The 57671-nt window shown below is 58.9% G+C and carries 53 protein-coding genes and 3 tRNA genes (2 of these 56 running past the window's edge); 20 read left to right on the forward strand and 36 right to left on the reverse strand.

The annotated features are described in order from the left end of the window. From AC13QY_RS23095 to AC13QY_RS23105, 3 genes are all read right to left on the reverse strand, one after another. Window positions 1-251, reverse strand: the 5' end (the start) of a protein-coding gene (locus tag AC13QY_RS23095) for a homoserine dehydrogenase (RefSeq protein WP_113333694.1). 1069 nt of this gene lie to the left of the window's left edge; 251 of the gene's 1320 nt are visible here — the first part of the coding sequence; its start codon is at window positions 249-251; its stop codon lies beyond the left edge, outside the window. 57 nt (window positions 252-308) lie between these two features. Beyond that, complete coding sequence (locus tag AC13QY_RS23100; RefSeq protein ID WP_095434780.1) at window positions 309-1529, reverse strand: LL-diaminopimelate aminotransferase; 1221 nt, start codon at window positions 1527-1529, stop codon at window positions 309-311. Between the two features lie 222 nt (window positions 1530-1751). After that, on the reverse strand, window positions 1752-2204 hold the full coding sequence (locus tag AC13QY_RS23105; RefSeq protein ID WP_113352608.1) for a gas vesicle protein GvpG: 453 nt from the start codon (window positions 2202-2204) through the stop codon (window positions 1752-1754). 160 nt (window positions 2205-2364) lie between these two features. Here AC13QY_RS23105 and AC13QY_RS23110 point away from each other — a divergent pair, with 160 nt between their 5' ends. The 7 genes from AC13QY_RS23110 to AC13QY_RS23140 all read left to right on the forward strand — a co-directional run bounded on the left by AC13QY_RS23110 (window position 2365) and on the right by AC13QY_RS23140 (window position 10071). Next, window positions 2365-4212, forward strand: a complete 1848-nt coding sequence (locus tag AC13QY_RS23110) for a PHA/PHB synthase family protein (protein ID WP_113352609.1) — start codon at window positions 2365-2367, stop codon at window positions 4210-4212. A gap of 11 nt (window positions 4213-4223) precedes the next feature. Beyond that, the gene (gene sfsA / locus AC13QY_RS23115; RefSeq protein WP_113352610.1) at window positions 4224-4970 is read left to right on the forward strand and encodes a DNA/RNA nuclease SfsA; all 747 of its coding nucleotides are present in this window, start codon (window positions 4224-4226) and stop codon (window positions 4968-4970) included. Between the two features lie 2 nt (window positions 4971-4972). Beyond that, the gene (gene map, locus AC13QY_RS23120; protein ID WP_106997750.1) at window positions 4973-5809 is read left to right on the forward strand and encodes a type I methionyl aminopeptidase; all 837 of its coding nucleotides are present in this window, start codon (window positions 4973-4975) and stop codon (window positions 5807-5809) included. A 42-nt stretch (window positions 5810-5851) separates the two neighbouring features. Next, window positions 5852-6667, forward strand: a complete 816-nt coding sequence (gene radC, locus AC13QY_RS23125) for a RadC family protein (protein WP_488493952.1) — start codon at window positions 5852-5854, stop codon at window positions 6665-6667. Between the two features lie 261 nt (window positions 6668-6928). Beyond that, window positions 6929-7525: a dual specificity protein phosphatase family protein gene (locus tag AC13QY_RS23130; RefSeq protein ID WP_113333688.1), complete on the forward strand. Its 597-nt coding sequence runs from the start codon at window positions 6929-6931 to the stop codon at window positions 7523-7525. Between the two features lie 107 nt (window positions 7526-7632). Next, complete coding sequence (sthA, locus tag AC13QY_RS23135; protein WP_113352613.1) at window positions 7633-9036, forward strand: Si-specific NAD(P)(+) transhydrogenase; 1404 nt, start codon at window positions 7633-7635, stop codon at window positions 9034-9036. A 225-nt stretch (window positions 9037-9261) separates the two neighbouring features. Continuing rightward, window positions 9262-10071: a phytanoyl-CoA dioxygenase family protein gene (locus AC13QY_RS23140; RefSeq protein ID WP_113352685.1), complete on the forward strand. Its 810-nt coding sequence runs from the start codon at window positions 9262-9264 to the stop codon at window positions 10069-10071. Window positions 10072-10212: 141 nt separating this feature from the next. Here AC13QY_RS23140 and tig read toward each other — a convergent pair whose 3' ends face one another. From tig to AC13QY_RS23160, 4 genes are all read right to left on the reverse strand, one after another. After that, window positions 10213-11703 carry a trigger factor gene (gene tig / locus AC13QY_RS23145; RefSeq protein ID WP_113333686.1) on the reverse strand — a complete coding sequence of 497 codons (1491 nt, stop codon included), beginning with the start codon at window positions 11701-11703 and terminating at the stop codon, window positions 10213-10215. Window positions 11704-11982: 279 nt separating this feature from the next. After that, window positions 11983-12067, reverse strand: a tRNA-Leu gene (locus AC13QY_RS23150). A gap of 145 nt (window positions 12068-12212) precedes the next feature. Continuing rightward, window positions 12213-12827, reverse strand: a complete 615-nt coding sequence (locus AC13QY_RS23155; RefSeq protein WP_113333684.1) for a GDYXXLXY domain-containing protein — start codon at window positions 12825-12827, stop codon at window positions 12213-12215. Beyond that, window positions 12824-13963: a DUF2157 domain-containing protein gene (locus AC13QY_RS23160; RefSeq protein WP_113352614.1), complete on the reverse strand. Its 1140-nt coding sequence runs from the start codon at window positions 13961-13963 to the stop codon at window positions 12824-12826. The genes AC13QY_RS23155 and AC13QY_RS23160 overlap by 4 nt, the downstream gene beginning before the upstream one ends. Before the next feature lie 874 nt (window positions 13964-14837). Between AC13QY_RS23160 and AC13QY_RS23165 the strand changes: the two genes are divergently transcribed. The 4 genes from AC13QY_RS23165 (at window position 14838) to trmFO (ending at window position 17620) form a co-directional block, all read left to right on the forward strand. Next, window positions 14838-14984 (forward strand): DUF1127 domain-containing protein, encoded by a 147-nt coding sequence (locus tag AC13QY_RS23165; protein WP_081615319.1) that lies wholly within the window; start codon window positions 14838-14840, stop codon window positions 14982-14984. A gap of 302 nt (window positions 14985-15286) precedes the next feature. Beyond that, complete coding sequence (locus tag AC13QY_RS23170) at window positions 15287-15430, forward strand: DUF1127 domain-containing protein (protein ID WP_069611985.1); 144 nt, start codon at window positions 15287-15289, stop codon at window positions 15428-15430. A gap of 279 nt (window positions 15431-15709) precedes the next feature. Beyond that, window positions 15710-16066, forward strand: coding sequence for a VOC family protein (locus tag AC13QY_RS23175; RefSeq protein WP_113352616.1), 357 nt, complete (start codon window positions 15710-15712; stop codon window positions 16064-16066). Between the two features lie 117 nt (window positions 16067-16183). Next, the gene (trmFO, locus tag AC13QY_RS23180; RefSeq protein ID WP_113352617.1) at window positions 16184-17620 is read left to right on the forward strand and encodes a methylenetetrahydrofolate--tRNA-(uracil(54)-C(5))-methyltransferase (FADH(2)-oxidizing) TrmFO; all 1437 of its coding nucleotides are present in this window, start codon (window positions 16184-16186) and stop codon (window positions 17618-17620) included. Between the two features lie 20 nt (window positions 17621-17640). Here trmFO and AC13QY_RS23185 read toward each other — a convergent pair whose 3' ends face one another. The 5 genes from AC13QY_RS23185 to yajC all read right to left on the reverse strand — a co-directional run bounded on the left by AC13QY_RS23185 (window position 17641) and on the right by yajC (window position 22497). Then, on the reverse strand, window positions 17641-18102 hold the full coding sequence (locus AC13QY_RS23185) for a hypothetical protein (protein WP_113352618.1): 462 nt from the start codon (window positions 18100-18102) through the stop codon (window positions 17641-17643). A gap of 75 nt (window positions 18103-18177) precedes the next feature. Continuing rightward, entirely contained in the window at window positions 18178-19038 is an 861-nt protein-coding gene (locus AC13QY_RS23190) for a phytoene/squalene synthase family protein (protein WP_113352619.1), read from the reverse strand. A 17-nt stretch (window positions 19039-19055) separates the two neighbouring features. Next, on the reverse strand, window positions 19056-19442 hold the full coding sequence (locus tag AC13QY_RS23195) for an Mth938-like domain-containing protein (protein ID WP_113352620.1): 387 nt from the start codon (window positions 19440-19442) through the stop codon (window positions 19056-19058). A gap of 4 nt (window positions 19443-19446) precedes the next feature. After that, window positions 19447-21990, reverse strand: coding sequence for a protein translocase subunit SecDF (gene secDF, locus AC13QY_RS23200; protein ID WP_488493953.1), 2544 nt, complete (start codon window positions 21988-21990; stop codon window positions 19447-19449). Window positions 21991-22149: 159 nt separating this feature from the next. Next, window positions 22150-22497, reverse strand: a complete 348-nt coding sequence (gene yajC / locus AC13QY_RS23205) for a preprotein translocase subunit YajC (RefSeq protein WP_047634659.1) — start codon at window positions 22495-22497, stop codon at window positions 22150-22152. A gap of 206 nt (window positions 22498-22703) precedes the next feature. Here yajC and AC13QY_RS23210 point away from each other — a divergent pair, with 206 nt between their 5' ends. Beyond that, a complete protein-coding gene (locus tag AC13QY_RS23210) occupies window positions 22704-23576 on the forward strand; it encodes an ATP-binding protein (protein ID WP_069612289.1) in 873 nt (290 codons plus the stop codon). 78 nt (window positions 23577-23654) lie between these two features. Here AC13QY_RS23210 and AC13QY_RS23215 read toward each other — a convergent pair whose 3' ends face one another. The 14 genes from AC13QY_RS23215 to AC13QY_RS23280 all read right to left on the reverse strand — a co-directional run bounded on the left by AC13QY_RS23215 (window position 23655) and on the right by AC13QY_RS23280 (window position 39570). After that, window positions 23655-25343 carry a peptidoglycan DD-metalloendopeptidase family protein gene (locus AC13QY_RS23215; protein ID WP_113352622.1) on the reverse strand — a complete coding sequence of 563 codons (1689 nt, stop codon included), beginning with the start codon at window positions 25341-25343 and terminating at the stop codon, window positions 23655-23657. 170 nt (window positions 25344-25513) lie between these two features. Further along, window positions 25514-26167 carry a protein-L-isoaspartate(D-aspartate) O-methyltransferase gene (locus AC13QY_RS23220; protein WP_069611978.1) on the reverse strand — a complete coding sequence of 218 codons (654 nt, stop codon included), beginning with the start codon at window positions 26165-26167 and terminating at the stop codon, window positions 25514-25516. A gap of 4 nt (window positions 26168-26171) precedes the next feature. Continuing rightward, complete coding sequence (surE, locus tag AC13QY_RS23225; RefSeq protein ID WP_069611977.1) at window positions 26172-26936, reverse strand: 5'/3'-nucleotidase SurE; 765 nt, start codon at window positions 26934-26936, stop codon at window positions 26172-26174. A 15-nt stretch (window positions 26937-26951) separates the two neighbouring features. Further along, window positions 26952-28235, reverse strand: coding sequence for a serine--tRNA ligase (gene serS / locus AC13QY_RS23230; RefSeq protein ID WP_113333674.1), 1284 nt, complete (start codon window positions 28233-28235; stop codon window positions 26952-26954). A 107-nt stretch (window positions 28236-28342) separates the two neighbouring features. Next, the gene (gene tatC / locus AC13QY_RS23235; protein ID WP_113333673.1) at window positions 28343-29164 is read right to left on the reverse strand and encodes a twin-arginine translocase subunit TatC; all 822 of its coding nucleotides are present in this window, start codon (window positions 29162-29164) and stop codon (window positions 28343-28345) included. Next, window positions 29161-29886, reverse strand: a complete 726-nt coding sequence (tatB, locus tag AC13QY_RS23240; protein ID WP_113352623.1) for a Sec-independent protein translocase protein TatB — start codon at window positions 29884-29886, stop codon at window positions 29161-29163. Before tatB ends, tatC begins: the two co-directional genes overlap by 4 nt. 54 nt (window positions 29887-29940) lie before the next feature. Beyond that, a complete protein-coding gene (locus AC13QY_RS23245) occupies window positions 29941-30147 on the reverse strand; it encodes a twin-arginine translocase TatA/TatE family subunit (RefSeq protein WP_069611973.1) in 207 nt (68 codons plus the stop codon). Window positions 30148-30391: 244 nt separating this feature from the next. After that, complete coding sequence (gene scpB / locus AC13QY_RS23250; RefSeq protein ID WP_246661078.1) at window positions 30392-31084, reverse strand: SMC-Scp complex subunit ScpB; 693 nt, start codon at window positions 31082-31084, stop codon at window positions 30392-30394. Window positions 31085-31130: 46 nt separating this feature from the next. Continuing rightward, window positions 31131-31928 (reverse strand): segregation and condensation protein A, encoded by a 798-nt coding sequence (locus AC13QY_RS23255; protein ID WP_069612288.1) that lies wholly within the window; start codon window positions 31926-31928, stop codon window positions 31131-31133. Window positions 31929-32002: 74 nt separating this feature from the next. Then, on the reverse strand, window positions 32003-33016 hold the full coding sequence (gene nagZ / locus AC13QY_RS23260; protein ID WP_488493954.1) for a beta-N-acetylhexosaminidase: 1014 nt from the start codon (window positions 33014-33016) through the stop codon (window positions 32003-32005). Window positions 33017-33094: 78 nt separating this feature from the next. Continuing rightward, window positions 33095-33598: a GNAT family N-acetyltransferase gene (locus tag AC13QY_RS23265; RefSeq protein ID WP_113389585.1), complete on the reverse strand. Its 504-nt coding sequence runs from the start codon at window positions 33596-33598 to the stop codon at window positions 33095-33097. 111 nt (window positions 33599-33709) lie between these two features. Next, window positions 33710-36475, reverse strand: coding sequence for an SPOR domain-containing protein (locus AC13QY_RS23270; protein ID WP_113352627.1), 2766 nt, complete (start codon window positions 36473-36475; stop codon window positions 33710-33712). A gap of 61 nt (window positions 36476-36536) precedes the next feature. After that, complete coding sequence (gene argS, locus AC13QY_RS23275; RefSeq protein ID WP_113352686.1) at window positions 36537-38297, reverse strand: arginine--tRNA ligase; 1761 nt, start codon at window positions 38295-38297, stop codon at window positions 36537-36539. 55 nt (window positions 38298-38352) lie between these two features. Next, window positions 38353-39570, reverse strand: a complete 1218-nt coding sequence (locus tag AC13QY_RS23280) for a deoxyguanosinetriphosphate triphosphohydrolase (RefSeq protein ID WP_113333491.1) — start codon at window positions 39568-39570, stop codon at window positions 38353-38355. A gap of 310 nt (window positions 39571-39880) precedes the next feature. Here AC13QY_RS23280 and erpA point away from each other — a divergent pair, with 310 nt between their 5' ends. After that, window positions 39881-40213, forward strand: coding sequence for an iron-sulfur cluster insertion protein ErpA (erpA, locus tag AC13QY_RS23285; protein ID WP_113333492.1), 333 nt, complete (start codon window positions 39881-39883; stop codon window positions 40211-40213). Between the two features lie 129 nt (window positions 40214-40342). After that, window positions 40343-41134 (forward strand): exodeoxyribonuclease III, encoded by a 792-nt coding sequence (gene xth / locus AC13QY_RS23290; protein ID WP_113352628.1) that lies wholly within the window; start codon window positions 40343-40345, stop codon window positions 41132-41134. A gap of 63 nt (window positions 41135-41197) precedes the next feature. Here xth and exoR read toward each other — a convergent pair whose 3' ends face one another. From exoR to AC13QY_RS23315, 5 genes are all read right to left on the reverse strand, one after another. Beyond that, window positions 41198-42001 carry an exopolysaccharide production regulator ExoR gene (gene exoR, locus AC13QY_RS23295; protein WP_069611965.1) on the reverse strand — a complete coding sequence of 268 codons (804 nt, stop codon included), beginning with the start codon at window positions 41999-42001 and terminating at the stop codon, window positions 41198-41200. Window positions 42002-42683: 682 nt separating this feature from the next. Then, window positions 42684-43943 (reverse strand): OmpP1/FadL family transporter, encoded by a 1260-nt coding sequence (locus tag AC13QY_RS23300; protein ID WP_113333494.1) that lies wholly within the window; start codon window positions 43941-43943, stop codon window positions 42684-42686. A gap of 471 nt (window positions 43944-44414) precedes the next feature. Then, window positions 44415-47258: a valine--tRNA ligase gene (locus AC13QY_RS23305; RefSeq protein WP_113333495.1), complete on the reverse strand. Its 2844-nt coding sequence runs from the start codon at window positions 47256-47258 to the stop codon at window positions 44415-44417. Between the two features lie 122 nt (window positions 47259-47380). After that, window positions 47381-48253 carry a DUF2497 domain-containing protein gene (locus AC13QY_RS23310; protein WP_113352687.1) on the reverse strand — a complete coding sequence of 291 codons (873 nt, stop codon included), beginning with the start codon at window positions 48251-48253 and terminating at the stop codon, window positions 47381-47383. Window positions 48254-48511: 258 nt separating this feature from the next. Then, window positions 48512-49162: a protein-L-isoaspartate O-methyltransferase family protein gene (locus AC13QY_RS23315; protein WP_113352630.1), complete on the reverse strand. Its 651-nt coding sequence runs from the start codon at window positions 49160-49162 to the stop codon at window positions 48512-48514. A gap of 450 nt (window positions 49163-49612) precedes the next feature. Between AC13QY_RS23315 and AC13QY_RS23320 the strand changes: the two genes are divergently transcribed. Beyond that, window positions 49613-50053, forward strand: coding sequence for a Rap1a/Tai family immunity protein (locus AC13QY_RS23320; RefSeq protein WP_113333497.1), 441 nt, complete (start codon window positions 49613-49615; stop codon window positions 50051-50053). Between the two features lie 887 nt (window positions 50054-50940). Here the strand turns inward: AC13QY_RS23320 and AC13QY_RS23325 are convergent. Further along, window positions 50941-51014: transfer RNA gene (locus AC13QY_RS23325), tRNA-Cys, on the reverse strand. A gap of 181 nt (window positions 51015-51195) precedes the next feature. On the opposite strand from AC13QY_RS23325, the gene AC13QY_RS23330 reads away from it, so the two are divergent. The 3 genes from AC13QY_RS23330 (at window position 51196) to AC13QY_RS23340 (ending at window position 53837) form a co-directional block, all read left to right on the forward strand. Next, window positions 51196-51390, forward strand: coding sequence for a GNAT family protein (locus tag AC13QY_RS23330; RefSeq protein ID WP_197044209.1), 195 nt, complete (start codon window positions 51196-51198; stop codon window positions 51388-51390). An 835-nt stretch (window positions 51391-52225) separates the two neighbouring features. Beyond that, window positions 52226-53332, forward strand: a complete 1107-nt coding sequence (locus tag AC13QY_RS23335; RefSeq protein WP_069611958.1) for a porin — start codon at window positions 52226-52228, stop codon at window positions 53330-53332. 370 nt (window positions 53333-53702) lie between these two features. Further along, on the forward strand, window positions 53703-53837 hold the full coding sequence (locus AC13QY_RS23340) for a hypothetical protein (protein ID WP_267904003.1): 135 nt from the start codon (window positions 53703-53705) through the stop codon (window positions 53835-53837). 198 nt (window positions 53838-54035) lie between these two features. Here AC13QY_RS23340 and AC13QY_RS23345 read toward each other — a convergent pair whose 3' ends face one another. The 3 genes from AC13QY_RS23345 to AC13QY_RS23355 form a co-directional block, all read right to left on the reverse strand. Next, window positions 54036-54221, reverse strand: a complete 186-nt coding sequence (locus tag AC13QY_RS23345) for a hypothetical protein (protein ID WP_069611956.1) — start codon at window positions 54219-54221, stop codon at window positions 54036-54038. A gap of 311 nt (window positions 54222-54532) precedes the next feature. Continuing rightward, window positions 54533-54937, reverse strand: a complete 405-nt coding sequence (locus tag AC13QY_RS23350; protein WP_113352632.1) for a DoxX family protein — start codon at window positions 54935-54937, stop codon at window positions 54533-54535. Between the two features lie 299 nt (window positions 54938-55236). After that, window positions 55237-55311 (reverse strand) — tRNA-Asn (locus AC13QY_RS23355). A 116-nt stretch (window positions 55312-55427) separates the two neighbouring features. Between AC13QY_RS23355 and AC13QY_RS23360 the strand changes: the two genes are divergently transcribed. Then, window positions 55428-55739, forward strand: coding sequence for a hypothetical protein (locus AC13QY_RS23360; protein WP_113352688.1), 312 nt, complete (start codon window positions 55428-55430; stop codon window positions 55737-55739). Window positions 55740-55749: 10 nt separating this feature from the next. Here AC13QY_RS23360 and AC13QY_RS23365 read toward each other — a convergent pair whose 3' ends face one another. Then, window positions 55750-56307, reverse strand: a complete 558-nt coding sequence (locus tag AC13QY_RS23365) for a sugar O-acetyltransferase (protein ID WP_113352633.1) — start codon at window positions 56305-56307, stop codon at window positions 55750-55752. Between the two features lie 326 nt (window positions 56308-56633). On the opposite strand from AC13QY_RS23365, the gene AC13QY_RS23370 reads away from it, so the two are divergent. Further along, on the forward strand, window positions 56634-57671 hold the 5' portion of the coding sequence (locus AC13QY_RS23370; protein WP_113352634.1) for an extracellular solute-binding protein. 315 nt of this gene lie beyond the right edge of the window; the window shows 1038 of its 1353 coding nt (coding positions 1-1038); its start codon is at window positions 56634-56636; its stop codon lies off the right edge, out of view.

Raw genomic sequence — 57671 nt, forward strand, 5'->3', positions numbered from 1 at the left:
GAACCGCCGATCAGCTCGACGAAGACGTCGATATCGGCCTTCTGCGCTAGATCGACAGGACCGCCGAACCATTCGATGCCCGTCAGATCGATGCCGCGATCCCGCGTGCGATCGCGCGCTGTGACGGCGACGATCTTGACGGGACGACCACAGGTAACGGCAAGCTCGTTAGCGCGGCTCTGAATGATGCGGACGAGCGAGGCACCAACGGTACCTAAGCCCGCAATGCCGATTTTGAGGGCATCTGCCATGGAAAATTCCTGATCAGTATTTGGGACGGCAGCCGCGGGAACGGCTGCCGCGCGATATTATGAACGATGAGCGTTCAGCGAAATAACATTATGCATCGTCTCATCCGCGGTGGAGAGGAAGCGCTTCAGATTGCGCGCCGCCTGGCGGATGCGGTGTTCGTTTTCAACGAGCGCGATGCGGACATAATCGTCGCCCTGCTCGCCGAAACCGATGCCCGGAGCAACGGCGATGTCAGCCTTCTCAACCAAAAGCTTGGAGAACTCAAGCGAGCCGAGATGACGGAATTTTTCCGGGATCTTCGCCCAGGCGAACATGGTCGCGGCCGGCGGCGGCACGTCGAAGCCGGCTTTGCCGAAGCTGTCGACCAGAACGTCGCGGCGACGCTTGTAGATGTTGCGCACTTCGGCGATGTCGGAACCGTCGCCGTTCAGCGCGTGAGTTGCCGCCACCTGGATCGGCGTGAAGGCACCGTAATCGAGGTAAGACTTCACGCGCGTCAGCGCTGCAATCAGCCGCTCGTTGCCGACGGCAAAGCCCATGCGCCAGCCTGGCATGGAGAAGGTCTTCGACATCGAAGTAAACTCGACCGTCACATCGATTGCGCCCGGAACCTCCAGCACCGACGGCGGCGGCGCGTCGTCGAAGTAGATTTCCGAATAGGCCAGATCCGAAAGCACGATGATGTCGTGCTTCTTCGCGAAGGCGACGACTTCCTTATAGAAATCCAGCGTCGCGACATAGGCCGTCGGGTTCGACGGATAGTTCAGGATGAGCGCGAGCGGCTTCGGGATCGAGTGGCGCACGGCTCGTTCCAGCGGCGGGAAGAAGCTGTCATCCGGCTCGACCGGAATCGAGCGGATGACGCCGCCTGCCATCAGGAAGCCGAAGGCGTGGATCGGATAGGTCGGGTTCGGGCAGAGGATCACATCGCCCGGCGCCGTGATCGCCTGCGCCATATTGGCGAAGCCTTCCTTCGAACCGAGGGTGGCAACCACCTGCGTATCGGGATTGAGCTTCACACCGAAACGGCGGGCGTAATAGGCCGCCTGCGCGCGGCGAAGGCCCGGAATGCCCTTGGAGGAGGAATAGCGATGCGTGCGCGGATCCTGAACCACTTCGCACAGCTTGTCGACGATCGCCTTTGGGGTCGGAAGATCTGGATTGCCCATGCCGAGGTCGATAATGTCCGCCCCGCCCGCTCGCGCGCTCGCTTTCAAACGATTGACCTGTTCGAAAACGTAGGGCGGCAAACGCCGGACTTTATGAAACTCTTCCATTTCTTTCCCCATGGGACAGCGGCCCTCAAAACCGCACTGAAGTTCGTTGATCTCCCGGCCAGCCGCGATACGAACTTGGGACTCGCGGCGCCGTATTCATGCTATCTCGAAAGATAAGGTGAATCTTGGGCGCTTATGCACGCAAAATGCAATCCGCCGGTCAGATACATCCAATTTCGGCCTATCCGAACGCTTTGCGTCCAAATCGCCTGAAACGCAAGGCTAATTCTGCGTTGGGGCCGGCTGGGCGCTGCCCTCTTTCTGAATTTCCTGCAGCGTATCCTGGCCATGTTCGGCAGCGAGCTTGCGCATCTCGGCAACACGCCTCTGATATTCGGCCTCGGAGATCGTGCCGGCTTTGCGCTGCGATCCGAGTGCCGTCAGCTGCTTGACCAGATCGCCAGCCTGCTGATCATTGATTTGGACGTTTGCAGCGGTCGGCGGCGCGTTGAAGGAAGGATAGCCGTCCTTGTAAAATTGCTGCGTGCTGGTTTCCACGACCGGCGTGCCCTTGGCGGGTTTTACGATGACAGCCTGAGGCGGCTGCTTGCGCTTGGCGAAGGCCGCCTTTTCCTCGGGTGTCGAGCAGCCCGCGAGCGTCAATGCGAGAATTCCGCACATTGCACTGCAGAGTACGGAATACCGGTTCAGTCTTGCCACCATGCCGCCGCCCATAATTGTCTTCCTGCGCTATTCCTTGCTGTGGGTTGCGACTGTTAAATTTGTCGCAGCAGCAAAGCAAGAGCAGGGTTGCGTTTCATTCGACTTGTATTCCTTTTCCCGCAAGATGTACAAATGGAAAACAAGACACGAGCTGCCGCCGGGAGGATGATGCGTGACCGACAGCAAGCGGGACAAGAATGAAGGTAATGGCGGCTTTCCCGGCTTTGATCCAAAGTCAGTCGAGCCTTACATCGTCAGGGATCCCGAAGCGATGGCCGTCAACTTTGCCCGTGCGCTGGAAAATCTCGGCAAGGCAGCCTCGGCCTGGCTTGCACCGCGCGAGCGCGGTGAGAAGGTCGATACGGTTGCCGATCCTTTCACCGACATGGTCAAGACGCTGTCTAAAGTCGGCGAATACTGGCTTTCCGATCCCCGCCGGACACTGGAAGCGCAGACTCACCTGCTTTCCGGCTATTTTGGTCTGTGGACGAAGACCATGCAGCGCCTTAGCGGCGATTCGTCCGCCGAGGCTGAAGCCGAACCGGTGAAGGACAAGCGCTTCGCAGACGAGGATTGGCAGAAGAACCCCTTCTTCGATTTCTTGAAGCAGACCTATCTTCTGACGTCGAACTGGGCGGAAAAACTGGTCGGCGACGCGGAAGGGCTGGATGAACACACCCGCCACAAAGCGGCATTCTACACGAAGCAGATCACCGCCGCCTTTTCGCCAACCAATTTTGTCGCGACCAACCCGCAGGTCTATCGCGAGACTATCGCCTCCAATGCCGAGAACCTGGTGCGCGGCATGAAGATGCTGGCCGAGGACATCAGCCTTGGCCATGGCGAGTTGCGCCTGCGTCAAACCGACATGACGAAATTCGCCATCGGCCGCGACATGGCGCTGACGCCAGGCAAGGTGATCGCGCAAAGCGATGTCTGCCAGGTGATCCAATATGAGCCGGCGACAGACAAGGTGCTGAAGCGGCCGCTGCTGATCTGCCCGCCCTGGATCAACAAATTCTACATTCTCGATCTCAACCCGCAGAAATCCTTCATCAAATGGTGCGTGGAGCAGGGTCACACCGTCTTCGTGATTTCGTGGGTCAATCCCGATCATCGGCATGCGGCGAAGGATTGGACCTCTTATGCCCGCGAAGGCATCGATTTCGCACTCGAAACCATCGAAAAGGCGACGGGCGAACAGGAAGTCAATGCTGTTGGATATTGCGTCGGCGGCACGCTGCTGGCGGCGACGCTCGCCCTCCACGCCAAGGAAAAGAACAAGCGTATCCGAACGGTAACCTTCCTGACGACGCAGGTCGATTTCACCTTTGCCGGCGACCTGAAGGTTTTCGTCGACGAAGAGCAGATTGCAGCACTCGAAGAGCAGATGAACGTGCTCGGCTATCTCGAAGGTTCGAAGATGGCGACGGCCTTCAACATGCTGCGCGCCTCCGAACTGATCTGGCCCTATTTCGTCAATAATTACCTGAAGGGGCAGGAACCCCTACCCTTCGACCTCCTGTTCTGGAATGCCGATTCGACCCGCATGGCCGCGGCCAATCATTCGTTCTACCTGCGCAACTGCTACCTCAACAACGCCTTGAGCCAGGGCAAAATGGTGCTCGACGGCAAGACATTGTCGCTGAAGGACGTACGCATCCCCGTCTACAATCTGGCGACGCGGGAGGATCATATCGCGCCGGCCAAATCCGTCTTCGTCGGCAGCCAGTATTTCGGCGGTCCGGTGGAATTCGTGGTGACCGGCTCCGGTCACATTGCCGGAGTCGTCAACCCGCCCGACAAGCATAAATATCAGTTCTGGACCGGCGGCCCGACCGGCGGTGACTATGAGGATTGGCTCGCCGGGGCAAAGGAGACACCTGGCTCCTGGTGGCCGCATTGGCATGCCTGGATCCTCGCGCAAGACCATCGCATGACGGCTGCGCGCAAACCCGGCGGCAAGGCCCTCAATGCGCTGGAAGAGGCACCCGGCAGCTATGTCCTGGAACGGGCATAAGTCACCCGATTATGCAATTTCCTTCGCCTCTCCTCCCTGCCCGCCTGATTTCCCGCTACAAGCGCTTCCTCTTCGATGCCGAGCTGGAAGACGGGACATTCGTCACCGGCTCCTGCCCCAATACTGGCTCGATGCTCGGCCTTACGACACCTGGCTCGCGCATATGGCTCTCAGAGCATGAGGGCGCGAAGCGAAAATACCGCCATGTCTTCGAATTGATCGAGGCAGACCGCACGACCGTCGGTGTCAACACCGCCATGCCGAACCGCATTGCAGCGGAAGCGATCGCGCTTGGGCAAATCTCCGATCTCGGTGAGTATACAATGATCAAGCGCGAGCAGAATTACGGCCGCAACTCGCGTATCGACCTGCTCTTGACCGACCCTTTGCGGACAACCACCTATGTCGAGGTGAAAAACGTCCATTTCATGCGACGGCCAGGTCTTGCGGAATTCCCAGATACGGCGACGGCGCGCGGCGCCAAGCATCTGGAAGAACTCGGCGATATGGCCGAGGCCGGCTATCGCGCCATCATGCTGTTCGTGATCCAGCGCAACGATTGCCATCGCTTCCGCATCTGCGGCGATCTCGATCCGTTCTACGCCACGGCCTATGATCGCGCTTTGAAGCGTGGCGTCGAGGTCTATGCGCTGAAATGCAGGGTTTCGCCGACTGAAATCGCGCCTGCCGGGTTGATCCCGATAGACGAACCCGGCATAGCTGCATTAGAACAGTTTAAGATCTCTACCAAAGGCTAGTTATGGTGAACTACATCGAAGCGGCAACGGCGCCGGCGAAAAATACGGGTGCTATCCGCATCTACGGAGAGGACGCCTTTGCCGGAATGCGCAAGGCGTGCCAGCTGACCGCCCGCTGCCTCGATGAACTCGCCGCGATCGTCAAGCCTGGCGTGCCCACCGATGTCATCGACCGTTTCGTTTTCGAATTCGGCATGGATCACGGCGCCTATCCCGCGACGCTGAACTATCGCGGCTACATGAAATCCTCCTGCACCTCGATCAACCACGTCGTCTGCCATGGCATTCCCAACGACAAACCGCTGCGCGAAGGCGATATCGTCAATATCGACGTGACCTATGTGCTCGATGGCTGGCACGGCGATTCCAGCCGCATGTATCCGGTCGGAGAAATCAAGCGTTCGGCCGAGCGGCTGCTGGAAGTCACCTATGAATCTCTGATGCGCGGCATTGCCGCCGTTCGTCCGGGTGCACGCACCGGCGCCATCGGCGAAGCGATCCAGACCTATGCCGAAGGCGAGCGCTGCTCGGTCGTGCGCGACTTCTGCGGCCACGGCGTCGGCAGCCTCTTCCATGACTCGCCGAATATCCTGCATTATGGCCGGGTCAATGACGGCCCGGAACTGCGTGAAGGCATGATCTTCACCATCGAGCCGATGATCAATCTCGGCAAGCCGCATGTGAAGGTGCTCGGTGACGGCTGGACGGCCGTCACGCGCGACCGCTCGCTCTCGGCACAATACGAACACACGGTCGGCGTCACTGCGACGGGCTGCGAGATCTTCACCCTGTCGCCCGGCGGCCTAGACCGCCCCGGCCTGCCGCCGCTGCAGGGATAATTCATGGCAAAACGTCCCGCTTCTTCTAACGGACATGGTGACATGCCCCTCGATAGAGGCGGGAAGACGGAGGCGTTGGAAGATGCGCCGCTACTCGACGAGCGGCTGTTCTTCCCTCAACAGGTCGCCAAACCCGCCTTGACATCCAAATCCGCACCGATAGCCAAATCCGCGACAACCAACGTCGAAGCCCATTATCATGGCCACCGCGAACGGTTGCGCAATCGCTATCGCGACGGCGGCGACGCGGCATTGGCGGACTACGAAATCCTCGAACTCCTGCTTTTCCGGCTGATCCCGCGCCGAGACACGAAACCGATCGCGAAGGCCCTGCTCGCCCGTTTTGGCACGCTTGGCGGCGTATTCGGCGCTCCGGTCAACCTGCTGACGGAGGTCAGTGGCGTTGGCGATACCGTCGCTCTCGACCTGAAGCTCGTGGCAAGCGTCGCGCAGCGCATGCTGAAGAGCGAATTGACGGGTAAGCCGGTGCTCTCCTCCTGGAAGGCGCTCATCGATTATTGTCATGCCGCTATGGCGCATGAAGCACGCGAGCAATTTCGCCTGCTGTTTCTCGATAAGCGCAACGCCTTGATCGCCGATGAGGTGCAGGGTTTCGGCACGGTCGATCATACGCCGGTCTATCCGCGCGAGGTCGTCAAGCGCGCGCTCGAACTCTCCGCCTCCGCAGTAATTCTAGTCCACAATCACCCGTCAGGAGATCCAACACCTTCGCGTGCCGATATCGACATGACCAAGACCATCATAGACACTGCCAAGCCTTTGGGCATCACCGTTCACGACCATGTTATCATTGGAAAAAACGGCCATGTCAGCTTCCGCGCATTGCGGCTGATTTGAAATTGTCGCAGATGCGATAATCCGATACTTCAAATCTATATTGTATGTTTTTGATTTTACGTGATCATTATCGAATCTCATCCATTCGATCATGGCGAAATATCCCGAATTCGTCATGGCGATCTCCGCTTTCATTTTTCAGCTCGGCGTCAGGATCATCTGGCAGAAGGATCGCCGCGTTCCTGTCGGCTGATCCGCCCGTGGAAGCTGTTGTTTGATTTGGCCTTATCCGCTTCCATGCGCCGGCCATCTGGAGATCGAATGCCGAAGATGTCGCCCAAGCTTGCTCATCGCCTCCTTTCTATCGGTCGCGGCGCGCTTGTCGCGGCAGGCGCTTTTCTGGTGGCCGCCAGCGGCTTCTATGCTCACATGCTCTGGACGACGAACTTCCATCCGGTCATTGCCGGCGAGCTTTACCGTTCTTCGCAGCCCTCGGCCACCAACATCGCCGAGTTTCAGAAGCAATACGGCATCAAGACCATTATCAACCTGCGTGGCTACAATAGCGGCCACCATTGGTACGATACCGAAGTTGCCGAGGCGAAAGCGCTCAACATCGACCATATCGATTTCCATATGTCTTCGGCCCGAGAGCTGACACAGGAGCAGGCGGCGCAGCTTGTCGAGATCATGCGGAATGCGCCAAAGCCGATCCTCATTCATTGCCAGGCCGGAGCCGACAGAACTGGCCTGGCCTCGGCACTTTACCTTGCCGCCATTGCCAAGACGAATGAGGCTACCGCGGAGGGCCAGATGTCGATCATCTATGGTCACCTACCGTTCTCCTTCACGCGTGCCTATGCCATGGACCGTACTTTTGAGAAGCTGGAACCCTGGCTCGGTCTTTCGGCCTCGTGAACACCAAACTTCCCGTTAGATAATCTGTAACATTGAGACGCTACCGGTTGACGGAGCATGTTGCATTGCGACATTGATTCCCCATTCCAGTCATCCGAGGCTTCCCGATGGACCAATTCGATCTCCTAGTCGTAGGTAGCGGCCCCGCCGGCCGCAGAGGCGCTATTCAGGCTGCCAAGCTCGGCAAGAAGGTACTCGTCGTCGAGCAAGGCAAGCGGGTCGGCGGCGTCTCGGTCCACACCGGGACCATTCCCTCCAAGACGCTGCGCGAAACCGCGCTCAACCTTTCAGGTTGGCGCGAACGCGGCTTCTACGGTCGCGCCTATCGCGTCAAACAGGAGATCAGTGCGGAGGATCTCCGCCGCCGCCTGCTAATCACCCTCGACCACGAGGTCGAAGTGCTTGAGCATCAATTCGCGCGCAATCGCGTCCAGCACATCAGAGGCAAGGCAAGCTTCGTCGATCCGCAGACGATGCAGATCGTCAAGGATGATGGCGAGGTCGTCACCGTGTCCGCCGCCAGCATACTGCTTGCAGTCGGCACCAAACCTTTCCGTCCGGATTACATGCCGTTCGACGGCAAGACGGTTCTCGATAGCGATGAACTCCTCGAGATCGAGGATTTGCCGCGATCGATGGTCGTCATCGGCGCCGGCGTCATCGGCATCGAATATGCCACAATCTTCAGCGCGCTCGACACGCAGGTGACGCTGATCGATCCGAAATCCACCATGCTCGATTTCATCGACAAGGAGATCGTCGAGGATTTCACCTATCAGCTTCGCGATCGCAACATGAAGCTGCTGCTCGGTCAAAAGGCCGAGAAGGTGGAGCGGCAGAACGGCAAGGTCGAGCTGACGCTCGACAATGGCCGCCGCATCACGACAGACATGGTGCTCTTCGCCGCCGGCCGCATGGGTGCCACCGACACCGTTAATCTTGCCGCTGCCGGCCTTGAGGCCGATGCTCGCGGCCGCCTGAGCGTCAATCCGGAAACCTTCGCCACCAAGGTTCCGCATATCTTTGCCGCCGGCGATGTCGTCGGTTTCCCGAGCCTTGCCTCCACGTCGATGGAACAGGGCCGCATTGCCGCGCGCGTCGCCGTCGGCGCGATCGCCAAGGAGCCGCCGAAATACTTCCCCTATGGCATCTATGCCGTGCCGGAGATTTCCACCTGTGGCCTCTCGGAGGAAGAGGTCAAGGAACGGCACATCCCCTATGAGTGCGGCATCGCCCGCTTCCGCGAGACGTCGCGCGGCCACATCATGGGCCTCGACACAGGCCTCTTGAAGATGATCTTCTCGCTGAAGACCCGCCGCCTGCTCGGCGTCCACATCGTCGGCGAAGGCGCCACCGAGCTCGTGCACATCGGACAGGCCGTGCTGAACCTTAAGGGCACCGTCGAATATTTCGTCGAAAACACCTTCAACTATCCGACGCTTGCCGAAGCCTACAAGATCGCCGGCCTCGACGCCTGGAACCGCATGGGCGATATCAAGTCGGAACTCTAATAGGTCAATATTGACCATGCCGGCGGAGCTCACTACTCTGCCGGCATGATGAACATTCTCAACATCGCTTCGGTCTTCTTCATAAGCCGCTAATCCCTAGGCTTTCAGCCAAATGAAGACGAGACCGCCTCAACGGCCGCGAGGCCGCGGGTAGGTCTTTGCCGAAACAGCCGTGATGCCCGCACAGGAAGGGTGAAAAACGGCGCGATGATCGAGAGAGATTTCATGCCATCCCAAAAACAGTATCCGGCTGCGCTTTCCGACGCGCAGGTGAACGATTTCATTGAACATGGCTTTATACGCATCGATGATGCGTTTTCACAGGAACAGGCTGCCGAAGCCCGCGCCATCATGTGGCGCGATATTCCATGTCGCGAGCACGATCCGGCAAGTTGGAGATTTCCGGTCGTGAGGCTGCCAGGCTATGGCGGCGAGCCATTCCGTGCCATCGCTAATATGCCCATTTTGCACGCTGCTTTCGATCAACTGGTCGGGCGTGGGCGATGGCTGCCAAGAGATGGGCTTGGGACCTTCCCCGTGCGTTTCCCGCATCCGGACGATCCCGGCGACGCCGGCTGGCATGTCGACCTCAGCTTTCCTGGGGACGATTGCGATCCGAATGAGCAAAGCGACTTCTCCGCCTGGCGCGTGAATGTCACCTCGCGAGGGCGCGCTCTGCTTACGCTATTCCTGTTTTCCGATGTTGGCGAAGACGATGCGCCGACCCGCATCCGCGTCAGCTCTCACATGGATATGGCGCGCTATCTCGAGCCTGCCGGAGAGCACGGGCGTTCTCATATGATGCTCGAGCAGATGGGAGCCGACCGCCCTCACGCACTGGCAACGGGAAAGGCTGGTACGGTCTACATCTGCCATCCCTTCATAATCCACGCCGCCCAGAAGCATCGAGGCGCCACGCCGCGATTTATGGCGCAGCCTTCGATCGGCCTTGCTGAGCCCTATCGATTGGAACGGCCGGATAATGCCTATAGCCCGGTCGAGACAGCCATTCGCCGCGCTTTGGGTAAGGAATAATCGCGCCGAACTGATTGCTGATAGCCTGGGGCCTCTCGCCCCAGCCCTCTCTCCGCTTGCGGGGAGAGGAAGCATTATGACGAAACAACAAAAGCCCCACCGTTTCCGGTAGGGCTCAATGTCAGTCCAGAAGAAAGACGATTATTCGGCGCTGTCTTCAGCAGCCTTCTTCTTCGGAGCGGCCTTCTTCTTCGGAGCCGCTGCTTCTTCGCCTTCAGCGGCAGCTTCGGTTGCTTCAGCCTTGGCAGCAGCCTTCTTCTTCGGAGCGGCCTTCTTGGCAGCCGGCTTGTCTTCTTCTTCGTCGTCAGCCAGCAGCGCTTCCTTGGAAACGGTCTTGTCCGTGACGTTGACCTCGGTCAGCAGATGGTCGATGACCTTTTCTTCGAAGATCGGGGCGCGCAGGTTGGCGGAGGCGCCCGGCGTCTTGCGGAAGAATTCGAGGATTTCCTTTTCCTGGCCCGGGAACTGCTGGAGCTGTGCGTAGAGAGCGCGCTGCAGTTCGTCTTCGCTGACTTCGACGCCGGCCTTTTCGCCGATTTCGGAGAGAACGAGGCCGAGGCGAACGCGACGCTCGGCGAGCTTGCGGTATTCCTCGCGAGCCTTTTCTTCGGTCGTGTCTTCGTCTTCGAAGGTCTTGCCAGATTCGCTGAGATCGGTTTCGATCTGGCGCCAGATGCTGGCGAATTCGGCGTCGACGAGCTTCTGCGGCGTGTCGAACTGATACATTTCGTCGAGCTGGTCGAGGATCTGACGCTTGACTTTCTGGCGGGTGACAGAGCCGTACTGGCTTTCGATCTGACCGCGAACGATCTCCTTCAGGCGATCGGCGGATTCGATGCCGAGCTTGGAAGCGAGTTCGTCGTTGATTTCGATTTCACCGGGAGCTGCAACTTCCTTGACGTTGATGTCGAAGGTGGCTTCCTTGCCAGCGAGGTTCTTGGCCGGATAGTCGGCCGGGAAAGTTACGGTGATGACCTTCTCATCGCCAGCCTTGAGGCCGACGAGCTGCTCTTCGAAGCCCGGGATGAAGCGGTTCGAGCCGAGAACGAGCTGTGCGTCTTCGTCCTTGCCGCCGTCGAAGGCAACGCCGTCGACCTTGCCGAGGTAATCGATGGTGACGCGGTCGCCGTTGGCAGCCTTGCCCTTCTTGGTCTCGTAGCTACGAGCGCTTTCAGCGATCTTGAGGATCTGCTCGGTCACTTCGTCTTCACTGATTTCAGCGACTTCGCGGGTAACCTTGATGCCATTGACCGGCTTCAGTTCGATCGCCGGGATGACTTCATAAGACAGCGTGAATTCGAAATCGGCCTGAGCGGAGAGGATCTTTTCTGCCTCGTCCTGGTCTTCCGTCATCGCGATTTCCGGCTGGGTGGCCGACTTCTCGCCGCGCTCGGTCAGGATCGCCGGCGGCTGGTCGCGAACGATTTCGTTGACGAGGTCAGCCATGATCGACTTGCCGTAGACCTTCTTCAGGTGCGAGACCGGAACCTTGCCCGGACGGAAGCCGTTGATGCGGACCTTGTCCTTGACCTCGGCCAGGCGCTCGTTCATGCGCACTTCCATGTCCTTGGCCGGGATGACCACCTTGATTTCGCGCTTCAGCCCTTCAGCGAGCGTTTCGATAACCTGCATTGTCCTACCTTCATTCATGGCGGCCGTGCCCAGCCTGCCGTTCGTTTCGATGAGCACGACGCCGGAAAATCCCGAGCGTGGCTTGGATGCAATTCTCTTTCATCTTGCAAGAGCGCCGCGCCTTCGAATGAACGCGCAAAAGGCAGCTCTATCCCGTCACGAGCCAAAACATCTTATCCACTTTCCTCATCGAAAGCGGGATGCTTTGGGCAAGATGCGCGTCCTGCGGCATATCGGAAGACAGGCTTCGTGAGCCTCCCCCCGTCCACAAGACAGTGTTGGTGCGGGTAGAGAGACTTGAACTCCCACGCCTTGCGGCACCAGAACCTAAATCTGGCGTGTCTACCAATTTCACCATACCCGCGTTCCCAAAACCGCATGGCGATGCCTGCCCATGGGGCCTTCCGGAGCGCGGCGTCTCTATATCACCCGTTTTAAACCACGCAAAGGAAAAATGACGGCTCCGCGACAACGCTTAAAGCTTATCGGAGCCATTAGCGCAGATATCGTCAGTAAAGCGGCTCCTCGTAGACGGATTTGCCGTCTAGAAGCAGGCTTCTGATATGGGCAACGCCATCCGAAGACACCCGCGCCGCAATGGCGACGCGATTGGCGTTGCGGGCGCTTTCGATATCGTGTCCCTGCCCTTCGGGCACGTAGTAGCGCTCGATGCCATAAGCGACCCCGACAATCGCCTGCGACGGGTCGGCGGCATCGCCATAGAAAACATAGTCGACAGGCAAGCTTTTGAGCACGACCGTATCGGGCTTCGGATCGAGCTTTCCAAATGATGATTCGACGATCCCCCAGTAACCGTCGTCCTGCTTCTTCAGGCGAACGGACAATAGCGCGCCACTTCGGCTCGCTTTCGGCGGTCCTTCAACCATCGTCGAGAACGGAACCCGCGAGATGTCGTAGTTTAAGGTCACGTAGTCGCCGCGCAAAAGATCGCGCGGATCGACTGGCGCAGTCTTCAAAAGAATCTCGACGCCGCTCCGCAAGCCCCAGGCCCGCTCGCCAACCATGTAGCCAAGAACCGCCGTCTGCAGAGCGGCAACGACGATAGCGGCAATCCACAGGCGGCGGGAACCCATGCTCAGACTCCTCTCAGCGATATCGGTCATGCCCGCGTCCCCTGCCCGCGATTATCGGAAAAACGCCGTTCCAGCTGGATGACCAGCCAGGCGGCAATCGCCACCAGCAAGCCGGCAACGAGGAAGAACCCGGCCGTGCCGATGATCGAGCCGATCGTCTCGCTGGCGAGGTAAAGAATCTCGCAGGAAAAGACGAAATAGGCCAGATAGCGCACCGCGCCGTTGTCGCGGCCACTGAGCGCGATTGCGATCACGCAACTCGCCAGTGTCGCTGCCGCCACGATGACGAGCGGCAATTTGTCTTCCACCCAGACATTGTTCTCAAAGGACCCGTTGCTGATCTCGGCATGAACCAGGAAGAAGCCGATCGATGCGATCAGAAAGGTGTAGAAGGCCGGCGCGGCACCAGCTGTGCGGGCAAAAGGCATCAGCGGCGACGCGGGAACACTAACGACGAGAAACGCCGCCATGCCGAGAGCGGCAAACAGGATCGCGGTATTCAATCCCTCGTGACGGCCAAATAGCCATGCAAGCCAGCCGACGAGCATGAGATAGGCCAGATGGCGAGCCATGGGCGCATCGACATAGCGGACAAGCACAATCAGGACCATGGCCATCAGAGGCGGCATCCAGGGCATGATCCCATACCATTCGTCGAGATGCCCCCAGAGATAGGCGCCGCAAAATGCCCAGGCGAGAAAACCGGCGAGCCCGACCTGCGCCGAGGAACGAAACAACGCCGCAACAATGCAGGCCGCGGCGAACCAGACGAGCATCATTCTGAGCTCGTCGCCGGACAGATTGTACATCTGACCCACCAGCCCCATGGCGCCGCCGAAACTCAAGGTGCCGAGGATCAACATTGCGGCGGCGAGGATGGAGCGACCCTGAGCTAATAAATATGCCGCCGCGAGATAGAAGGCCCATATCATCGCAACCAGCCCCAGCAGACGGGCAATTCTCGGAAGAGCCTCCCAGTTTGCGGAGATGAACAGCAAGATGGCAAGGCCGAGAAGCACGGCGGCGATGATGGTCAGCACCCGGCCAGCGCTGAAACTCGTCTGACGACCGTCATACTCGCTGAGGATGGCTTTCGCCGTCCCCGCGTCGACCAGCCCCTTGTCGGTCCAGATCTTGAGATCCCGCTCCAGCCTTCCCCTGTACATGCCCGGCTCCCCTCGCTGCGATTCTGCTCGCGACAGAGTTAGCACAAATCGCCGCCCAATCGATGCGAGCCGAGCGTTCTGGCAGAGGCTTCGGCTCACAGGAATGTGTGCCATATTAATACGGAATTAAGGGATCATGCAGTATCCTGACGGCCGGTAAAGAGATACCAACTAAAGATATGCGCGCAGCTCATGCCTCCCATGAAATTATTGCGCTGCACAAATTCGAAAAGTCATACTATTTATCAAACAACAAGACGGCGGTGGCGCGCCGGACCGATGCAGATCGGACCAAGCCTGGGGATAGCATCCCGACACGATATTCGGAGCCGCACACTCCTCCTCCCAGTGCGCTTCGATAGATTGACGACACTCCTCCTCCCAGTCGTCAATCATCTCAAATGACGCCCACCGCATCCTCCTCCCGCGGTGGGCGTTGTTTTTTACCCACCTAAATCGGTTTATGCTGAACGGATGCCCATGCCGGCTATCGGCCGGCAATTGCCAGTATGGGGAAGAGTCTTAAGCTCACTTCTGAACCGCCGCACGGCAGTTCGCGGCAACATCGGCCCCTCCAAAATAGCAGGGCTGGCGAAAAGATGGCTAAAAGCGGGCGGCTACCGGCAAACACTTCGGAATGGCTGACACTGGCGCGGAATTGACTTACGGCGACTGACCAGCTTTGGCCGCGATATGCACACAAAGCAGCCACCATCTTAGGCAAAGCCCCCACAAGACTTGCGCGTTATGCATAGGTGGCATGAAGCTTTCGCGCTTTTAGTTTTCGCGGCGCAGCATATATTTAAATCCATTAGATCGACGACGGAACCAATCACGGAACTGCTCGATCCCTTGATCCTCGAAAGGGACTACAATGAACCTGACCCGCTCTTTCAACAACTGGCGCAAGTATCGTCAGACCGTTAACGAACTCGGCCGCATGAGCGCTCGTGAACTGCACGACCTCGGCATCGACCGCGCCGACATCCATCGCGTTGCTCGCGAAGCCACCGGCCGCTAATCGCCGGATAGGCTTCGCCACTCGCGAAAGCCTCTCAACGCCCGTTGCGGACCTCCGCGGCGGGCGTTCTTTTTTGCCTCCCGACTGAGCAAGCGCAGCATAACCGATCCGCCGCGAGCTATTCCTTATCTGCAAAGCACACAAATTTTGAGCATCGACTGCTTTTTGGGCGTCATATTGCACAAATGCATAGCAGACGCATCTTCTTTGCACTGCACAATCAACCTCTTCGCGCCTATATAGAGTGCAAGCGCTGAGGCGGTAATCACACCGCCCGCAAACAAGATACCGAGGAAAAAATCATGAACCCGATTCGCATTGCAAAGAACTGGATCAGCTACCGCCGCACTCTGAACGAACTTGGCAACCTCTCCAGCCAGACCCTTTCGGACATCGGCGTCAGCCGCTACGAAATTCGCAACATCGCTGCTCGTTCTTTCCGTTAATAGAAACGGACTGGCAGACTGCTTCAAGACGGCGCCTTTGGCGCCGTTTTTGATTCCGGCGATTGGGTCGCCGTATTACTTTAATCGACTCGCAGAGTTTCAGTTGATCACCGGCGAACCGCTCACCCTTACCGGACATCAATGCTGCCACTCGTCCAGCCTCGCAGCAGCCCGTGCACAGCAGGCGAAGATAGCCCCTGCCGCCATCACGCGCGGTATTGGAACGGAACCGCCGGTTTCTCATTTACAGGTGGAGATCTTTTAGCAGGGAGGCGGAGAATGCAAATCCAAGGAATTTACGCCGCGCTCGCGACGGCCAGCATGGACAGGGCGGAAACGTTCTATACTCAACTTTTCGACCGAGGACCTGACGATCGTCCCATGGATGGGTTGATCCAATGGCGCAATGTCGCAGGCGCGAACATTCAAATCTTCCATGATAGGGAGAATGCGGGGCACGGCAGACTAACCATTGTGGTGCCGAAAATGGATGAAGCCCGCAAATTGCTCGAAGACTTTGGCGTAAAGCTCACGGGTGAATCGCAAGGCAACTATGGAAAGATCGCCCAATTGATTGACCCGGACGGAAACCGCATCACTCTTGCAGAACCGCCCTCAAGACCTTTCGATAGGTAGCTCGCACTAAGCTGGCGGACCAGAGACTAAGTTTGCCGTAAGACCGCTGCGCAGTTTTGAGCGGCATGCTTTAGCAAAGCATTGGATCGCCGGCCTGCCCGTGATAATGACGCGCGCATGACACAGATCACTTCTTACTCCCCTATCCACGTCATCGGTGGCGGCCTCGCCGGCTCGGAAGCCGCATGGCAGATCGCCAATGCCGGCGTTCCGGTCATTCTGCATGAAATGCGCGGCGTGCGCGGCACCGAAGCACACAAGACGGACGATCTTGCCGAGTTGGTGTGCTCCAATTCGTTCCGCTCCGACGATGCCACCAGCAATGCTGTCGGCGTCATCCATGCGGAAATGCGCATGGCGGGTTCGCTTATCATGGCATGCGCGGATAAGCATCAGGTACCGGCCGGCGGAGCGCTTGCTGTCGATCGGGACGGCTTCTCGGCAGCCGTGACGCAGGCGATTGCAAATCATCCGCTGATCACCGTCGTCCGTGAAGAAATCCAGGGGCTGCCGCCCAGGGAATGGGACCAGGCAATCATCGCCACCGGCCCACTGACCGCGCCCGCGCTTGCCAGCGCCATCCAGGCTGAAACCGGAACGGATGCGCTCGCCTTTTTCGATGCCATCGCGCCGATCGTCTATCGCGACAGCATCAACATGGACATTTGCTGGTATCAGTCGCGCTACGACAAGGTCGGCCCCGGCGGCACCGGCAAGGATTATATCAACTGCCCGATGGACGAGGCCCAATACAATGCCTTCGTCGATGCCCTGATCGCCGGCGACGCCGTCGGCTTCAAGGAATGGGAAGGCACGCCCTATTTCGACGGCTGCCTGCCGATCGAAGTCATGGCGGAGCGCGGACGCGAAACACTGCGCCACGGGCCGATGAAGCCGATGGGGCTCACCAATGCCCATAATCCCACGGTCAAGGCCTATGCCGTCGTACAGCTGCGCCAGGATAATGCGCTCGGCACGCTCTATAACATGGTCGGTTTCCAGACCAAGCTGAAATACGGCGCGCAGGCGGAGATCTTCCGCCTGATTCCCGGCCTCGAAAATGCAGAATTCGCCCGCCTCGGCGGCCTGCACCGCAATACCTACATCAACTCGCCGACCCTGCTCGACCGCTCGCTGGTCTTGAAGTCGCGCCCGGGCCTGCGTTTCGCCGGCCAGATCACAGGCTGCGAAGGCTATGTCGAGAGCGCCAGCATCGGCCTGCTCGCCGGCCGCTTCGCAGCAGCCGAGCGCAAAGGCGAAGCGCCTTTGCTGCCTCCGGATACGACAGCGCTCGGCTCATTGCTGAACCACATCACCGGCGGCCACATCGTCTCCGACGAGGAGCCGGGCAAACGCTCCTTCCAGCCCATGAACATCAATTTCGGGCTTTTCCCGGAGCTGGAGCCGGGTTCGATCGTCAAGCCGGAAGGCGTCAAGCGCTTTCGCGGCAAGGACAAGACCATCATGAAGCGCCAGCTCATCGCCAAGCGTGCGCTTGCCGATTGCGCCGGATGGCTCGGCTTGCCTGCACCCGTATTCGCGGAAAGCGCCTGACTTTAGCGCTTTCGTGATCTTCAGCTTGTTGCCGGCGGCGCGTGGTGCTCGAGCTTCGCGTCCTCGCCGGCGACATAGTTGCCGAGCAGCCAGAGCGAGACCTCAGCAGCTTCCGTCGGTGTCTTGAATTCGAATGTGCCGTTGTGGTGGGGCACATCCAGAAAATCGACGATTAAGCCGCGTCCGGTTGCCGACATCTTGGCACGCGCCCTGCCCGGCTCGATCAGATGGACGCTGAAATGATTGCGCACATTGCGCATGAACCCCGCCTTGTCGTCATGCAGACGCACGAAGACCGCCTGCCCGTCGGCGGTCGTCTGCAGCTGGCGAATGGCCTCCGTCGGAAAAGCGCGGCCGAATTCCAGAATCGCAAGGCCGGTATCGTGCAGGCCGTCTTCCTTGTTCTGCGATGCCATGCGCGTCGCGTAATAGGCAATGAAGATGACAATCGCAAACAGTATGCACCAGACGACAATACCCACGGCAGATCCCCCTGAAATGCAAATCAAGTGCCGCCATCTCCATAGACGCCGAGACTTGCGCGAGCTTGGTGTATTTTAGATTTTCTTTGTGATCGACGCTATCGCCATGCGCAGCTGCCGGCGCCATTGCGGCAGCACCAGGGATTGATCGAAGATGCCGACTCCGAGCTTCTGTGCCTTCTGCAACACAGGCTCGGCCAAGGTGACAAGCAGAAACGCCGGGAATACGGCCTGCGGTATGGCGCCTGCCGCCCTCGCCTTGGCGAGATGCTCGCGACCGAGACCGGCGAAGGCCTCGATCGCCGCCGAAATGCGTGGCTTGTCCTCGCCGGCGAGAAAACCGTCGCGATCGAGCCCGGTTGCCGCCAGGATCTCCAGCGGTAGATAGAGCTGGCCGCGATGGCGGTGCAGCGGCATCAGGAGCAGCAGACCGGCAATCGCCTGCGCAACGCCGGCATGGCCGGCGGCATCGGCGGAGCGCTTCGCCTCATCGGCGGACAGGACCAGGCTTGCAAGCTGGATAAGGGCCGAAGCCGTCTCACCAGCATAGCCTTCCAGACTGCTGCGGCTTTCCATGGGATCATCGTAGAGATCGAATATGCGCGCATCGATCATGTCGATCAGCGTCTGGCGCGGCAGGCGATACTCTTCAATCGCAGTGAGAAGTTCGGAAGCCAGCGGATTGGCCTCACTCGAGCCGTGGGACTGCCCTTCGAGGAGATCGCGCCAGTATTGCATCCGCACTTCGCCTGGCAGCGGCTCATGCACGAGATCGCGTACGCGCGCCAGCTCGGCGTTGAAGGCATAGAGCGCGGCAAGTGCCGGGCGCTTATCCTCCGGTGCCAGCAGGCAGGCGAGATAGCGATCGCGATCGGTGTCGCGAAGCGTAGCGAGGCAGATGTCCCGGTTGCTCCGAGGCGCAGCTGGTGTTGTCATACGCTTGGATCCGAAGGTCAGACGGCGATTAGCGCCGCGGCCACGGCACGCGATTCGGAAAGCATGATGTTGAAGGTGCGCACCGCTGCCCCCGTGCTCATCGGGTCGGAGGAAATCTGCTTTCCACGCAGGGCGGCCTTCAGCTCGGCGGGAAGCGGGTGCAGCTCCATGCCGGTGCCGACGAGCAGCACTTCAATCTCGGCGGCTTCATCGAGAACCTTCTGGAAGCGATCCGGCGTCAGCGCATCGCCCTGCAGCATGTCCCAGCCGTAGATGCCCGAAGGCAGGCACAACAGCGAACCGCGATGCGACATGTCGGCGAAGCGAAAGCCGCCATTGCCGTAAGCATCGATCGGTGCGCGTCCGGGGAAATGCGCGTTTCGGATTTCTATACCTTTAGCCACTGTATCACACCGCTGGTTTGCCTGACTGGATATCGCCGGCCGCGGGTCCATTGCTTTCGCCGCCGGTCTGAAACTTGTCCGGCCGCAGCTTGAACAGGATCAGCACGGGCGCCGCAATATAAATCGACGAAAAAGTGCCGACAGCGACGCCGAAAAGCAGAACGAAGGTGAAGGCACGGATCACCTCGCCGCCGAAGATGTAGAGGGCAAACAGCGCCAAAAGCGTCGTCGCCGATGTCAGAATGGTACGAGATAGTGTCTGATTGATGGAAGCATCGATCAAAATCGGCAGCGGCATCTGCGAATAGCGCTTCAGATTCTCGCGCATGCGATCATAGACAACAACCGTGTCGTTCAGCGAGTAGCCGACCATGGTGAGGATCGCGGCGATGCTCGTCATGTTGAATTCCATGCCTGATAGCACGAAGAGGCCGAGCGTCAGGATGACATCGTGTAGAGTCGCAATGATCGCGCCGACGGCAAATTGCCATTCGAACCGTACCCATATGTAGATCAGGATTGCCGCCAGGGCCGCAAGGACGGCAAGGGAAGCCGTAGTGGTGATCTCGCCCGATACGGCTGGACCGACCACTTCGACGCGGGCGAAATTGTAATCCTTGCTCAGCTCGTCCTGAACGAGCGAGACGGCGGATTGTTCGGCGTTTTCACCGCCCTCCTGAGCATGAACGCGAACCACTGCGCCAAGACGATCGGCGAGCCGTTCGACGCGCACGTCGCCCGGAATGACGGCGTCAAGACGGGTTTGAATGTCGACGGGATCTGCAACGCCCTGTTTGGCCCGGACCTCGATGATCGATCCGCCGGCAAAATCGATGCCGAGGTGCATGCCGACCGTCGCGAAGGCAATGAGAGTGACGACCGAAAGAGCCGCAGAGACCGTAAAAGTATAGCGGCGGATGCCCATGAAGCGGATATTGGCATTGTCGAAAATGCCGCTGCGCACACCAACAAGCAAAGTGCGCGGCTTGCGGCGCGAGATCCACATATTCACCAGCGACCGTGTGACGAAGCAGGAAGTGAAGAAGGTGGTGACGACACCCACCATCAACGTGGCGGCAAAGCCGCGCACCGCGCCGGTGCTTGCATAAAAGAGAATGGCCGCGACGATCAGAACCGTCAGATTGGCGTCGGCGACGGTCGCAGCTGCCCGGTTGAAGCCGTGGCGCAGCGCATCGACGAGAAGATGGGTCTTCCTCTCCTCTTCGCGCACGCGCTCGTAGATCAGCACCAGCGCATCGAGACCAATGCCGATAATGAGGACGATGGCAGCGACACCCGGCAGGGTGAGCGTAATGCCGAGCAGGCCCATGAGGGCCGCGACCATGATCATGTTGATGACGAGCGAGATGGTCGCGATGATGCCGAGCAAGCGGTAGAAGCCGATCATCAGGGCCGCAACGAAGACAGCGGCCGCAATGCAGGCAATCAGACCATAATGCGCCGTTTCGCCGCCAAGGCCCGGCTGAATGGTGCGCTCTTCGACCGTCGTCAGGGTTGCCGGCAGCGGACCGCTCTTGATCATGACGGTTAGATCCTGCGCGCCCTGGGCGGTGAAATCTCCGGGAACGTCGATCTCGCCTGTTGCGATGACCGTCTTCAGAGAGGCAGTGGAGATGACCTGATCGTCAAGCACGACGACGATGATCTTGCCGAGATTGCTGGCCGTCGATTGCGCGAAGCGGTGAGTTGCCTCCGGCGTCAGCTTGACGGAAACGGTGCCTTCGCCTTTCTGATTGTCAACGACCGCGATGGCATCGGAAAAATCGACGTTCGAGAGCAGTGGCTGCCGCTGTACGAGATAGCCAACGGGCGGATCATCTTCGGAAAATAGCACGTCGGATCCGGCCGGCGGCTGCTTGTCCATGGCGTCCTGAACCGACATCGACTGATCGATCAGGCGGAAGCTGAGCTTAGCTGGCTGGCCGAGAAGGTTTTTCAGCCGCTGCGCATCGGCAAGGTCGGGCACCTGAACGATGATACGATCGGATCCCTGCCGGCGGATCAGTGGTTCTCCAACACCGAGTTGCGCGATACGGGCATGAATGACCTTGATCGCGCGTGCGATCGCCGATGAGACATGGCTGTTGATATCCGCATCGGTGATATCGAGCGTCAGCGCACCATTGTCACCTTGGGACAGAACAACGGACGGCTGATCGGATCCCGCCGTCAGTGGCCGCAATGCCGTCAAAGCAGCCTGAACCTGCGAGGGATCGCCGATGCGAAGCTGGATTTTTCGGCCGGTGCCGGTGAGGCCCGAATAGGCGACATTGACGGTGCGCAACCGGGTGGCGATATCGCCGACAATGCTTTCCAGGCGATCCTTCTCGACGTCACCCCGTTCGATCTTAAGCAGCAGATGCGATCCGCCGCGAAGATCAAGGCCAAGCTCGATCTTTCGATGTGCCCACCATGCTGGAAACGATGAAAGCGAGCGCTCACCAAGCAGGTTGGGAGCGGCCAGAAGCACGCTCAAGAGAACGACGAACCAGATCAGGGCGGTCTTCCACCAGGAGACGTGCAGCATCGCTCTCTCGAATTAGGGCTTCCCTACCGCGCCCTCCCTTTCGACGGAAAATGCAAAGGGCGCAGTAACACCTTGAATTTGTGCACAGTCCTTCAAGAAAGTCGATCTCGAATTTCGAAGATGCGCAGCGGCGGCAGGCGCCGCCTCTCGGGAGGAGCCTTACGCGGCGTCCGCCTTGACGGGTTCGCCCTTGACGCGAACCTCGGAAATGGCGCTGCGGACAACGCGGATGCGCACGCCTTCAGCGATCTCGACTTCCAGTTCCTTTTCGTCGATGACCTTGGTGACCTTGCCGACGATGCCGCTGGTGACGATCTGATCGCCGCGGCGGATGTTCTTCAGGATCTCGTCACGCTTCTTCGCCTGCGCGCGCTGCGGACGGATGAGGAGGAAATACCAAACGACCATCAGCGGCACAAACAGGATGATCATTTCAAAGCCGGAACCGCCGAAGGCACTCGCGGCCGAATCTGTCGCGCTCTGCGCATATGCGTTGGTGATAAACATCGAGAACTCCCTTGAATTCCGAGCGGGAACGGGCCCCGCGTCAGGTGGCCGGAATATAGTTACGCGTATGGCGAATGCAACAAAAACAGCCGTCAACCGTACCGTTTTCCCGGTCTGTTAGCCTTTCAGCCCCTAAAGGAGCATGATACCCGGCAAGACAGCGCGCGCATTTTACGACTTTCTTGTTCAATATTCAGGAGGAAACGGTGACTGAAGACCAAAACGCCCTGATCCTTGCCGAAGTCCGTCGCCTTGCCGACGCTGTCGAACGTCTGGCCGGCCCGGCCCCTGCCGTCAATGACTGGAATGCCGCCGACTGCTTCGTCTGGGCCCCTGCCCGACTTCATCTGCAACCGGTGCCACGGCCGAACCGTGTGGCGCTGACCCTCATCCGCGGCGTCGATCACGTGCGCGACATTCTGCACGAGAACACGCTTCGTTTTGCCGAAGGTTTCGCCGCCAACAACGTGCTACTGTGGGGCGCGCGCGGCATGGGCAAATCCTCGCTGGTCAAGGCGGTGCATGAAGACGTGCGTCGGGCGACCGGCGTGTCGCTGAAGCTGATCGAAGTGCATCGCGAGGATATTTCCTCGCTGCCGGTGCTGCTCGATATATTGAAGGCAACGCCGCATCGCATCATCATCTTCTGCGACGACCTTTCCTTCGATCATGACGATACCGCCTACAAGTCGCTGAAGGCGGCATTGGACGGCGGCGTCGAAGGTCGGCCTGATAATGTGCTGTTCTATGCCACATCCAACCGTCGCCACCTGCTGCCGCGCCACATGATGGAAAACGAGCAATCGACCGCGATCAATCCCTCGGAAGCCGTTGAGGAAAAGGTATCGCTCTCCGATCGCTTCGGCCTCTGGCTCGGCTTCCACAAGTGCAGCCAGGAAGACTATCTGCAGATGATCGACGCCTATGCCGATCACTTCAAGCTTGATCTCGATCGCGCCCAGATGCATCACGAAGCCTTGGAATGGGCAACGACCCGCGGCGCCCGTTCCGGCCGTGTCGCCTGGCAATATATCCAGGATCTCGCCGGCCGGCTGCGCATCGTGCTGGAGCGTGATTGATCTTCGATCGACAACGCCATGAACGACAAAAAGCCCGGCTGTGACCGGGCTTTTTGCAGAGTCCTTGAGACGCACTACCTATTCAAGGAACGTCATTGGGTTGACCGGAGCCGAATTCTTGCGGACTTCGAAGTGCAGCTGCGGCTGGCTGACATTGCCGCTCATGCCCGACGTCGCGAGCGTCTGACCACGCTGGACCTTCTGGCCGCGAGTGACGCTGAGTGCGTCCGCATGACCGTAGACCGTGACGGTACCGTCGTCGTGGCGGACGAGAACCGTGTTGCCGAGTTCCTTCAGGCCATTGCCGGCATAGATGACGACGCCGTTTTCGGCCGCCTTGATCGGCGTGCCCTCGGGAACGGAGATGTCGATGCCGTCGTTGCGGCTGCCGTTGACGTTGGCGCCATAGCCGGCGACGACAGCGCCGCGAACCGGCCAGCGATATTTGCCAATACCGGTCGCCTCGGGCGCATCGGCCTGCGCATCCGACTTTGCGGCATCGTTAATGGACTGGCTCGGCGAAGCGGAGGCAACTTCCTTCGGCTTGGCAGGGGCATCAGCTGCCGCGTCGGCATGAGCAACCGCCTTGGGTGCCTGCTTGGCGATCGGGTCTGCGGCGGCCTGCTTCGGCTCCACAGGCAACGCGCCCGGCTTGGCGGATGCCTTCTGAGGCTCTATCGAGGCAGTCTTGACCGGGTCTGCAGCAGCGACGGAACCGTGTGGCAACGCGAGTGCCTGCCCGATGCGAATGCTATCGCCGGCCTGCATGTTGTTCGCACGCTTCAGTTCAGCGACGCTCACGCCGCTTTCCTTGGCGATTCTTGCCAGCGAGTCACCCGGCTTGACGACATAGGTGCCCTTCGGCGTCGGCCCCTTGCCATTACCGGCCGCGAGCTTATTGGGGTCAGCGAGGCCAGCTTGGGACTTGCCGCGCATCTGGTTGCCGGAGGGCAATGCGAGCGCTTCCTGCTGCGGCGCCTTGGCAGGACCAGGCATCTTGCCGCCCTTGGAAAGATCAGTCGCTTCAGCGGCCATCTTGGCCGGGCCTGAAACACCTGCCCCATTCATCGTCGGTATGACGATCTGCTGGCCAGGCTGCGCGGCAGCGCCATTGCGCAGGCCATTCGCACGCAGAATTTCCTTTTCCGGAACGCCATAGCGGCGCGACAACAGCGCAATATTTTCACCCTGATGCAGCGTCACGCTCGGAGCATTGACCGTGGTCCAGCCGGGAGACATCTGCTGCGCGGCGGCAGTCTTGATCGTGCCCGTCGACATGGTGTCGGGAGCAAGTGCCGGCGCGGCGCGCGAGCCGTTATTGCTGCGAGATGCGGGGAACGGCTGCGCCATTGCCTCAGATTCCGCCTGCGGCATCCGACGAGAATTGCTGGCGGAAGCACTCGGAGGAGCGAGATCGGTGCGCTGAATTGCGACGGGAGCGGTCGAAGCCCGTGCGCTGGAATAGGACGGGTTATAGCGAGCCGGCGAGTTGGGATAGGGTTGCGATACCGGCGCACTCTGCTGCGAATAATCCTGCTGGCCGTAACCGCCTGCTTGAGCAACGTCTGCGCGCGGTACGAGATCACCGTTCGGACCGTTCAGGCTGCGACGATTGATCGAGCCGGTCGTTACATTGTCCGTTTTATTGAAGAGACCACTGAAACGGGTCGTGTCCGAACTACAAGCTGTGGCCGTACTCGCCAGAAGAATGGCCACCAGGACCTTCCCTGCCGATTTGCTGACGTTTGAAGAAAGACTGAAACCCATGACTCGACCCACTTAAGACGCAACCGATTATGGGTCGATTAAAGCGCGTTAATCTTACCATGCGGTTAAAGCACTGGTGCGGCATGTGTTTTTTTGAGGAATTGCTAACCATAGAGAATGAAACGGCGCCAATGCGCCCGTTTCATAGGGGCATCAGCCCGAATTGAGCCTCAAAGATAGGAGGCGAGCATCGGCACGATGGGCTGATAGGGAACGTCGAACAATTCTTCGCGCTCGAATCGGCTTCCCGTCTTCGTCAGTCGCACCAAGCGACATGTGCGCTCATCAATAATAAGCGGGGCTATCATCGAACCGCCGGACACGAGCTGTTCGGCATAAAAGCGCGGCATTGTCGTGAAAGCTGCCGTCACCAGGATGCGATCGAAGGTGCCCTCGCCCGGCAGACCGGCGCTGCCATCAGCCTGACGGATGATGACATTGCGCAGCCCAAGCGTATCCATGCGCTGCTGCGCCGATGTCGTCAGCGTCTTGTAGCGATCGACCGTCAGCACGCGCTCGACGATTCGTCCCATAACAGCCGCAGTGAAACCACTTCCCGTGCCGATCTCGAGAACGCGATGGCCAGGCTTGATCTTCAAGCCATGGAGAATACGCACCACAAGATCGATGCCTTCCATGAAGGCACCGCAATCGATCGGAATCGTGCGGCTGGAATAGGCATCATCGGCAAATTGCGCCGGCACGAAAGGCAGGCGCGGCGTCTGCTCGACCGCCGTCATCAGATCGATGTCCAATATGCCTTCCGCCCGCAGCCGCAACACCACGGCCGCAAAGCCTTCCTTTTCCACCAAACGAGGTGTCAATCCGCTACTCCATACCGAGCGCCCGCGCCACGCGGTCTTGCGCCGAATAATCCGTCAGATCGAGTTTCAAAGGCGTTACCGAAATACGATTTTGTTTCAACGCCTGAATATCGGTCCCTGGACGGAAGATGCCGCTCCGCTCACCGAAGCGAAGCCAATAGTAAGGGAAGCCGCGGCCATCGGCCCGCTCCTCGACCTGCACGTTGAAGGCAAGATTGCCCTGTGCGGTCACTTCCGCTCCGTCGACCTCTTCGGGGCGGCAATTCGGAAAATTCAGATTGAGGAAGGTACCGTCAGACAGATCGACGTTCATGAGCTTGTTAAGCAAAGCCGGAGCATGTGCTTCTGCCACTTCCCAGGGCACGACGCGCGCGCCGTTTTCATAGAGATAGGCCTGGCTCAAAGCAAAGGAGCGCACGCCTTGCAGCGTGCCCTCGATGGCTCCGGCGATGGTGCCGGAATAGGTGACGTCGTCAGCGACATTCGATCCGGAATTGACGCCGGAGAGCACGAGATCCGGCTTGATATCCAGAACCTTGCGGATCGCCATGATGACGCAATCGGTCGGCGTTCCCCGCAACGCATAATGCCTGTCGGAAACCTTGCGCATGCGCAACGGCTCGGAAAGGCTTAATGAGTGAGCAAGGCCGCTCTGATCCGTCTCAGGCGCAACGACCCAGACATCATCAGACAGCGTGAGGGCGATGCGCTCTAATGCCGCCAGACCTTCGGCGTGAATGCCGTCATCATTGGTCAAAAGAATACGCATCGCCCCACCACCTGATTATGCTGCTTTTTCGATCCTCTTCAGACCACCCATATATGGCAGGAGTACGTCGGGGATAGTGACCGAGCCGTCAGCATTGAGATAATTCTCAAGCACGGCGATCAGGCAGCGGCCGACGGCCGTTCCCGAGCCGTTCAGCGTGTGAACGAACTTTGTGTTCTTGTCGTCCTTGCCGCGATAGCGCGCATTCATGCGCCGGGCCTGGAAATCACCACAGACGGAGCAGGAGGAAATCTCTCGATAAGTATCCTGTCCCGGCAGCCAGACTTCGAGATCATAGGTCTTGCGCGCGCCAAAGCCCATGTCTCCGGTCGAAAGCGTCATGACGCGGTAATGCAGGCCGAGGCGCTTCAGCACTTCTTCTGCGCAAGCCGTCATCCGCTCATGCTCGGCAATGGAGCTTTCGGCGTCGGTGATCGACACCAGCTCGCATTTCCAGAACTGATGCTGGCGCAGCATGCCGCGGGTATCGCGACCGGCCGAGCCTGCTTCCGATCGGAAGGACGGCGTGAGTGCGGTGAAGCGCAGTGGCAGCTTCTCCTGATCGAGAATTTCGCCGGAGACGAGATTGGTCAGCGATACCTCAGCCGTCGGGATCAGCCAGCGACCGTCCGTGGTCTTGAACGAATCTTCTGCAAATTTCGGCAGTTGACCTGTTCCGAACATCGTCTCGTCGCGTACCATCAAGGGCGCGCTAACTTCGGTATAGCCGTGCTCGCTTGTGTGCAGATCGAGCATGAACTGACCGAGTGCGCGTTCAAGGCGAGCAAGCTGCGAGGTCAGCACCGTGAAGCGCGAGCCGGACAGTTTTGCCGCGCGTTCGAAATCCATATAGCCGAGTTCTTCGCCAATCTCGAAATGCTCTTTCGGCTGATGGTTCCAGGTCGGCTTGGCGCCCCAGACATGCTTGACGACGTTGTCGTGCTCGTCCTTGCCGACGGGCACGTCTTCGAGCGGTATGTTCGGAATGCGTGACAGCGCGTCATTGAGCTCGGCCGTCAGCGTGCGCTCTTCTTCCTCCGCAGCCGGAAGCGACAGCTTAAGGTCGGCAACCTCGGCCTTCAGCTTCTCGGCAAGCTCGCTGTTCTTCTGCGCCATCGCCGCGCCAATTTCCTTGGAAGCGGCGTTGCGGCGCGATTGCATATCCTGGACGGACTGAATGACGGATCGGCGCTTCTCGTCGAGCGCTATGAGGCTTTGCGACAGAGGCTCCGCACCGCGCTTGGCAAGCGCTGCATCAAAAGCCTCGGCATTCTCACGAATCCATCTGATATCAAGCATCTTCGTTCCAGGTCGTTTGACATAAGTACAGCTCCGACCGAGGCTTCGGTCGGAGGTCGAACCGGCAAATACCTGAGAAACGAGGCGAAGGCCTCCCCGCCTGGACGTTAATCCGTCTTGGCGATATCGGAACTTCCGCCACTCTCTTCGAGCGCTTGCCGGGTACGCTGGCGTTCTACGAGTCGCGCCGCGTAGATGGAAATCTCGTAGAGAAGGATTGTCGGCAGTGCAAGGCCGATCTGGGACATCGGGTCCGGCGGCGTCAGCACAGCAGCGACGATGAAGGCGAAAACAATGGCAAACTTGCGCTTTTCTGCGAGCCAGGCCGACGTCAACAAGCCGACACGTGCCAGCAGCGTGGTGATGACGGGAAGCTGGAAGACGAGCCCGAAAGAGAAGACCAGCGTCATGATGAGGCTCAGATATTCCGAGACCTTCGGCATCAGCGCAATGCCGATCTGACCGTCGCCACCCGTCTGCTGCATCTTCAGGAAGAACCACATCACCATGGGCGTGAAGAAGAAATAGACGAGTGCTGCCCCCATGAGGAAAAGTACGGGCGAAGCGATCAAAAACGGCAGAAAGGCATTACGCTCGTTCTTATAGAGGCCGGGCGCGACGAACTTGTAGATCTGCGAAGCGATGATCGGGAAGGAAATTACCAAGGCGCCGAACATGGCGACCTTCACCTGGGTGAAGAAGAACTCCTGTGGCGCGGTGTAGATCAGCTCTGACTTCGCGAGATCGAGATGAGCCCATTCGACGGCCCATTTATAAGGATAGACCAGATAATTGAAGAGATGCTTCGCCACTGCGAAACAGCCAATGAAGGCAATGAAAAAAGCCACGAGCGACCAGATGAGCCGTGTGCGCAATTCCATAAGGTGTTCGATAAGCGGTTGCGGCTTATCGTCGATGTCACCCGTCATGCCTGGTCCTTCTTCTTGGGCGTTTTAGGCGTCGCCTTGCTGGCTGTAGCGGTCGGACGCTTCCTGGGAGCTGGGGGCGTCTTCTCTACGGCAGCAGCGACCGCGACCTTGCGCGGGGCTCGCTTTGGTTTTTCCGTGACGACGGGCGTCTGGACGGCGGCAGCCGCAACATCCTCGGTCTTCGCCGGGGCTTTAGCGCGAGGTTTACGAGCGGCCTTCGGCTTCTCTACTGCGTCATTCACAGCGGCCATCGGCTGAGGGACGACTGCTGCCACCGCCTCTGGAGCCGCCGCTGGCGACGGATTGCTCGAAACGGCAGGCATTGTGGATGTGGCCGCAAGTGCTTCCGGCAGGCCGGACGTCACACCCGAAACCGGCTCGGACGGCAATGGTGTCGCGGCCGGGGCTGCTTTGTCCGGTGTTGCCGCACGCTGCAGATCAGCCTTTATCTCATTGCCCATTTCTCGCAGCGGGTTCATGGCTTCCCGCAACGAATTGACCGGATTGAGCTTCTGCGCATCGGCGATCGTCTGGCGCACATCATCCAGATCCGCCTCGCGCATGGCTTCGTCGAACTGAGCGCGGAATTCGCCAGCGACCTTCCTGGCCCGCGCCGTCATCTTACCGATGGTCCGCAATGTCGACGGCAACTCCTTGGGGCCGATCACCACCAAGGCCACGACGCCAATAACCACCAGCTCGGACCAGCCTATATCGAACATGCAAAGGCTCCTGGGCTAACGGCAAGCCTTTCAGCTTGCGCCTGCCCGACATGATTACTTCGTTTCGTCAGCCTTATGCTCGACCGTACGGGACGCCGTCGACGCGGATGTCGACGTATCTTCGTCGTCGTTCATGCCCTTCTTGAAGCTCTTGATGCCCTTGGCGACATCACCCATCAGCTCCGGGATCTTTCCACGGCCGAACAACAACAGCGCGATGGCCAGGACGATGAGCCAGTGCCATATGCTTAGAGAACCCATTGCTTTAACTCCCAATTACAGTGTCTTTTCGATGTAAGACGTTTGCGGATGTTTTTCAAACACCAAAATGCAATGCATCCACGCATATCGGGATGACAAGCGCCGATGCGGGCGATCAAGCGTCTCCAAGCCGAGAGGATGATTGTTATATTCGCACCCGCTGATGGCGAAAGAGAGACTTTGCCGGCAGTTTCGCGAAAATCCGCAGATAGGGTTGCAACCCCTTGAACGAGCCGGCCAACGCTCAATCGCTGGAGCTTGCGCCGCTCGGCGGCAGGATGCCGAGTTCCTCCAGATCCATCTGCGTGATCGGATCTTCGTCTTCGGTCAACTCGTCGCTCATCAACGGCGAGGGAATGTTGAAATTGGCCGGAATCCGGCCTGACAACAACCCCGCCCCCTTCAACTCTTCGAGACCGGGCAGATCGCGCAGCTCTTCGAGACCGAAATGATCGAGGAAATCGCGCGTCGTGCCAAGGGTCACCGGTCGCCCCGGCGTGCGGCGACGGCCACGGAAGCGGACCCAACCAGACTCCATAAGAACGTCAAGCGTGCCCTTGGAGGTCTGCACGCCTCTGATATCCTCGATCTCGGCGCGTGTGACAGGCTGATGGTAAGCGATAATGGCCAGCACCTCCAGCGCCGCACGCGACAGCTTGCGCACCTCGCTCTCGTCACGCCGGATCACGAAGGAGAGATCCGCAGCCGTGCGAAAGGCCCAGGCGCCATCCACCTGGACGAGATTGACGCCGCGCATGGCGTAATCGGCCTTGAGTTTCTGCATGATGGCGGGAATTTCGACCCCACGCGCCACGCGCTCCGCAATGAAGGCCTCGGAAACCGGCTGCGCTGAGGCGAAGACCAGCGCTTCGGCAATCCGCTCGGCCTCGCTCAGCCGACGATCGTCTACATCGGGCGCTTCCGCCTCGTGCTCCACATGCTGCTGCTGCTCGTCGTCCGGTTCAGTCACGCGCTTTCCTGCCCTATTCCGCTGCTTCCAGTGACGAATGCTTCGGCCCGCGCCGCATGTAAAGCGGCTGAAACGCGCCTTCCTGGCGAATTTCCAGCTGCCCTTCGCGCACCAGCTCCAGCGATGCCGCAAAGGCGCTGGCAATCGCCGTCACCCGCTCGCTCGAAGTCGTCATGTAACTCAGCAGGTAATGTTCCAAGGCCGTCCAATCGGTGATTTCGCCGATCATCCGGTCCAGAATAACGCGGGCATCGGCCAGCGACCAGACACGGCGCTTCTCGATCGTCACCTGGGTCACGGCCTGACGCTGACGCAGGCTCGCATAGGCGGTGAGCAGATCATAGAGGCTGGCGTCGAAGGCGGATTGGCGTCGATCCGGAATATGTTCCGGCGCGCCGCGCGCGAAGATATCGCGGCCGAGGCGGTTGCGATTGACAAGATCGGTAGCAGCATCGCGCATGGCTTCCAGCCGCTTCAGGCGGAAGGCGAGCGTCGCCGCCATCTCCTCGCCGGTCGGTCCGTCTTCCTTGCTCTGCTGCGGGATCAGCAGCTTGGATTTCAGATAGGCGAGCCAAGCGGCCATGACGAGATAATCGGCCGCAAGCTCGATGCGGATACGCCGCGCACTCTCGATGAACTGAAGATACTGTTCGGCCAGCGCTAGAACGGAGATACGGGACAGATCGACCTTCTGGTTGCGTGCCAAATGCAGCAGCAGATCAAGCGGTCCTTCAAATCCGGCGAGGTCGACGACAAGCGACGGCTCATGCGAGCCGCGCTGTGTCTCACCCTCCTGCCAGAGCTTGTCCATCGGCGTTGCCGCCTGCTGAAGCTTGTCCGTGCTGCCGCTCACTCTGTCACCCGCCCGTTCCTCGAAGCCCGGCTTTACGCCACTGCGAACATCGCGTCGAATTCCGCCCGAATAGAGGCTTCATCGGCGCCATCATTTCTGCCGAATGCCGCCTCGACCGCCTTGGCCCGTTTCAGCGACGCCCCTGCCAAAGCAGGAACATTGCGAACCACCTGCTGCATTTCGTCCATGACGCCATTGCAATGCAGCACGATATCGCATCCGCCCGCAATAATATTTGCTGCACGTTCGCCGATCGTGCCCTTCAACGCATTCATGGAGGTATCGTCCGACAGGAGCAGTCCCTGGAAACCGATATGCCCGCGGATGATCTCCTCGATCACCTTGCGCGACGTCGTGGCCGGGTTCTCCGGATCGATATCGGTAAAGACGACATGGCAGGTCATCGCCATGAGTTCGTCCTTCATTGCAACGAAGGGAGCGAAATCATGCGCCTCCAGCTCCGCGCGTGGCACCGAGACGACAGGCAGCTCATGATGCGAATCGGCAAAGCCCCGGCCATGCCCCGGCATGTGCTTCATGACAGGCAGCATGCCGCCGGCCTTGAGCCCTTCCGCCGCCGCGCGTCCCATTTCCGTCACCGTCACCGGATCGGAGCCATAGGCGCGATTGCCGATGACGTTGCTCGATCCCTCCACAGGCACGTCCAGCACCGGCAGGCAATCGGCATTGATGCCGAATTTCAGCAAATCGAAGGCATGGAGCCGCGACATCAGCCATGCAGCACGGAGGCCTCGTTCGCGATCCTGGCGATAGATATCGCCGAGTGCCTGCCCCGAGGGATAATGCGGCAGGATCGGCGGGCGAATGCGCTGCACCCTGCCGCCTTCCTGGTCGATGAAAACCGGAGCGTCGCGTCCGACGCTATCGCGCAGAGACGCAACGAGATCGGCGATCTGTGCCGGTTCGGAAATATTGCGTCCGAACAGGATAAAGCCCCATGGCTGCTCCCCCTTATAGAAGGATCGCTCTTCGGGCGTGATGGTGTGGCCGCTACAGCCGAGGATCATGGATTTCGATTCGCTCATACCCGAATCATAAGGCTTGCGCTGGGAAATGCGAGTGAGGTCAAGCTGGGATACACAGGAACAACCGTCTTCGGCAGGCTATTTGGGCGGTATACGATAGACGACTGAGCGGTATTTAGGATTTGACCTGCACTCCCTCACCTCGCCGCCATAGGCTTCAGCTATCCGTCTGCTGGCGATGTTCTCCTCTGCGACGGGGTATACGAAATATCGAATAGAAAAGCTCGCACTTGCCCATCCGATGATCGCGCCGATCAATTCGCGGCCGAATCCCAGACCTTGCGCTTCGCTGCGAAGCCAAATTCCAAGCTCCGGCGTGTCGGTCAGCGCGGCATGCATACCGATAACACCCAGAAAGCGATCGTCATTCCTGCAGCGGGCTGTGAAGTGCAATTCCGAGCCGTCTTCAATTGCCTTCAGCCAACCCCGCCAAACATCCGCAAAAGCCGCTTCAGTCTCAGGCGGATGCCAGGCCATGAAACGCGTGATGCCAGGCGATATGTTGGCGAAGATATCCGGGGCGTCCTCAGGAACAAACGGCCTGATGAACGTTCGACGCGTCGATAGCTGTAGATGCCGCATCGTTCGCCATGTCCCGCGCTTAGCGCATCAAAAATAAATCCGCCCGCAGATTGATCTCTGCGGGCGGATTTTTCAACTTTATCGAACACCCAGGCTGAAAGCCCAACTTGATTACTTCGAGATCAGGCAGGTGCCGCCGGCTGCGCGATAGCGGGTGCAGATGGCCGCGGCCTCATCCTTCGAGCCGGCGACGACGCGGACGCGATAGTAGGTGCCCTTGCCGGCGATGTCGGCCTTGCGGATTTCAAGCGGATGATTGCCGATGATGCTGGCGAACTTGACCTTGAGGTTCGCCTGCGACTTCTGCGCGTCGGCTTCGGTCGGCAGGGATGCGATCTGCACTCCGTAAGCGCCGCCGCCCGCGGCAGAGGTCGCAGCCGGGGCTGCCGCCGGGGGGCTAGCCGATGCGACCTGCTTCGGCTGAACCTTGGGCTGAGCTTGGGCTTCCTGGGCCGGGGCAGCCGTACTGGCCTTGGCGGCAGGTTCGGGGCGTGCCGTCGGCACCGGGTTCGTCTTGACGACGCGGATCGGCGTGCTTTCGGCGCTGGCAGCGTCGGCGCTATCCGGCTGGGCTGCTGCGGGAGTATTTGACTGAGACGGGCGCGAATTGGTCGATGCGACCTGACTGTTCGCCGGCTTGGCGGCTGCGGTCGTGGTATCGGCAACCGGCTCGTCACGCGGAACCAGCGAGCCATCCGGCTTGACGATCATCGTGCGCACCTTGCGCGGAGAGACTGATGGCACCTGATCGTCGTTGTTGGCGGCGACGTTGGTGTTTCCACCATTCTGGTTCGGCAGCAGGCGCGGATCTTCGGTTTCACCGACCGGCGTCGACGTCACCTGATCGCCATCGCTGTCGTCAGGCGATACCGCCTCGGGAATCAGCGTCTTCTGGACGACATCAACCGGCTGCTCGTTGGAGGAGACAAGCTCCTTCTGCTTCGGCGCCGCCGTACTATCGCCAGCGACGCGATCGTAGACGGCTTTGTCCTGATTCGGAACGACGGTGCCACCCGGATTTTCCGGAGCGACCTTGATCGGATCGCTATCGGCCGCAATCACGCGCGGCTCTCCGGAGAAGCTGGAGATCGGCGCGCCGTGACGAACCCAGCTGTAGGCGCCATAGGCACCGACGCCAAGAACAACGATGACGGCTGCAGTCGTGACCATGCCGCGCACAGAGCGGACCGGGCGACGGTTGGCGGCGGGGTTCAACGTCATCCTGGCGACGTTCTCGACAGGCGTAGCCGCCTCGCGATAGCTGCGGCGGAAGTCTTCTTCCAGCGCACGCTCGAACTCGTCGAACTCCTCGATCGGCTGCTTTGCGACGGGCGCAGCAGGCTGGGCTGCCGCATTCTTGGACCAGGAAGCGGCGGCGGCAGCACTGCCAAGTGCGGCAACGGCCGGCTTGATCGGCTCGGGTGCGGCTTCTTTGGCAGGCGTACCGAGCAGGCTCGCCATTTCCGAATCGAGATCGAAATCAAATTCCGGCGGAACAGCGATCGGCTCCTCCGGCTCGATCGCCGGCAGATGAGGAACATGCGAACCCTCGAAGGTCTCGACACGATCCTCCGTCTCGGAGATTTCCGTGGGATCGAACGGCAGAGGCTGGTCGGCCTCAAATACGGGCGCTGCCGTGGTTGCGGCATGAGCAACATTTGCGGCAGGTGCAGCCGGCGCCGGTGCGGGTCGCATTGGCTGCGGCGCTGCGGCGGCAATCACCGGAGCGGCGGGGCCCGGAGCGACCGGCGTTGCGCGCGAAAGGATCGGCTCTGCGATCGGAGCGGCCGGAGCCTGCTGATGAGCAGCGGGAGACTTTTCGGCTTCAGCGAAATCGAGGCCGGCAAGTTCCATTTCGATATCGGCCAAATCGAATTCAAAGTCCTGACCGGCAAAAGGATCCTCCGCACCGAAGGTAATCGGCTTCGGCTCTTCATGCCGTGCGGCTGCCACGGGAGCGGCGGACAACTCTGCAGGCTCGGAAAACGACGCACTGAAATTGCCGAAATCCGGCTCCTCCTTCGCTGCAGGCGCATTGGCTCTGGATGGAACCGGATAGCGATTCACATCGGCCAGCAGAGCGTCGATCTCGGCGGAAAGCGCAGCCGGATCGGCCTTCGCGACCTTAGGCGGCTCTGGTGCCTGGAAGACGGCCGCAGCTGGCTGGGATGCAGCAGGCTGCGAGACGGCTTCCGGAGCGCGCGGAGGCTCGACAGGATCAAACGCCTCGAAATCAAGGGCATCATCGAACAGCGCTTCGTCAGACGTGGCTTTCGGCGCCGGCTGAGCAACAGCAGGCGCGACCGGCGGCGTGAACTGCTCACGCGAGGCGACGGGCGTTGCCAGGGCAAAGTTGGCAAGCGGCAACCGTATGGTGGCGGCAGCGGATTGCGGCGTCGGCTTCAGCACTGGCGCAGCCGCCTGCGGCTCGACAGGTGCAGCCTTCGGCGCTGGCTGCAGAACCGGCGCGATCGACATTTCCAGCTCGTCGATCAGATCGCGAGCGCCGATCGTCGGCTTCACCGGAGCCACAGGCTGCGGCGCAAGTTCTTCGAACTTCGGCTCTTCAAACTTGGGCTCGGCCTGCACCGGCTCAGCGGAGAGCGTAACGTCTTCATGGCTCGGCGGTGACACCTGCTCGACCGGAGCGGCGATGTCATTTGCCGGACTCATTCGTGGCGTATCGTAGCGTTCGAATTCGCGAAGAAGCTCGTCTTCCAGGTTGAAGGCCGGCTCCTGCCGTTGAGCCGCAGGAGTTGCCTGAGCAGCGGGGCGCGGCTCAAAACCCACGATACGAGCGAGTTCTGCGAGCGGATCATCATCCGCAAAGAACTCGTCGTTTCCGCTTGCGCGATACGCCAACTGTTTTTCTGCCATCACCCGTTCCACTCGCAAACACTACAGTTAATGCCAGCGCAATGTGGGTAAATGGTGACGTTTATCGCATTTCGTCCGGTGCTGCGGTCCCAGTTATACCAAGACCCGACTTCAAAACCGACGCGACAGCGTACACCAGCCCAAGTCTGGCAATGCTCAATTCTCGGTTCTTATCGTTAACAAAACGTAATTCCGGTAAATCTTTACCTTTATTCCAGTGTCCATGGAAGGAACTGGCCAGATCGTAAAGATAAAAAGCGATGCGATGCGGCTCCTGCGACTGTGCTGCAGCTTCGATGATTCGCGGGAATTCCGCAATCTTCGCAACCAACTGCAATTCAGCTGGATCGGAGATCGCGCCAATGACAGCTTTCGACAGATCAAGCGAGGCGATGTCGAGGTCCGGGAAGGCTTCCTTGGCCTGACGGAAGACGGACATGCAGCGGGCATGCGCATACTGCACGTAGAAGACCGGATTGTCCTTCGACTGCTCTGTAACCTTGGCGAAATCGAAATCCAGAGGCTCGGAATTCTTCCGGTAAAGCATCATGAAGCGCACCGAATCGCGGCCAACTTCATCGACGACTTCGCGCAGCGTGACGAAATCGCCCGAGCGCTTCGACATCTTCACCGGCTCGCCATTGCGGTAGAGCTTGACGAGCTGGCACAGCAGCACAGTCAGCTTCGCAGCACCGTCGGAAACGCCGCGGGCTACCGCTTCCAGCCGCTTGACGTAGCCGCCATGGTCGGCGCCGAGGATATAGATCATCTCGTTGAAGCCGCGGTCGAACTTGTTCTTGAAGTAAGCAACGTCGGCAGCAAAATAAGTATAGGAGCCGTCCGACTTGATCAGCGGGCGGTCTATATCGTCGCCCACTTCCGTCGAGCGGAAGAGCGTCTGCTCGCGATCCTCCCAATCTTCCGGCAGCTGTCCCTTCGGCGGCGGCAGCGCGCCCTTGTAGACATAGCCCTTGAAGGTCAGGTCATTGATCGCGGTGCGGATCAGTGCCGCGCCATTGGCATGCAGGGTGCGTTCGGAGAAGAAGACGTCGTGATGGACGTTCAGCGCCTCCAGATCCTCCCTGATCATCGCCATCATCGCATCGATAGCACGATCCTTGACGATCGGAAGCCACTGCTCTTCCGGCATGCCGCGCAGCTTGGTGCCGAATTCCTTGGCCAGCGCCTCCCCGACCGGAACGAGGTAATCGCCGGGATAGAGGCCAGCCGGAATTTCGCCGACCTGCTCGCCGAGCGCCTCGCGATAGCGGATGAAGACGGAGCGCGCCAGCACATCGATCTGGGAGCCGGCATCGTTGATGTAATATTCCTTCGTCACCTCATAGCCGGAGAAGGCCAGCAGGTTTGCCAGCGCATCGCCGACCACGGCGCCGCGGCAGTGACCGACATGCATCGGTCCGGTCGGATTGGCCGAAACATATTCGACATTGACCTTCTGCCCCGCGCCGAGCTTGGAGCGGCCGAACTTCTCGCCCTCGGAGATCATGGTTGCCAGCAGCCGCTGCCAGTAGCCGACCGAAAGGCGGATATTGATGAAGCCTGGACCTGCGACCGAAACCTCGGCAACGTCGGCATCTTCCTTCAGCTTGGCGACGATGATTTCGGCAAGCGCACGCGGATTCGTGCCCAGCGGCTTGGAGAGAACCATGGCCGCATTGGTGGCGACATCACCGTGGCTGGCATCGCGCGGCGGCTCTACGCCGATACGTCCGAAGTCGAGCTCAGATCGCTTTTCTCGCACAATATCAATTTGTTCGAGAGCGTTATTAATTCTTACTTCGAAGTCGGTGAAAAGGTTCATCATATCGTCCACGCATGAGCTTCGCGAGCCGCTATCGGCCCGACGCCGCCGCTGCCTACCGCAAATCGGGAGTCTGGTCAAACAGGCGCTTGTGGGCGCTGATGGCGTAGGTGTCCGTCATGCCGGCGAGATAGTCGCCGACATGCCTTGCCTTGGGGGCGATCGCCAGGCCCGCAATATGATCGACCCAGTAATGGCTCTGCATCTCCCTGGGATTTTCCATATAGGCGCCGAAAAGGTCCGTGACGATCTGCGCCGCGCCGGCACGGATGCGCATGATGTCCGGATGACGGTAGATACGCTTGAACAGCATCTGTTTGATCAGCTTGTCGGTTTCGGCCATCTCGGGCGAGAAGGTTGCGATGATCCGTCCGGCAGCACGGATGTCAGCGACATTGCCCGGCTTGATTTCGGCGAGCGCCTGCTGCGAAACGGCGATCACGTCCTCGACCATGCGGGTGATCTGCCGGCGCATGATCTCGTTCGTGAAGCGGCTCGCCTCCAGATGCGGGTAGCGGGCCCTGACCTCGGCCATCAGCTTGGCGAGAAAGGGCACCTCCTCCAGCATATCGAAGGTCAGATAACCGGAGCGCAAGCCGTCATCGATGTCGTGCGTATTGTAAGCAATGTCATCCGCGATCGCGGCGACCTGCGCTTCAAGGCTGGCATAGGAAGCAATTTCGAGATCGTGGATCTCGCAATAATCGAGGATTGGCTGCGGCACCGGACCGCGGATGCCCTTACCATCAGGCGTCATTAATGGCCCATTGTGCTTGACGAGGCCCTCAAGCGTTTCCCAGGTAAGATTGAGTCCGTCAAAATCGGCATAACGGCGCTCGAGCTTGGTGACGATGCGCAGGGATTGGGCATTGTGATCAAAGCCGCCATAGGGCAGCAGCACTTCATGAAGCGCATCCTCGCCCGTATGGCCGAAGGGTGTGTGGCCGAAATCGTGAACAAGTGCCACACCCTCCGCCAGATCCTCGTCGAGTTTCAGGGCACGCGCCAAGGCGCGGGCAATCTGGGCAACTTCGATCGTATGCGTCAATCGAGTGCGGTAATGATCGCCATCCTGAGCAATGAAGACCTGCGTCTTGTGCTTCAACCGACGGAAGGCGGTCGCATGGACGATCCGGTCGCGGTCGCGCTGGAATTCAGAGCGTGTCGGGCTCGATCCTTCTTCGTAGAGCCTTCCACGCGATTCCCAGGGATTTGTCGCATAGGCTGCCTTTTCCCCATACCCGAAACCCAATGCATGCGTATCAATCGTCATTATCAATCCATTCCGGCATTTGGCTCCCGCACCGCTATCGGCGCGACAGTCGTTTCCCTGCAATCGGTCCCCGGCCCTGTCCGGCAGTACGGACATATGCCCGCTCTTCGTACATTCCGGCCCATTGACGCCGCTTTGCGGCCTTCATACCTATAGACAAGAAAACAGCAAAATGGTGTGTGGCTCAACCACGAAACCATAGCTGTCAACGGCCTGACTTTCATGATAAAGGCTACGGATATCAGCCGTTTGAAAGTTCGACGGCTTATTATTGGTTCTCTCCGGATCTTGACCCCGGCAGGAGGAAAATATGACTGAGGCAAGTGTTACCCTATCGGATGCTGCGGCCAAGCGAATCGCTGCTATCGTCGGCGCGGATGCCGGAAAGCGCGCTCTTCGCGTTGCCGTCGAAGGCGGCGGGTGTTCGGGTTTTTCCTATAAATTCGATCTCGTTGAAGGCCCTGAGGATGACGATATCGTCGTCGAAAAGGACAATGCGACCGTCCTGATCGATCAGCTGTCGCTGGTCTATATGGCGGGCTCGGAGATCGATTTCGTCGACAATCTTCTCGGCCAATCCTTTCAGATCAAGAATCCGAATGCAGTCGCAAGCTGCGGATGCGGCACCAGTTTCGCGATCTGATCCCTACCCTCTTTTTCCACAATTTGATGACCGGCCGGGAGCCTTCGCTCCGGGCCGGTTTTCATATGGGCTGTAGTCAAGCCGATCGGCTGCGGATACAACAAGGCGAAGCAAAGGAATGAGCCGCCCATGAAAATCGCCACCTGGAACATCAACGGCGTCAAAGCGCGTATCGAGAACCTCTGCCAATGGCTGAAGGACTCGAACCCGGACATCGTCTGCCTGCAGGAAATCAAAACGGTCGACGAAGGCTTTCCACGTCTGGAGATCGAAGCGCTCGGCTATCACGTCGAGACACATGGGCAGAAAGGCTTCAATGGCGTTGCGATTCTTTCGAAGACGAAACCGGATGAGGTGAGGCGCGGTTTACCCGGCGACGACAGCGACGAACAGGCCCGCTTCATCGAGGCTGTGTTCTCCGTTGAAGGACACGGCGCCCTGCGGGTCTGCTGCCTCTATCTGCCGAACGGCAATCCGGTCGATACCGAAAAATACCCCTACAAGCTCGCCTGGATGGAGCGCCTGCGCAAATTCGCCTTGGATCGCCTGGCCATGGAGGAGCCTCTGATACTCGCCGGCGACTACAACGTCATTCCGGAGCCACATGATTGTTTCGACCCGAAGGTCTGGGAGAGCGATGCCCTCTTCCTGCCACAGACGCGCCAGTCCTTCCGTCAGCTCGAACATCTCGGCTTTACCGATGCGGTGCGCGCGACGACGGATGCAATCAAGCTTTATTCATTCTGGGATTATCAGGCGGGCGCATGGCCGAAGAACAATGGCATTCGCATCGACCATCTGATGCTGTCGCCCGAGGCTGCCGATCGCCTCACCGCAACGGCAATCGAGAAACATGTGCGCGCCTGGGAAAAACCGTCGGACCACGTGCCCGTCATCGCGCATCTTGATTTCGGGAGCTAGTCCGTTCGGCTGCAAGCACACCGCGCGGCCCGAGCAACAACAACGTCAGTAAAGCCGGCGCGATCAATCGGAGCCGGCAACATCAAGCTGATGGGCCATGGAGACCGCTACGCGGCGGTCGTTCTCGTTGGCAACGGAGAATGCCTGCTCCTGCAGGTCTTCCATCCAGCTGCAGTCCTTCGGCTTGCACTTGTCCAGCGCCGCCGTCATGAAGGCGAGACCGCGGATGGATTGGCCTTCCTGGAACAGGATATTGCCGAAGACGGCCATGGCGCCCGGATGGCCGCTCTTGCGGGCCTGGTTCAGCCATTTCTTGGCCTGCTGAACATTGGTGGCGCCGCCCTCGCCGGACAGCATCATCTGCGCCAACTGGAACTGCGCTTCCGGAACGCCGAATGTCGATGCCACCTGGAAATAGAGCTGCCGGGCCTGGTTGAGGTCGATCTTCACCGGGCTGTTGGGAATGCCCGTCTTGTAGTAGCTCGCGAGCGCCAGCAGCGCATTGATGAAGAAGCCGGTGTCTTCCGAGCCCGGTTCCACACCCTGCTGGGCAATCTCGCTATAGATCTTGAAGGCTTCGAAATCGTTCTGCGCCACGCCGTCGCCATCGGCATACATATTGGCCAAGGCCCAGCGTGAGCCGGTATGGCCTTTTTCGGCGGCATAACGATAGGCTTCGACTGCCTCTTCCTTCTGTCCGTTCTTGTAGGCCTTAAAGCCGAACTTGAAGAGATCGAACGGACCTGATTCCTTGGTGACGCCGGCATTGATATCGAATGCCTTGGCTTGACCCGCCAGTACCACCGCGGTGGCAAGGGACAGGCTGAGCATCATGACTCTCGCTGATATGAACTCGGACTTAAACATAACAGTCGATTTCTTTCGCTCCATTCGGACCTGTCACGGCACTTGCATAATCGCCGCCAGCTTCACGAATGTTTTCCCTGATGGCGCACGAGACTGGATCGTCCTTCGAAAAGGCATTTCCTGTGGCATCCAACCGATGCTGTTTGCCACAATTGCGAGCATAGCTTGCAATTATGTCCAAACCAGCATTTGCGCGGCCGCTATCGCATCCCACCATCGAAGCAGCACCTTCGTTCGCCTTCCGATGATGGAGCCCAAAGATCGGCCGGCTGACGACTTCCCTTGGCAGACAACGCGTTTTCGGCTGCGTCGGAAGCATCGCAGCTCCGATCCCGAATTGTTGCTTATGCCAAAGTGGAAGTTCACCCATCGACCGCTTACGCACTTTCTACAAGCTTGCCCCTGTGCCCACGTAATCGCTGCTCCCCATTTGTGGCGGGAAATGGACAAATTGTAATCTGATCACGTGGCTGCAATGTCTTGAAATAGAGTGTTGCTAATTCGTCACAAAGATTTTATCGAACTTGAGATTTCTTTAACCATAAATCAGGCAAAAGGGGCGGTTTGCGTTCCGCCTTTTGCCGATCAGACAAAGAAACGTCGCGAGGCTCGGAAAAGCTCGCGACGTTGATGATAGAGTGAAGGATCAGTCAACTAGCTCCTTCAATTCAATGGCTTATCGTCAGAAGCTGACTTTCACCGATGTCTGAAGAGCGGCGACCAAGTCATTGCCGAAGCTATAGGTCGCATCATTGCCGTAGACGACACCGCCGCGCGTGACCGGTCCGGATTTGCCTGATGTCATGAGGCCGAGAGCGCCGCCGAAATTGAACTGAACATGCTCTGTCGCCTTATAGGCCACGCCCGCGCCGAGGGTCCATGTATCGGAGTTCATGCCATAGCCATCGCTTGTACCGCGATCCCAGGTCAGGCTGACGGCGCCGCTCCACTTGTCATTGAACTTGTGCCCGACACCGCCGGTGATCGTCCAGCCGTCCCTGTACAGCAGATCAAGCGAGGTAAGCTCTGTGGGGCCATTGGCTCTGCAGGATATGCTGCGCGTGGAGCTCGGGCAGAGCGCTATGCTCTGAAGGATACTCCAGTTGGTCCATTTAACCGATCCGAAGGCCAGCCAATCAGGCGCGATGCCGGTCTGTACCTTCCATTCCAGGGAGTCGGGAGCATCGGCCGAGCCGAAAACAGACGTTACCTTGCCACCGAAGCCGGGGACAACAGGTGGCGGTACTTCGGTCAGGTCGACGCTGCCCTTCAGGTTGTCGTATTTGACCCGGCTGTTGTAGACGAGGCTCGTGCGGAAGGCATATTCCGGAATTTCGTAGGCGATACCCGCGCGCCAGCCCCAGCCGTGACCGTCGATGTCAAGCGAACCCATGCCGTTGTAAATGGCTGAAATCGGAGCCGGAGTGGCGTAGACGAGGCGCGACTTGTAGCCGCTGACTTCCTGATAGAAACCGCCGCCGATCAGACGCAGCTGACCCGGACCCGCATCGAACTTGTACGAGCAGGTGGCCGAATAGTTGTTCGTGCGAACCTTGACTTCGGTTTCGTTATTGGCGCCGGCCCAATTTGAACCTTCGTTGAGATGGCCGCCGAAAGGCTGCGAATAGTCGGCCATGCAGTCGAGATCATCGGTGATGCCGATCTTGAAAGCGGCATAGGGAATGGCGTAATTTTCCGACGCATCCGTCGAACGGCTACGGTTGTTGAGGTTGCCGTCAGCCGGGTTGATGTCCTTGGCGTTCTTCAGTTTACGGTCGGGCATGACGTAAGTAACGCCTGACTCGAATACATAACGGCCTTTGTCGAAAAGCAAATCAATATCATAGCCGCCACGATCAAGGCCGCCCGCAAAAGCAGCGGTCGCGAAAGACGAGCTGATAACGAGTGTGACTGCGCTCCTCAACGCAACAGAAAATGCCATTGTATCTCCCCCACATGTGCATTCAGTGGTTTGATTGTTGCGACGATCGCGTGAATTGGCAATGTGGCCCACAAGAGCACTGGCCATGTAAGAGAGTGATTGATTTACGTAAGAAAACGAACGCCGCCTCTGAAAATCCATCGGTGTAGGTAATTTTTTCTTTCGAAATAGCATTTTTAGCCCCTAATAGAATCTCATTCTTCACGGCAACAATTCTGTTACAATATGACAACAGTTTTGCTTTTCGAGCGTGTCCAGCAACTTTAGGGGTAATCTGTTTCGCCTGTGCGAAACTGACGGCGGATCCAGGGTGTTAGATCCCGTCAATCCTATCGATTCGAGAGAAATAAACAAAAAGGCACGCGGCGAACACCGCGTGCCTTTTTCGATCCCAGATCTCTACTTCCTTAAGCGAATCGCGATTCCTCAGTTTCGCTTCTTGTGCTTTTCACCTTCGATCGCACGCGTGTCCTAGCCGGCCTCGCTGACGCGGGCCAGCGCCACCTTGAGGCTGGACTGCTGCCCCTCGAGCTCACCGAGGCGCTCGCGCTCGGCGGCCACGACGTCCGGATTGGCATTGGCAACGAACTTCTCGTTCGAAAGCTTGCCGGCAATGCGGGCAATTTCCTGATCGTTCTTGGCAATCGCCTTTTCGAGGCGCGCTTTCTCGGCGGAGAGATCGATGAGGCTGCCAAGCGGCAGGCAGATCGTCGCCTCGCCGACGACGATCTGAGCGGCACCCTTCGGTGCGGTATCGGCAAGCGAAACCGCTTCCACGCGCGCCAGCCGCTTGATGGCGGCATCGTGACGGAAGAGGCGCTCGCGCGTCAGGCTATTGGCATCGACAACAACCAATGGCGCCGTCGCGGCCGGCGGCACGTTCATTTCCGAACGAACGGAGCGAATGCCGGAAACGAGATCGATCAGCCAATTGATTTCATCGGCGGCGACATTGTCGGCATAGGACGGTGCCGGCCAATCCGCATGGCAGATCAGGCCCTCACGCTCCTGCCCCTCGCCTGCCGTGTGCGCCCAGAGCTCCTCGGTCATGAAGGGCATGAACGGGTGCAAAAGCTTGTAGGTCTCTTCGAGAACATAGGCAGCGCAGGACTGAGCCTCCGCCTTGGCATTCTCGTCTTCGCCATTGAAGATCGGCTTCAAGAGCTCAAGGTACCAGTCACAGAACTGATTCCAGATGAAACGATAGAGAGCGCCTGCGGCATCATTGAAGCGGAAGCTTTCCAGCGCTTCGGTAACGTCACGCTCCGCACGCGCCAGCTCTGTCAGGATCCAGCGGTTTACGGTGAGCTCGGCCGCTTCGGGCACGAAATGCGGATCGCTCTTTGCACCGTTCATTTCGGCAAAGCGCGTGGCGTTCCAGAGCTTGGTGCCGAAGTTGCGGTAACCGGCGATGCGGGCCGGATCGAGCTTCACGTCTCGACCCTGCGCGGCCATGATCGCCAGCGTGAAACGCAGCGAATCGGCACCGTACTGATCGATCAGTTCCAGCGGATCGATGACGTTGCCCTTGGACTTCGACATCTTCTGCCCGTTCTTGTCGCGAACGAGAGCATGAATATAGACCGTGCTGAACGGCTCGACGGGATTGCCGTTCTCATCCTTCATGAAATGCAGGCCCATCTGCATCATGCGAACGACCCAGAACGGAATGATGTCGAAGCCGGTCACAAGGAGGTTCGTTGGATAGTAGCGCGCCAGTTCCGGCGTCTCGTCCGGCCAGCCGAGCGTGGAGAACGGCCAGAGTGCGGACGAGAACCAGGTGTCGAGCACATCTTCATCGCGCGTCAGAATTTCGTCGGGCTTGAAATTCTCCAGCAGGTCCTCGACATAAGCCTTCATCGGCCCTTCATGCGAGAGATAGTGCTGGATCGCGGCCTGCAGCGCTTCTTCCTCGGATTTTTCGACAAAGACCTGCCCGTCCGGGCCATACCATGCCGGAATCTGGTGACCCCACCAGAGTTGACGGGAAATGCACCACGGCTCGATATTTTCGAGCCAGTTGAAATAGGTATTCTCCCAATTCCTGGGCACGAACTTGGTTCTGCCCTCGCGAACGGATTCCAGCGCGGGCTGCCCCAACGTCTTGTTGTCGACGAACCACTGTTCCGTCAGGCGCGGCTCGATCGGCACCCCGCCACGATCGCCATGCGGCACGGCATGCGTATGCGGCTCGATCTTGTCGAGCAGGCCCGCCTCTTCGAAGATACGAACGATGATCTTGCGAGCCTCGAAGCGGTCCTTGCCTTCCAGCTCGTCCCAGGCGCCATGCAGCGCTGCCGGATGATCGAGATCCTGGAGGAAGTCCTCGTTATCCTTGATGGTGATCGAGGCATCGACGTCCATGACGTTGATGGCACGCAGTCCGGCGCGCTTGCCGACTTCGAAGTCGTTGAAATCATGCGCCGGCGTGATCTTTACCGCGCCAGTGCCGGCAGTCGGATCGGCATAGGAATCGGCGACGATCGGGACCCTGCGGCCAACGATCGGCAGGATGACATGCTTGCCGACAATACCCCGATAACGCTCGTCTTCCGGATTGACCGCGATGCCAGTATCGCCGAGCATCGTTTCCGGACGCGTCGTCGCAACGACGATATAATCGCGCGTTTCGAATTCGGTCGGCTTGCCTTCCTCGTCGAAGGCGATCGGATATTGATAGGTAACGCCGGGCTCCAGCGGATAGCGCAAGTGCCAGAGATTGCCCTTCACCTCATGCTGCTCGACCTCCATATCGGAGATCGCCGTCAAGAGCTTCGGGTCCCAGTTGACGAGGCGCTTGTCCTTGTAGATCAGGCCTTCCTTGTAGAGCGTGACGAAGACTTCGAGAACGGCCTTGGACAGGCCCTCGTCCATGGTGAAGCGTTCGCGCGACCAGTCGCAGGACGCGCCGAGGCGCTTCAGCTGGTTGAAGATCAAACCGCCCGATTCGGCCTTCCATTCCCAGATCTTCTCGATGAAGGCTTCGCGGCCCATCTTGCGGCGATCCGGCTGCTGGCGCTCGGCGAGACGACGCTCGACGACCATCTGCGTGGCGATGCCTGCATGGTCCATGCCCGGCTGCCAGAGAACATCCTTGCCGCGCATGCGCTCGAACCGCACCATGATGTCCTGCAGCGTGTTGTTCAGCGCATGACCCATGTGCAGCGAACCGGTCACGTTCGGCGGCGGGATAACAATGGTGAAGGTTTCCGCGCCCGGCTTGGCGTTCGCACCGGCGCGAAAGGCGTCGGCCTCATCCCATTTTTGGGCGATCTTCGGTTCGACGGTGGCGGAATCATATGTTTTGTCGAGCATTTTATGACCGGATCTAGAGGACTGGGTGATGCGGGTTGTAAATAGGATGGCCGTGGGCAAGTCAATAAAAAAGCCGCCCCGGAGCCCGGAGCGGCGGATCAGCTACCCGAAGCTCAGGCTTGTCAGCGGCGCGGACCGCGGGCCACTCGTTCGATTTCTTCACGCACGAGACGTTCCACAAGGGTCGGCAAGTTGTCGTCGAGCCATTCCTGAAGCATGGGTCGGAGCATCTCTTGCGCCAGTTCATCGAGAGAACGGCGCGGGCCGCCATCGACGATGGCAGCCAGCTCTTCAAACGAGCGGGAAACCTGTGCGCCGGCGGCTTCCGACATCAGCGGCGATGCGGATACGGCCTGGGCCGATGGCGAGGATGCAGCCTCCGCTTGCACCGCAATGGTTAGTTCTGACGCCTCAAAAATCGGTGTCTCGGCGGATGCTGCGACCTGAGGCACCGCAGAGGCAGCCGTCGGCCTCTGCGCTTCCATCTCAGGTTCAACCTCGGCCACCGCCGGCATAACAGGCGGAGCGACCGGCGCGGCAACATCCGCAATGGCCTGTCTCAGGGGGGTGTCGGCGATCGGCTCGACGTGCACCTCGGCAAGGCGCGCAGCCATGGCGGGCGGCAGCTCGCGCGGCTGTGGCGGCTCACGCCCCGCATTCAGCAATGCGGCGGTATTACGCTCGGAAGCAGCACGCACACGCGCGGCAACATCGGCCAGCGACAGACCGCGGCCGCCAGCTTCCGGCTCTGCAACCGGCACCTGGGAGTTTGCCGCAACGAAACGAGGATCCTGTTCCGCTGCGCGCGCCCGATCGGCGGCAGCGAACTCTTCATCCACAGTCAATTGAATATCGTCATCACGCATGCCGGTGCCGGCGAAATGCGTTGAGGGAACCGGCTTGGCGCCTACGGGTTCGTTGCTTTCGATGATCCTGCGGATCGACGCCAGAATCTCTTCCATGGACGGTTCACGCACTACATTTGGCTGAGCCATATTCATCCCCGTTTTCCCATATTCAGCGACCGGAAACCCGCACCACAAACTCGCCAGGCGGCACCCGAATCAGGGCCACCCTAGATGACTGCCTTCGGGAAAAAAATCACCTGAAAAGCACTAAACCCGGTGATGCACAGTTTTGTTACGATCACGACGAATCGCTTTGCTAAGCACGATTCTGCCACAGGCGGCGACAATAAAAAACAGGCGCCAAAAGGCGCCCGTCGCAAGCTCAAAAATAGCTCGTCCAGAAAATCAGAAGACGAATTCCTTGGCCTTGGCAAAGCCCGGAAGCGGCTTGATCGAGGCGTTGAAGAAGACGTTTTCCGAGAAGGCACCGCGCTCGCGCATGAAAACGGTGGCTCGGGCGGCATGACCATAGCCGATGACCGTGATCAGGCGGCCGTCTTCGCCGAGCTGGTCAAGCAGGCCCTGCGGCAACTGCTCGATCGAGCCGTTGAGGAAAATCACATCGTAGGGTGCATCGGCGGCATGCCCCTTTTCAAGGTCACCGCCAACAACGGTTACATTGTCATAGCCAAGCGCGGCAAGATTGGTCTTCGCCTGAGCTGCGAGCTCCTCGTTGGATTCAAGCGCGATAACCTTGCCGGCGAGAAGCGAGAGGACGGCCGACACGTAACCCGTGCCACAGCCGACATCGAGAACCTTGTCGTCCTTGGTGATCGCGCCGAGCTGCAGCAGCTTTGCAAGTGGCGAGGCTTCCATGAGGAAGCGCCCGGGAGCGACCTCGATATCGCAATCGACATACGCCAGGAGCTTCGACTTCTCCGGTACGAAGTTTTCGCGCGGTACGGCGAAAAATGCATTCAACACGGAATGGGAGGTGACATCCGTCGTCCGGATCTGGTTCTCGACCATCTTCACGCGCGCTGCTTCGAAATCCATCTTATCCTCTTGCGCCCTTGGTGCCCGAACGGGCTGGCTCTACTTTCTGTTACGCGTGTCTTAATCGCCTGACGCTGCGCTTTCAAGGCATTGCCGCAACAGGCGCCGAGATTCATGGTGAGGCGTCGCCGACGAACAACAATCGACCCCTTAAATTCGAGCCAGCGCCTTTTGATACTCGGGATTCTGCAAGGATTGCTAATCCGCCATGTCCCAGACCGGAACGCCCGTTAGCAAAATGTTAACTTCACACGACCACGCTTCAGGACATTGGACCCGCCCGGGTGGGTGACCAATCGACCTTCCGGCCCGAAGCTATTCGGCCCAAACATTAAATTTGAATAGAAGGTGGCTGGGATGCCTGTTTCTCTCGTTCTTTTCGTCGTAACGTCGCTGCCGCTGGTGGTTTTTCTGGCCGCGAGCCTTTCCTCGATGATGTAGGTTTTCCGAATGAGGCTTTCGCTCTTCGCTGCCGCGCTTCTCCTTCTCTTACCCCAGGTCGCGTTGAGCGAGGAAACGTCAAGCGAGGATGAGCCGAAAGAGACAGCCCCGATCATCGGACATGTCGTTACCGGAAAACAGCTCGACGAATGGTGCGAAGAGGACCGAACGCTTGCGTCTGTCTATATCCAGGGCATTCTCGACGAGGCCCAGCGGACGAAGAGCCTGACAATCCGAGCCACGAAGCAGACTCCGAAAAACTCATCGCGCTATGAGCGCTACCTTCAACAGTTCGTCGGCGCTTTCTGTCTGCCGCCCGAGCTCAGCAATACAAAGGCGACGACAATAGCCTGCAAATGGATGGCGGAGCACTCCTGGCAGCTCGAGCGACCTGCCAGCTCGTTGATCGCACGCGCCTACAAATTCGCCTTTCCTTGCCTTGAGGAATAGTCGTTCTTCCGCAATGGTGGCTAAGAACCGACACGAGACAGCTAAAACTTTCGCTGAGGATTGAGAATCATCCGAAGCGACCACGCCCCTGCCCGTCCGCGGACCAAATACGCAACGGAACCGGTAGCTCAAGCGAAGATCTCAGTCAGGCCGCAGATCGCGAGGCTTGATGCGCGAAGACGTCACATCGCATTTGCGTTGACAATTACTAAGTACGACTTATAATTAGGACGCTGAATTTGATTGACCTCTAGTCCAGCGAAAGGCGGCCCAGTTTTTTCCCTAGACTGGACCGCTTTTGCTTTTGTGGAAGCACGAATTCTCTATTCATTTGCTTCGCACTTTCAGCACCGAACCGGATCGGCGTTCGATTGCATTTGTCACTTGGGCGATGCCCGAAGCTGAAACGCCGACACCCGCCATCCTCAACTCCCGCAACTCCTCAGTACCTTAAGCGTCATTTCAGTTTCGAATGCGACGCTGTGACGGGGATAGGGAGTATCAATGTCGTTACCGAAGTCGCAGTGGCTTGCGCTGACACCGGTCGAGCGCAGGAAGCTTGCTCGCCTAATTATGATTCGACTGCTGCCAATCTTCGGTGCTTTGGCACTGCTCGGTATCGTGTCGCTTATGATGTTTGCTCAATAGAGAATTTCGAAAGATCGAACGCGCCACCGCCGTCCTGCACACTGGGCAGGCAGATGCCGGACTACCCGTGATCGGAGCAAATGGAATAGGCACCAGATCATTGCTGGCAGCCAATGAGACAGAAAACCGAACATAGAACGGATTGCCACATTTAACTTCGGTATAGCTGAATGCTTCAGGCCCAAATCGCGCTGAAATTCCGCAGAAAAATCAATTGCTTATTGTTGATTAAGGGAAATTGGAGGCCTCGCCCGGAATCGAACCGGGGTGCAAGGATTTGCAGTCCTCTGCGTAACCACTCCGCCACGAGGCCATCCGAAAGCAATTTGCGTTGTGGTGGCGCGGATTTAGAATGATCCAAAGAAAACCGCAAGAGGCTTATTCTGAATTCTGTCCTTTTTTCACTCTGAAGAGAGAATTGCCCGCTGCTCGTGTGTAAGCCTTCAATGCGGGTGATGAAATGCATTGCGCCCAAGACGGCAGGAGCGTCGCAGATGTGCCAATATCGGCCGAACGGCTTTCATGCTGGAAAAGATGTCGTCACCGTCGACGTAAACGAGCAGAATGCGGGCGCTGTCGGCTTTTACGAGCGGCTCGGATTCAAGGGGACGGGGCGCGCCGATGTCGACGATCAGGGCCGCCCCTACCCGATCCTTCATTTGCGATGGCAAAGACCGACCGCGCCATGAGGCGCTGCTGCCGATGACGCTTCATTTCAGATGCTGTGGCGACCATCTTGGATTTTGGCGAACCGATGGAAACTGAGGGCGAAAATTCATTGCTGGATCGCGACGCAGCCATCCTATCGGGCGCCTGGAGCTGCCAGCCCATTCAGGTAGGTTATGGAAACCTGTGGTGGCTGTTAGCATTCGTACTACCGGTTTGTAAGCCACCCACGGACCGGACAGTGCCGCGTCCGACGAGACTACGCCCCCAGTAATGTCGTCGGACGCACCATGGCCAAGCGCCCATCAACCGCATCGCAACCAAGCGCGATTCCAGACGGTCTCTCACCTTCTCTTTTATAGAGTGATGCGCGTGCGCCACCACGGGTTTCGTTGCCGGGAATCGTTTCAATAGTTGCGACTCAGAAGAACCGCGACTCGGGCGGCCATCCGGATTGAGGGGCAATCGGCTGCGCCCGGTCTCAGGAGTGCCCATAATCATATGGCGGCGGCTTCCTGCCCTCGCCCGCCCCAAATCAGCGCGCGTATCGCCTTAACAGCCGGAGACGTAAACGCTTTCTGGACTTATAGAAGACAAGCCATCCAAACGAGATGGCAAACAGGCTGGGATCAGACGCCCCGTGAATTGCGTCATTTTTGCAACAACGCCGGTTTTCGAGTAGTGCACATATAGTTCCGTCCCCTTAGTATCTTGCCAAATCACTGAAGCAGGTTCAGGAAATAGTTCGCGAAGCTTATTACTTCGCACCTACTGATAGGGAACATGAACGGGATGGGGTTGGGCACGTCGTTTCTCGGCGCGATATCTCATGCCCAATCAAGAAAGATTGGAGTTATTATGAACATCAAGAGCCTTCTTCTCGGCTCCGCTGCTGCTTTGGCAGCAGTATCCGGTGCTCACGCTGCTGACGCTATCGTAGCAGCTGAGCCCGAGCCGCTGGAATACGTCCGTATCTGCGACGCATACGGCGCTGGCTACTTCTTCATCCCGGGCACCGAAACCTGCCTCAAGATCGGCGGCAAGGTTCGTACGGAAGGTGAATGGTACAACGCTTACAACCGCGACAGCCATCAGGGCACACTCTGGCACACCCGTGCTGAGTTGAACGTCGACACCGCGACCGACACCGAGTACGGTCCGCTGAAGACCGAAACCATCGTTCGTTGGGACTGGAACGACGGCGGCTCCACATCCACCAACCTGCTGTGGTCCTACATCAGCCTCGGCGGCTTCACCGTTGGTAAGAAGGACTCGCAGTACAACCTGTACATCGGTTACGCCGGCGACGTCATCAACGACGACGTGATCTATGACGGTCCGTACGAACTCAACCAGCTGACCTATGAATATGATGCCGGCAACGGCTTCTCGGCTGTGATCTCGCTCGAAGATTCCAACTCCGCCACGACCGGCTCGGCATCCTACGGTGCAAGCTGGTGGACGGACGACAAGACGAACCACTACGCTCCTGACGTCGTCGCCGGTGCCGGCTTCAAGTCTGGCGCATGGGGCTTCAAGGTCGTCGGCGGTTACGACTCGATCGTCGAAGAAGGCGCCATCAAGGCTCGTGTTGACGCTGACTTCGGCGCATTCACGGCCTTCTTGATGGGCGGTTGGAACACCGACGGCGACAAGCTCAACAAGTACGCAGGCACCAACCAGGACGTCTCCGCTTGCACGGCACCGAACGGTACCGTCAATGCATCGAAGTGCGGCTGGGGTGACTGGGCTGTCTGGGGCGGCGTTGGCGTTCCGTTCAACGACAAGCTGAAGTGGAACCTCCAGCTCGCCTATAGCGACTCGAAGATCTTCGAAGCAACCACGAACCTGAAGTTCAACCCGGTCAAGAACCTCCTGGTCGAGCCGGAACTGACCTACGTTCACTATGACTATGCCCACGACGACACCGTTTCGGGCATCCTGCGCTTCGAACGCAACTTCTAACCTGATCAGACTTGACCTCCGATCAGAGAAGGAAGGGGGCCGGCTTTCCCTGCCGGCCCCCTTTTTGTTGTAACACCCGCAATCAGCGGCTCCTCCTGCGATCAATACGCGTGTCATAAGGATCTCCAGTCAACGAAAAGGGGAACCTAGTCGCTGCCCTGGCGTTTAGCGATGAAAGGGACATGGCTGAATACAGGAGTTAGAATCTTGAAACACCACCTTGCCTCACTCGCCTTGAGCGTGACGCTGGCCATAGGCTCGGCGCTACCCGCCGCCCTGCCCGCAATGGCCGCGCCGCCGAGCAATCCATCCATATCGCGCGCGTCTGATATTATCCTTGTGCAAGAGCGTGGATCGCGCCGATGGGGCGATGACGACCGTCCCCGCTGGCGCGATCGCGATCGCCGTCACTGGCATGGTGACCGCGGCTGGGATCGCCGCCGTCATTGGGATGACAGATGGCGGGACGACCGTCGCTATCATCATCGCCGCCATGGCGGCGTAATATTCGAGATTCGGCCCTAGCGTACCGGCGCTGCGGGCAGTTGGCACATCGCAGCTGATGTGCCGGCTGCCAAACTGCCGCCACACGCAGGCAACCGGTCACTTCGAGGTATAACGCAAACGATACGGCCGCCACCGGAACTCCGGCAGCGGCCGTATGGGTTTAAGAGGAACCTGCGCCGGCCCTTAAGTCTTCCGATCAGCGGCAGACGCGCACGTGGCGCACAACCCAGCGCCCATGAATCTTGCGCTTTACCTTCTTCACATGGCAGTGATGATGATAGTGGTGATGACGATGATGATGCATCGGAGCGGCCTCGGACGGCACGCTGAAGGCAAAGACCGACGCCACAGCTACTGCAGAAGCAAGAATCAGATTTTTCATGTCGAACCTCTAAAGCATTGGGGGACTATGCTGCGCGGATCGCGCATTACGTTCATGCGCCGCATGGCATTAACGACACATGAACATGCTCTCACATTCGCGAGAGCAACCATACCTTGAACTAATTTTTTCAGAAAGACCACATATATCCACCCGAGAGATCCCTTGGCGGGCTCTCGACAATCACGAATGCATCATTTTGGCACGATCTCATTAGCCCGCTACCATTCACCATCCCGTGGGAAGAAAAGTGCAGCGCAAGATATTGTTATTGCACCGCAAAAATCCTGAATGAGTCATGCGCTCGATTTTCAGTCGTCCACCGAACGAAGGGGCAGCAGGCGCCGAATACGTTCGTCGCGAAGATAAAGACCACCCCACGCCATGACGCCGAGTAATAAACTTATAAGTTGTGGAGGCGACCCGATTTCTCCGAGACGCAGATGGGCGCAAATTGCACCGCCGAAGAACCCGGTCGTCAGGATCGCTCCAAGGACTGCCGTGCGCGGAATTGCGTAAAGAATGACGCAGACGAAGATGATCAAACCCACCACCGTAGCCAGATTGGCGGGAAAGCCCGTCTCCTCCATCTGCGCGCTGATCAAGGCTGGCGCAAACAGATCAACCGCCCCATCGGCCACCAATGCAAGAATCACAATTACGCTAAGAACCCATCCCACCGCCACTCCACCACGAAAGCTCGCATTCTCGGCCATCTTATCCCCCAAATGTGCCAGATTTGGCCCACATCCCCGATTGCCCCACCGGCATTGACGCCTGGCTGACAGGTGGCGGCAATCTGGCATGAATGGGAAAGACCGGTCAACGAAGATACCGCTGTCGAACCAGGCGAGCCTCGGCCGAAGTCAGTGCTGCGGGGCATGCACAATAAAACTGTAAAAATGTGCTGCTATAAGCCTGGCCGCACTCATCAGCTTTGATGAATTACGAACACAGGATTAAGTCAATCGGGCACGCTTGCTCCGATATCAGCTTCAATTCTGTAGAAGAAGAGTGGCTCCCCGGGCCGGATTCGAACCGGCGACCTGTCGATTAACAGTCGAATGCTCTACCGCTGAGCTACCAGGGAATGCGCTTGGCGCGGTGTGAGCGGGGTAATACAAATGCTTTCCCGATTTGCCAAGCGGTTTTTTCAAAAAAAATGCATTCTCTTGCATTATTTCCTCGCGCCACCATTTCCTGTGGATGACCGATCAAAGCGAAACGACAGCAAATGCCGATCGGAATGGCCGGAAAACCCGCCATTTTGGCATTGATCCCTCGACCCGCGAGCTGGTTTTCGGCTCCGTGAGAATTCCCCTACCTCGATCGCGTCTTGCCCGCGTCGGCGTGGGGATAGCCCTCATTTTCGGCGGACTGCTCGGCTTCCTGCCGGTGCTCGGCTTCTGGATGCTGCCGCTGGGCTTCATCGTGCTCTCGCACGATATGCCTATGGTGCGCCGTTGGCGCCGCCGCTTTGCCGTATGGTGGACGCGAAAACGCCGCCCGGCAAACTAACTCTTTTATCTTATCCCGCACGAACAGGACGAGCCGGATTGCCGACCACAGTCGCGCCAGCGGCAACATCCCTGGTGACGACCGCGCCGGCGCCGATGATCGCGCCGTCCCCCACCGACACGCCGCCGACTAGGATCGCGCCGCCGCCGATCCAGACGCTTCTACCGATCTTCACCGGCCGGGCGACTTCCAGACCCGCCCCGCGCAATTCGGCATCCCTATGATGTTCGGCGCAATAGATATGGACGCCCGGTCCCAGCATGCTGCCGTCACCGATGCGGACGCTGGCGCTATCGAGGATCGTGCAGCCGGCATTCATATAGACCCGACGGCCGAGCGAGATATTGATGCCATAGGAGCAATGAAACGGCGCCTCGATGAAGACGCTCTCGCCGATCTCGGCAAAGAGCGCAGACAAAGCCGGCGCAAGATTGCCCCGCTGGGCGGGCGGCATCGTGTTATGTGCATGCACTGCCTCGCGCGCCTGCCAGCGCAAGGCATCGAGCTCCGGATCGAAACAGCAGTACCACTCCCCCGCTGCCATTTTCTGCCGCTCGCTGAGACCCATATTCTCATTCCTCCAATGCCATCCGAACGTCCTGCCGGTGATCTTGCAACACGGCTCGGGGCACAGGCAAGGAGGACCATCGCGTCTTTCCAACCGACCAGCAATCTGTGGGCGAACAGGCGCAGCCCACACCTTTTGATCAGCAGAACCTCAAATGCACGATCCTGCGATAAGCGCTGCTCCGCAAAGCCGCTGCGCGTGTGAAAAAGCCCGTCAATGCGGGATTCTTGCCCACAACAAACTGTCACACAGCTTGTCTATAACGCCGCTACCGCGGACTTGCGCAAGGCCACCGGTTCCGAGCTTTCAAAAAGGAAATAGGGATTATGTCGAAACTTAAAAACTTCATTTCGGCTGCTACTGCCGGCGTCATGAGCGTCGCTTTGGCGATGCCGGCCGCTGCTGCTCCGACCAAGTTCGATTTCTGGTTTGGCCTTTCGGGCGACCTGGAACGCGTCGTCCAGACGCTCTGCAAGAACTTCAACGATTCCCAGAAGGATTATGAAGTTTCCTGCATCAGCCAAGGCAATTACGACGCCGCGCTGCAGAACACCATTGCCGCCTTCCGCGCCAACAAGCAGCCGACGATCGTCCAGGTCTATGACGTCGGCACCGCCACCATGATGCTTTCGGGCGCCTACTACCCGGTCAGCAAGCTGATGTCCGAAAACGGCTACAAGGTTAAGTGGGACGACTATTTCCCGGGTATCGCCCGCTACTACGCCACCTCCAAGGGCGAACTGCTTTCCTTCCCGTTCAATTCTTCGACCGCCCTGCTCTACTGGAACAAGGACGCCTTCGCCAAGATCGGCAAGACCGCCGCTCCGAAGACCTGGGAAGAAGCTGCCGAAGATATGAAGGCGCTCAAGGGCGCCGGCTATGATTGCCCGATGGCGATCAACATCTCCGGCAATGAAAGCTGGCAGCTGATGGAACAGTTCTCTGCCATCCACGACCAGCCGGTTGCCACCAAGAACAACGGCTATGACGGCCTCGACGCCCGCCTGACCGTCAACAAGACGAAGTTCGTCAAATACGTAACGGACCTCAAGAGCTGGTACGACCAGGGCCTCATCAAGATCAAGTCCAAGGACCTCGGCCAGGACATGGTTCAGGCCTTCGCCGCCGGCGATTGCCAGATGATCATGACCTCGGTCGGCGACCACGGTACGGTCGGCAAGACGCAGAAGGCCGGCATGAACTGGGATGTCGCCGAGCTCCCGGTTTACGCCGGCACCGAGCGCAAGAACTCGCTCGTCGGCGGCGCGTCGCTCTGGGTCCTCTCCGGCAAGTCGGCTGACGAGTACAAGGGTGCCGCAGCGTTCCTCGACTTCATCGGCAAGCCCGAAACCGCTTTGTTCTGG

The sequence above is a fragment of the Martinezella sp. CNPSo 3795 genome, assembly GCF_057784475.1.

Excerpts from the sequence above, each read along its gene's own strand:
- AC13QY_RS23320 (WP_113333497.1), top strand. The coding sequence starts at position 49,613 with ATGAGGCTTTCGCTCTTCGCTGCCGCGCTTCTCCTTCTCTTACCCCAG.
- tig (WP_113333686.1), bottom strand. The coding sequence starts at position 11,703 with ATGCAGGTTATCGAAACGCTCGCTGAAGGGCTGAAGCGCGAAATCAAG.
- sfsA (WP_113352610.1), top strand. The coding sequence starts at position 4,224 with ATGCAATTTCCTTCGCCTCTCCTCCCTGCCCGCCTGATTTCCCGCTAC.
- argS (WP_113352686.1), bottom strand. The coding sequence starts at position 38,297 with ATGAACCTTTTCACCGACTTCGAAGTAAGAATTAATAACGCTCTCGAA.
- AC13QY_RS23245 (WP_069611973.1), bottom strand. The coding sequence starts at position 30,147 with ATGGGTTCTCTAAGCATATGGCACTGGCTCATCGTCCTGGCCATCGCG.
- serS (WP_113333674.1), bottom strand. The coding sequence starts at position 28,235 with ATGCTTGATATCAGATGGATTCGTGAGAATGCCGAGGCTTTTGATGCA.
- surE (WP_069611977.1), bottom strand. The coding sequence starts at position 26,936 with ATGCGTATTCTTTTGACCAATGATGACGGCATTCACGCCGAAGGTCTG.
- AC13QY_RS23100 (WP_095434780.1), bottom strand. The coding sequence starts at position 1,529 with ATGGAAGAGTTTCATAAAGTCCGGCGTTTGCCGCCCTACGTTTTCGAA.
- AC13QY_RS23165 (WP_081615319.1), top strand. The coding sequence starts at position 14,838 with ATGAACCTGACCCGCTCTTTCAACAACTGGCGCAAGTATCGTCAGACC.
- AC13QY_RS23130 (WP_113333688.1), top strand. The coding sequence starts at position 6,929 with ATGCCGAAGATGTCGCCCAAGCTTGCTCATCGCCTCCTTTCTATCGGT.
- tatB (WP_113352623.1), bottom strand. The coding sequence starts at position 29,886 with ATGTTCGATATAGGCTGGTCCGAGCTGGTGGTTATTGGCGTCGTGGCC.
- AC13QY_RS23255 (WP_069612288.1), bottom strand. The coding sequence starts at position 31,928 with ATGGACAAGCTCTGGCAGGAGGGTGAGACACAGCGCGGCTCGCATGAG.
- AC13QY_RS23310 (WP_113352687.1), bottom strand. The coding sequence starts at position 48,253 with ATGGCTCAGCCAAATGTAGTGCGTGAACCGTCCATGGAAGAGATTCTG.
- AC13QY_RS23215 (WP_113352622.1), bottom strand. The coding sequence starts at position 25,343 with ATGGGTTTCAGTCTTTCTTCAAACGTCAGCAAATCGGCAGGGAAGGTC.
- radC (WP_488493952.1), top strand. The coding sequence starts at position 5,852 with ATGCCCCTCGATAGAGGCGGGAAGACGGAGGCGTTGGAAGATGCGCCG.
- sthA (WP_113352613.1), top strand. The coding sequence starts at position 7,633 with ATGGACCAATTCGATCTCCTAGTCGTAGGTAGCGGCCCCGCCGGCCGC.
- AC13QY_RS23350 (WP_113352632.1), bottom strand. The coding sequence starts at position 54,937 with ATGGCCGAGAATGCGAGCTTTCGTGGTGGAGTGGCGGTGGGATGGGTT.
- AC13QY_RS23280 (WP_113333491.1), bottom strand. The coding sequence starts at position 39,570 with ATGACGATTGATACGCATGCATTGGGTTTCGGGTATGGGGAAAAGGCA.
- AC13QY_RS23105 (WP_113352608.1), bottom strand. The coding sequence starts at position 2,204 with ATGGGCGGCGGCATGGTGGCAAGACTGAACCGGTATTCCGTACTCTGC.
- AC13QY_RS23315 (WP_113352630.1), bottom strand. The coding sequence starts at position 49,162 with ATGGATTTCGAAGCAGCGCGCGTGAAGATGGTCGAGAACCAGATCCGG.
- AC13QY_RS23335 (WP_069611958.1), top strand. The coding sequence starts at position 52,226 with ATGAACATCAAGAGCCTTCTTCTCGGCTCCGCTGCTGCTTTGGCAGCA.
- xth (WP_113352628.1), top strand. The coding sequence starts at position 40,343 with ATGAAAATCGCCACCTGGAACATCAACGGCGTCAAAGCGCGTATCGAG.
- erpA (WP_113333492.1), top strand. The coding sequence starts at position 39,881 with ATGACTGAGGCAAGTGTTACCCTATCGGATGCTGCGGCCAAGCGAATC.
- map (WP_106997750.1), top strand. The coding sequence starts at position 4,973 with ATGGTGAACTACATCGAAGCGGCAACGGCGCCGGCGAAAAATACGGGT.
- AC13QY_RS23265 (WP_113389585.1), bottom strand. The coding sequence starts at position 33,598 with ATGCGGCATCTACAGCTATCGACGCGTCGAACGTTCATCAGGCCGTTT.
- yajC (WP_047634659.1), bottom strand. The coding sequence starts at position 22,497 with ATGTTTATCACCAACGCATATGCGCAGAGCGCGACAGATTCGGCCGCG.
- AC13QY_RS23330 (WP_197044209.1), top strand. The coding sequence starts at position 51,196 with ATGTGCCAATATCGGCCGAACGGCTTTCATGCTGGAAAAGATGTCGTC.
- AC13QY_RS23340 (WP_267904003.1), top strand. The coding sequence starts at position 53,703 with ATGACGACCGTCCCCGCTGGCGCGATCGCGATCGCCGTCACTGGCATG.
- AC13QY_RS23305 (WP_113333495.1), bottom strand. The coding sequence starts at position 47,258 with ATGCTCGACAAAACATATGATTCCGCCACCGTCGAACCGAAGATCGCC.
- trmFO (WP_113352617.1), top strand. The coding sequence starts at position 16,184 with ATGACACAGATCACTTCTTACTCCCCTATCCACGTCATCGGTGGCGGC.
- nagZ (WP_488493954.1), bottom strand. The coding sequence starts at position 33,016 with ATGAGCGAATCGAAATCCATGATCCTCGGCTGTAGCGGCCACACCATC.
- tatC (WP_113333673.1), bottom strand. The coding sequence starts at position 29,164 with ATGACGGGTGACATCGACGATAAGCCGCAACCGCTTATCGAACACCTT.
- AC13QY_RS23155 (WP_113333684.1), bottom strand. The coding sequence starts at position 12,827 with ATGACCGATATCGCTGAGAGGAGTCTGAGCATGGGTTCCCGCCGCCTG.
- AC13QY_RS23365 (WP_113352633.1), bottom strand. The coding sequence starts at position 56,307 with ATGGGTCTCAGCGAGCGGCAGAAAATGGCAGCGGGGGAGTGGTACTGC.
- exoR (WP_069611965.1), bottom strand. The coding sequence starts at position 42,001 with ATGTTTAAGTCCGAGTTCATATCAGCGAGAGTCATGATGCTCAGCCTG.
- AC13QY_RS23175 (WP_113352616.1), top strand. The coding sequence starts at position 15,710 with ATGCAAATCCAAGGAATTTACGCCGCGCTCGCGACGGCCAGCATGGAC.
- AC13QY_RS23345 (WP_069611956.1), bottom strand. The coding sequence starts at position 54,221 with ATGAAAAATCTGATTCTTGCTTCTGCAGTAGCTGTGGCGTCGGTCTTT.
- AC13QY_RS23300 (WP_113333494.1), bottom strand. The coding sequence starts at position 43,943 with ATGGCATTTTCTGTTGCGTTGAGGAGCGCAGTCACACTCGTTATCAGC.
- AC13QY_RS23360 (WP_113352688.1), top strand. The coding sequence starts at position 55,428 with ATGACCGATCAAAGCGAAACGACAGCAAATGCCGATCGGAATGGCCGG.
- AC13QY_RS23190 (WP_113352619.1), bottom strand. The coding sequence starts at position 19,038 with ATGACAACACCAGCTGCGCCTCGGAGCAACCGGGACATCTGCCTCGCT.
- AC13QY_RS23160 (WP_113352614.1), bottom strand. The coding sequence starts at position 13,963 with ATGTACAGGGGAAGGCTGGAGCGGGATCTCAAGATCTGGACCGACAAG.
- secDF (WP_488493953.1), bottom strand. The coding sequence starts at position 21,990 with ATGCTGCACGTCTCCTGGTGGAAGACCGCCCTGATCTGGTTCGTCGTT.
- AC13QY_RS23270 (WP_113352627.1), bottom strand. The coding sequence starts at position 36,475 with ATGGCAGAAAAACAGTTGGCGTATCGCGCAAGCGGAAACGACGAGTTC.
- AC13QY_RS23140 (WP_113352685.1), top strand. The coding sequence starts at position 9,262 with ATGCCATCCCAAAAACAGTATCCGGCTGCGCTTTCCGACGCGCAGGTG.
- AC13QY_RS23170 (WP_069611985.1), top strand. The coding sequence starts at position 15,287 with ATGAACCCGATTCGCATTGCAAAGAACTGGATCAGCTACCGCCGCACT.